The following is a 57,671-nucleotide window of genomic DNA, read 5'->3' as shown; positions in this document are numbered from 1 at the left end:
TGTTCCTATTTTGTTCTGTTTTGATGCGGCGAGTCAATGGCTTTGCGCAACGGAGATCTAGCAAAGCCGGTTGAAATATAATAACAACAGTGCACAAGATGATTTCGGGCGCTGATGAAGGCGATCCGAACCGAAGCCGGAGATGTGATGTCCAGCGACCGTCAAGGCGCGAACCTGCCCCCCCTCTCGCTGTACGTGCCGGAGCCGCGCTTCCGACCGGGCGATGCGGTAGACTTCACGCAAGTCAAACTGCCCCCCGCCGGCCAGGCGCGTCGGCCCGACACCGCCGATCGAGCTGAGGATTTCACCGACCTAGCCTATGATCTCGTGCGCGTGCTGGACGAGGATGGACAGGCGGTCGGTCCGTGGAACCCGCGACTCGACCCCGATACGCTGCGCGGCATGCTGCGCAGCATGGTGACCGTGCGTGCGTTCGACGAACGCATGTTCCGCGCGCAGCGACAGGGCAAGACCAGCTTCTACATGAAGTGCACCGGTGAGGAGGCAGTGGCCGTTTCCGCCGCGTTCGCGCTCGATCGTGACGACATGTGCTTCCCGTCATATCGTCAGCAGGGCCTGCTCATCGCGCGCGACTGGGATCTGGTCGACATGATGAACCAGATCTATTCGAACAAGGGCGACCGGCTGCAGGGCAAGCAGTTGCCGATCATGTATTCGGTCAAGGAGGCGTCGTTCTTCTCGATCTCCGGCAACCTCACCACGCAATATCCGCAAGCCGTCGGCTGGGCGATGGCGAGCGCGGCGAAGGGCGACACCCGCATCGCCGCCGCCTGGTGCGGTGAGGGATCGACCGCCGAGGGTGATTTCCACTCCGCTTGTACCTTCGCCTCCGTGTACCGCGCGCCGGTAATCTTCAACGTCGTCAACAACCAGTGGGCGATCTCGAGCTTTTCCGGGTTTGCCGGCGCGGAGGCGACCACCTTTGCGGCGCGTGCGATCGGCTATGGGATCGCGGGCTTGCGGGTCGACGGTAACGATGCGCTTGCTGTCTATGCCGCCACTGCCTGGGCGGCGGAGCGGGCGCGCACCAACCAGGGCCCGACGCTGATCGAGCATTTCACCTACCGCGTCGAAGGGCATTCCACCTCGGACGATCCCGGCCAGTACCGTTCCGCCGGCGAGGCGAGCGCATGGCCGCTCGGCGATCCGGTCACGCGGCTGAAGAACCACCTCATCGCGCTCGGCGAGTGGGACGAGGAACGCCACGTCGCACAGGATAAGGACGTCGCCGAAATGGTCCGCGCCGCGCAGAAGGCGGCCGAAGCGAACGGCATCCTCGGACACGGCCTGCACCAGCCGCTTGATACGCTGTTCGACGGCGTGTTCGAGGAAATGCCGTGGCACTTACGCGAGCAACAGGCACAGATGATGGCGGAAGAGACGGCAAGCGGCCGTCCGTGGGCGCGCAAGTGATGGCTGAGGACGCAAACGTGCAGGCTACCGAACCAACCACGCGCATGAACATGATCCAGGCGATCAACTCCGCGATGGCGGTGATGATGGAGCGCGACCCCGCCGTGATCGTAATGGGCGAGGATGTCGGCTATTTCGGCGGCGTGTTCCGCGCGACCGCCGGGCTCCAGGCCAAGTTCGGCAAGACCCGCGTATTTGACACGCCGATCACCGAATGCGGCATCATCGGCGTCGCGGTCGGGATGGGCGCCTATGGCCTGCGCCCGGTGCCGGAAATCCAGTTCGCCGATTACATCTACCCCGCGCTCGACCAGTTGGTGAGCGAAGCGGCGCGGCTGCGCTATCGCTCAGCCGGTGAGTTCATCGCGCCGATCACGGTGCGATCGCCGTTCGGGGGCGGCATCTTCGGCGGGCAGACCCATTCGCAAAGCCCCGAGGGCATCTTTACCCACGTCTCGGGCATCAAGACAGTGATCCCCTCGACGCCGTACGACGCCAAGGGGCTGCTGATCGCCGCGATCGAGGACAACGACCCAACGCTGTTTTTCGAGCCGAAGCGCATCTACAACGGCCCGTTCGACGGCCATTGGGACAAGCCGACGCAGAACTGGTCGCAGCATCCCGCCGGCGCGGTGCCGGAGGGCTATTACAAGATCCCGCTCGGCAAGGCGAACGTGGTGCGCGAGGGCGAGGCGCTGACCGTGCTGGTCTATGGCACGATGGTGCACGTCGCCTCCGCCGTCATTGCCGAGGCGGGCATCGATGCCGAGATCATCGACCTGCGTACGTTGGTGCCACTCGATATCGAGACGATCGAGGCATCGGTGAAGAAGACCGGGCGTTGCATGATCATCCACGAGGCGACGCGCACCGGCGGGTTCGGCGCGGAGTTGTCGGCCCTGGTGCAGGAGCGCTGCTTCTACCACCTTGAGGCGCCGATCGAACGCGTCACCGGCTTCGACACGCCCTACCCGCACAGCCTCGAATGGGCGTATTTCCCCGGTCCGGTGCGGATCGGCGAGGCGCTCAAGAAGGTGATGCGCGATTAGGGATGGGTTCCCATCCCGCTTGTGTTTCCAGATTTCGCTCGAACAAACGGATTTGAAATGGCGCGTTTCACCTTCAAGCTGCCCGATATCGGTGAAGGCATTTCCGAGGCGGAGATCGTCGCGTGGCATATCGCCGTGGGCGACCGGGTCGAAGAGGACCAGCGTGTCGCCGACATGATGACCGACAAGGCGACGGTCGAGATGGAATCGCCGGTGTCCGGCGTTGTCGTCGAACTGGCGGGCGAGGTCGGCGAACAGGTGTCGATCGGTGCGGCGCTGGTGGTGATCGAGACTGACGCGGTCGACGTCGGGGCCGAGGAAGCGCCCGCGCTCGGACCGATCGATCTGGTCGATCCGGCGGAGCAGGTGTTCGAGGCGGAGAACCCGGGTGTCGAGGAGGTTCTCGCGCCTGCGCATTCCCTGGAACAGGCATCGGTGCCGTCAGAGGGCGCAGAACCCGAAGCGCCGCGTCCCGCTGTCGCAGATGCTGGCCCGCAGTCTGCACCGGTCAAGGCAGACGAGGCGAAGGCGCCGGCGACCGTATTAGCCTCGCCTGCGGTACGCGACCGCGCCAGGACGCTTGGCATCGATCTCGCGCAGGTAAAGCCAGCCGAGGGCGAGCGTATCCGCCATGCCGATCTCGACGCATTCCTGCGCTACGGCTCCGCACAGGGCTATCACGCCCCACACGCGAACCGCGCACGCGCCGACGAGACGGTAAAGGTGATCGGCATGCGCCGCCGCATCGCCGAGAACATGGCGGCGTCGAAACGCGCGATCCCGCATTTCACCTATGTCGACGAGATCGATGTCACCGCGCTGGAGGACATGCGCGCCGACCTCAACGACAATCGCGGCGACCGCCCCAAGCTGACCATGCTGCCGCTACTGATCGCGGCGATCTGCAAGACGATCCCCGCCTTCCCGATGCTCAACGCGCGTTATGACGACGAAGCGGGCGTCGTCACGCGTCACGGCGCGGTGCATCTCGGCATGGCGACGCAGACCGACGCGGGGCTGATGGTGCCGGTGATCCGCGACGCGCAGGATCGTAACGTCTGGCAGCTTGCCGCCGAGATCACGCGACTGGCCGAAGCCGCGCGGACCGGCAAGGCGACGAGTTCGGAACTGTCGGGATCGACGCTGACGGTCACGTCGCTGGGGCCGCTTGGCGGGATTGCGACCACACCGGTCATCAACCGGCCGGAGGTGGCGATCATCGGTCCGAACAAGATCGTCGAGCGGCCGGTGTTCCGGGGCGACGAGATCGTGCGGGCAAAGCTGATGAACCTGTCGATCAGTTGCGATCACCGCGTAGTCGATGGCTGGGACGCGGCGAGCTTCGTACAGGCGCTGAAGCGGTATCTGGAAACGCCGGTGCTGCTGTTCGCCCACTGAACGGCGAGCCTTGAAGCAGGCCGGATCTAGTATGTTATGGCCGCCCCGGTAACACCACCGGGGCGGCCATCACGTTTGCCGGTTATAAGGAGCGGCGACCGGTGATGAGCTGGAAGATCACGACGATCACGGCTATCACCAGCAGGATGTGGATGAGCCCGCCGCCGATATGGATCGCGAAGCCAAGCAGCCACAGTACAACGAGAATGACGGCGATTGTCCAAAGCATATTGAGGCTCCCTCTAGTAATACCTGATCTGAACGTCGCGTGATGCAGAGCGTTCCGCCTGCGTGACAAAAGCTTTGATTAACCTGCCAACAGCCTTTGCACGTGCGCCGAGATCCGCCGAGCGATCCCGCGCGGCAGCAGGCGGACCGAACCCGCCATCGCAGCATTTCTCACGCCCGCCACCTTGATCGCCCTGCCCTGCGCGAGCGCCGCCATACCGTCGCGTACCACCGTCTCCGCATCGGCGGCGTTTTTCTCGAAGAAGCCGCTGCTGCCCATCCCGGCGATCCCGGCGAATTCGGTACGGGTCGGGCCGGGGCATAGCGCCGTCACTCGCACGCCCTGCCTGCGCACCTCCTCGTGCAGCGCCTCGGAGAAGCTCAGCACGAATGCTTTGGTCGCGTAATAGACCGCCATGCCCGGTCCCGGCTGGAACGCTGCGGTCGAGGCGATGTTGAGGATGCCGCCGCGCCGCTTGGCGACCATTCCCGGCAACACCGCATGCGTGAGTTCGACCAGCGCACGACAGTTCAGGTCGATCATCGCCACCTGCACGGCGCCGTCACTATCCGAAAGCGCACCGCGAACGCCAAAGCCGGCGTTGTTGACGAGCGTATTTACCGTCAGCCCGCGTGCGGCGATCTCGCGCATCAGTTCAGGCACAGCCCCGGCCGCGCCGAGATCGCAGGCGATCACGTGCGCCGAAACGCCCGTGCCGGCGATCCTAGTCGCCAGCGCCTCCAGCCGCTCGGCCCGCCGCGCGGCGAGAATCACGTCGTTACCGGCCGCCGCCGCGCGTTCGGCGAACAGCGCGCCGAGCCCGGCCGATGCGCCGGTTATAAGCCAGGTGTCGCGTGCCATATCGTCGTCTCCGTGTCGCCGCAAAGCGTTGCAACAACGCCACCATGCAGCAAAAGCCCACTGACGCGATCAAGATTGTATTGCCAAGCAGCGGGGCACGCCCCACTCTTTGGGGAGTGCTGCGCCAATACGAACTGGTCGATCGGGTTTTGAGCTACGATCCGAATGCCGACGAGGCGTTGCTCAACCGCGCTTATGTGTTCTCGATGCAGGCGCACGGCAGTCAGAAACGCGCGTCGGGCGACCCGTATTTCAGCCATCCGATCGAGGTGGCGGGCATCCTGACTGACCTGCGGCTCGACGACGAGACGATCGCCACCGCGATCCTGCACGACACGATCGAGGATACCGTCGCCACGCCGGAGGAGATTACCCGGCTCTTCGGACCGTCGGTGGCGCGACTGGTCGATGGCGTGACCAAGCTTTCCAAGATCGAGGCGCAAACCGAGAACGAGCGTGCGGCGGAAAACCTGCGCAAGTTCCTGCTCGCCATGTCGGACGACATCCGCGTGCTGCTGGTGAAGCTGGCCGACCGGCTGCACAACATGCGCACGCTGCACTTCATCTCGAAGCCGGAGAAGCGCCGCCGCATCGCGCGCGAGACGATGGATATCTACGCGCCGCTTGCCGAGCGGATCGGCATGTACGAGTTCATGAAGGAGATGCAGACGCTCGCCTTCGCCCAGCTCGAACCCGAAGCGTTTGAATCGATCACGCGACGGCTGGAGCAGCTGAAGGACGGTGGTGACGACCGCATCGAGAAGATCGGCTCCAGCCTCAAGATGCTGCTGTCGCGGCACGGCATCGAAGCGGAGGTCAACGGCCGCGAGAAGCACCCCTATTCGATCTGGAAGAAGACCAACGAGCGTCACATCAGCTTCGAACAATTGTCCGACATCATGGCGTTCCGCGCGATCGTGCCGGACGAGGAGGCGTGTTACGCTGCGCTCGGCGCGATCCACCGGCGCTGGCCGATGGTGCCGGGTCGCTTCAAGGATTACATCTCGACCCCAAAGCGCAACGGCTATCGCTCCCTCCATACCTCGGTGATCCATGCCGAGAACCGCCGCATCGAGATCCAGATCCGCACACCCGACATGCACGAGGAGGCCGAACTCGGCCTCGCCGCACATTGGGCGTACAAGCAGGCCAACGCCCATCCCGAGGCGCAGGTGAGCTGGATCCGCGATCTCGTCGAGATCCTCGACAATGCCGAGAGCCCTGAAGAGCTGCTCGAACATACCCGCATGGCGATGTATCAGGATCGCATCTTCGCCTTCACGCCGAAGGGGGAACTGCACCAGTTGCCCAAGGGCGCGACCCCGATCGACTTCGCCTATGCGGTCCACACCGATCTTGGCGATCAGGCGGTCGGTGCGAAGGTCAACGGGCGGGTCGTGCCGCTACGCACAATCATCGCCAATGGCGATCAGGTGCAGATCTTGCGATCCAAGGCGCAGCACCCGCAGGCAAGCTGGATGAATTTCGCGATCACCGGCAAGGCGCGTGCGGCGATCCGACGCTTTCTGCGCCAGACCGAGCGCGAGGAAACCCATGCGCTGGGCCGCAAGCTGTATGACGAGGTCGTGTCGCGCCTGCCCGCGCCGCTCGGGGCCGAGGCAATCAAGGTCGCGCTCACCCGGCTTAAGCTTGCGGACGAGGCGGCGTTGATGGAGGCGATCGCCCGGCGGCGCATCACCGATGCCGAGGTCATGGAAGCGCTGATGCCCGGCTCGGTTCAGGCGAGCGGCCAGCAGCAGGCGCCAGCGCAGACCAAGGCGATCTCGATCCGTGGTCTGACGCCAGGCGTCGCCTACGATCTCGCCGAATGTTGCCATCCGGTGCCGGGCGACCGCATCGTGGGCCTGCGCCGACCGGACCAGGGCATCGAGGTGCATGTCATCGAATGTCCGGTGCTCGCCACCGCCGACGATGCTGACTGGGTCGATCTCGCCTGGGGCGACAAGACCGAGGGCGGCACCGCGCGCATCGCCGTGGGGGTCAAGAACGAGCCCGGCTCGCTCGGCACGATCGCGACGATCATCGGCGGGCAGAAGGCCAACATCGTCAACATGCGGCTCGACAACCGCGACTCCGGTTTTCACACCAACACCTTCGACGTGGAGGTGCACGATACGCAGCACCTGATGCGGCTGATCGCGGCACTCCGCGCGGCGGATGCGGTCAGCGGCGTGGAGCGGATCTAGCCGTGCCATGGGCCGCCCGCGCGCCGCGACCGATGCTTTTGCAGCCAGGCCGGTTCGGGTCTACAAGCGCAACATGATCCGTTTGATGCCCCGCCCCGCCCACCTGCTCGCGCTTGCCGCTGCGGCATGCTGTTGCCCGCTTCCGGGTTCAGCGCAGACACAGGCGGCACCGGAGACGGCGCAGTCGACCGTCGCGCCTGATGGCGACACGATCCGCCTCAGCGACGAACAGCGCGACAAGATCCTCGACAGCAACACCATCGAAAGCGCGGCGCGCGCGCGGGGCGAGTTGGACAACGGCGGCGCACCCCTGCCGGGCATCCACGGCGAAGTCGGCGCGATGATCGGCTCGAACGGCACGCGTGGCAACTACGGCACGGCGGCGATCCCGCTGGGCGACAATGCCGGCGCGGTGGTCTCGTTCGAAAACAGCCGTTACGGCTACCCTCGCCGCTAACCGAGAAACGGCAACCAGCGGAAGCGCGGGCCGGTGCGCGCGGTAACGATCGTGCCGCGAATCACCGCCACCGGCCACGGCTCCAGCCGCTGCCCCTTGCACGGCCCGGAGATGCAGGTACCGTCCGCAACTTCGAACAGCGCGCCGTGCCAGCGACAGGCGAGCAAGGTGCCGGTCGAGACCTGGTGCACGATATAATCGTCCGGTGCCGCCGCCAGCGATACGCCGGCGTGCGGGCACAGATCGACGTACCCCGTCACCGTATCGCCGGTGCGAACGACCACACCGTCGAACCTCCCGGCCTTTAACGACAAGCGGAAGCCGCGTGCCGCACCATCGGCGATGTCGGTGAGCGGGCCGAGTTTGATGCCGGGCGGCGTAATGTAGATGCGGGTATCGGTGGCCATCGCGGCGCCTTATCGAATCAAAAAGCTTTGGATGCTACCGCCTTCGCGGTTGGGGATCGGGGGAGCTTCGCGAGCATGCAGCAATTTTCGGCATCGGCATTCGGCGGCCAAGGCGCTATGCGCGAGACTATGCAACGTCCTGCCCTGTCCGTCGTCATCCCGTGCTATAACGAGGCCGCCTGTCTCGACCAGCTTTACGCGCGCGTCTCCGGCGCGGCGCGGGCGGCGGTGGGTGAGGATTTCGAGATCCTGTTTATCAACGATGGATCAAAGGACGATAGCTGGCCGGTGATGCAGCGCCTCGCCGCCGCGGACCCGCACCTCGTCGCGATCAACCTGTCGCGCAATCACGGCCATCAGCTTGCACTCACCGCCGGGCTGGACCTGTGCGCGGGCGAGCAGATCCTCATCATCGACGCCGATTTGCAGGACCCACCGGAACTGCTTGCCGACATGCGTACGATGATGACCGCGCAGGACGCCGACGTCGTTTATGCGGTGCGCCGCAAGCGCGCGGGCGAATCTTTGTTCAAGAAGGTGACGGCGGCGGCGTTCTACCGCCTGCTCGACCGGGTGACCGACACCGCCATTCCGCTCGACACGGGCGATTTCCGGCTGATGAGCCGGCGCGCGCTCGACGCGTTCCTTTCGCTGCCCGAACAGGCGCGCTTCATTCGCGGGATGGTGGCATGGGTCGGGTTCCGCCAGGTGCCGTTCGTGTACGACCGGCACGAGCGGTTCGCCGGCGAAACCAACTACCCGCTCGGCAAGATGATCCGTCTCGCGCTCGACGCGGTGACGGGGTTTTCAACCGCGCCGCTTCGGCTCGCCAGCCACGCCGGGCTGGTGCTGACCGGTCTGTCGCTGCTGCTTTTCGTCTACATCCTCGTCGGTTTCCTCACCGGCAGCGCGGTGGCGGGCTGGACCTCGACGATGCTGGTAGTGGTGCTGCTGGGTGCGGTGCAGATGTTCGTCTTGGGCATGATCGGCGAATATCTTGGCCGGCTCTACGTCGAATCGAAGCGGCGGCCGTTGTATCTGGTCGCGGATGTGGCCGGGCCGGTGCAGGGCCGCGCGACGCTGGGCTTCCGCGCCGAGCCGCGCGTGGTACCGGGCGAAGCGGCCGTGGAGACTGCGGCGGAGTAAGCCGCGCCCTCCGCTCCTCTGGATTAACGCTCAGCCGGCAACCTTCGCCAGCAGCGCCGCCGCTGCCGCCGTCTCGGCCTCCTGCTTCGACCCACCCTCGGCCTGCGCTTCCGCATACCCGCCGAGCGTCGCCTTCACGATGAAGCGCGGTGCATGGTGCGGGCCGGAACGGTCTACCACCTCGTAAGCCGGCGCCTTGCGGTTGTTTGCCGCCGCCCACTCCTGCAACGCCGACTTTGGATGCAGCGGCGCCGCCGTCGCACGCAACGGCCGGTCACCCCAGGCGGTGCGGATCGCGGCGCGCGCTGCCTCCAGCCCGACGTCTAGGTACAGCGCACCGATCAGCGCCTCCATCACGTCGCCGAGCACATTGTCGCTGTCCGCCGCGCCGTCGTCGCGCGCCTGTTTGCCGAGCCGCAACTGAGCCGGCACGCCGAGCGCGCGCGCGACGTCGGCGCACGCCGCGCCGGTTACCAGCGTGTTGAGCCGCCGCGACAGCGCGCCCTCCGGCTCCTTGGGGTATAGCGCGTACAGCCACTCCGCCATGACGAGGCCGAGCACGCGGTCGCCGAGAAATTCGAGCCGCTCGTAATTCGCCGCCGCCTGGCTGCCATGCGTCAGCGCGCGCTCGTAACTGGCGAGATCGGCGGGCGCATGACCGAGCGCGCCCGCGATCCAATTCCTAAGCGCCTCGCTCAAAAGCCTTCCCCGATGCGGTTCAGCCGCGCGGCGGTGAACCACGTCCACGGCAGCAGCCAGTTGGCCGAACCATCGGTCGACCAGAAACCGACCACCGCCTTGCCCTCGATCCGCTCCATCGGCACGTACCCCATGCCTGAGGCTTCACCCGGCAGCGCGTCGGCGGGCGCGGGGAAGCGGCTGTCCGAACTGTTGTCGCGGTTGTCGCCCATCACGAACACGCGGCCGGCGGGTACGGTGTATAGCTTGGTGTCATCGCGGTCGGGCATCTCGCCCTTGTCGAGCACGTTGTAGTTCTTGCCGTCAGGCAGCGTCTCGCGGAACTGCATGTAGCGGCACACCGGCTTGCCCTTCGCGTCGACGCTCTGGAACGGCGGATCGCAGGCATCGGTGCCGTAATTGGGCGACAGCGGCAGGATGAAATCGCCGATCCGTTGCTTCGGCACCGCGACGCCGTTGAGGATCACCTGACCGTGCCGCACCTGAATTGTGTCGCCGGGCAGGCCGATCACGCGCTTGATAACGTCGACGTCGTCACCCGGCGGACCGCGGAACACCACCACATCGCCGCGCGCCGGATCGTGCGGGAAGATACGGCCGGGGATCAGCGGCACGCCCCACGGCAGCGACCAGCGCGAGTAGCCGTAGTTCCACTTCGAGATGAACAGGTAATCGCCGATCAGCAGGCGCGGCATCATCGATTCGCTTGGGATGCTGAACGGCGCGAGGATGAAGCTGCGAAAGATCAGCACGACCACTGCAAGCTTGAGCAGGAACGTGAGAGTCTCGCGCGTCTCCGAACGCGGCTTTCCCGCCTTGGTGGTAACGCGGGCGGGTTTTAAATCGGGTTCGGACATTTTCGGGCCTTTGGTCAGGGTGCCACCCCTCGTCAAGCTGGTGGTTGTAATGTGGCGCGGCTAGGACGATCTGACCATCCCGTCCTAAACCATTTCCGAGGTGCCCATGCCCGCCGACTGGACCGCGATCGAACAGCTCCCTGCAACCAAGCTTACCGATCTTTTCGCCGCCGATCCCGGGCGGCTCGGCAGCCTCAGCCTCGACGTCGCCGGCATCCACTTCGACTGGTCCAAGACGCACCTCACCAAGGATGCGGTTGCCGCGTTCGAGGCGCTGGCGAAAGCGCAGGATCTGGCCGGCAAGCGCGAGGCGCTGTTCGCGGGCAAGGTCATCAACACCACCGAAGGCCGTTCGGTCACGCACGTCGCCGAACGCGGCGAGGGCGCGGAGGAGGACGTCGCCAAGGCGCAGGCGCTGCACGCCCGCATGCGCGCGCTGATCGACGCGATCGATGCCGAGGCACTCGGCCCGATCGCGCATATCCTCCACGTCGGCATCGGCGGGTCGGCGCTCGGCCCCGATCTGCTGGTCGACGCGCTCGGTCGCGAATCGGGCCGCTACGACGTGGCGATCGTCTCCAACGTTGACGGTTCGGCGCTGGAGGAGGTGTTCGCCAAGTTCGATCCGACCGCGACGCTGCTGGTGGTCGCCTCCAAGACCTTCACCACCAAGGAAACCATGCTCAACGCCGAAAGCGTGCTGCAATGGATGGCCGAGGGCGGTGTCGAGGACGTGTACGGTCGCGTCGTCGCGCTGACCGCCTCGCCGGACAAGGCGGTCGAATGGGGCGTGGACGAAACGCGCGTGCTGCCGTTCGCCGACTCGGTTGGCGGGCGCTACTCGCTATGGTCGTCGATCGGCTTCCCCGCTGCGCTCGCGCTCGGCTGGGACGAGTTCGCAGACCTGCTCGAAGGCGCGGCCGAGATGGATCGCCACTTCAAGCAGACTGCGTTGGGGCAGAACGCGCCCGCGCTCGCCGCCTTCGCTGACCTCTATTATGCGCAGGTCCGTCACTGCGAGACGCGCGCCACCTTCGCTTATGACGAGCGACTGCGGTTGCTGCCGTCGTATCTCCAACAGCTCGAGATGGAATCGAACGGCAAGGGCGTGACCATCGATGGCCAGCCGCTCACCCGGCCGAGCGCGCCGATCACCTGGGGCGGTGTCGGCACGGATGCGCAGCATGCGGTGTTCCAGTTGCTCCACCAGGGCACGCACCTCGTGCCGGTCGAGTTCGTCGCGGTGATCGAGCCGGGCGACACGCTGTCCGAGGATCACCATCGGCAGTTGCTGCTCAACGCGTTTGCGCAAGGTGCCGCGCTGATGGCGGGGCGCGACAATGCCGATAAGGCGCGCGCCTATTCGGGCGACCGACCGTCGTCGACGATCCTGCTCGACACGCTCGATGCACGCACGCTCGGCGCGCTGATCGCCTTCTACGAACACCGCACCTTCGTCAGCGGCGTGCTGATCGGCATCAACTCGTTTGATCAGTTCGGCGTGGAGCTGGGCAAGGAAATGGCCAAGGCGGCCGACGCGGGCGGCCAGGAGTTCGATGTCTCCACAACCGACCTCATCAAACGCGCATTCGGATGATCGGGCAGGCGGCGGCCCCACCTGGGTCCGCCGCCTCCTCCTGAACAATGCGTGGCAACACCGGCACCGCGTCACGCCGGCTTATGCGCCCTGTGCAACCGGCCCGCTGGTGCCGCCGCTGACGTGCGCCGGACGAGCAGCACGTACGTCACCGGCTTGTCTTCGCCGACCAACTCGAATTGCACGTTATTCGCGGTCTCGCGATATCGGTCGGCTCGGCTCGGCAGATCACGCGCGGGCTGCTCGCCGTCGCTGGTGCGGTGCGCGACCCGCATGTCGTCGGTGAAGATCAGCACGGTGCCCCGTGACAGCCGGCAAGCACCAGCATGCCCCACAGAACCAACAGGTAGCGCATCGACCTGATCCTGCCGACCCTTGCGGCGCTGCGGGACGCTCCCCAACTTGCGCCCATGCGGGCCGTCCGGCCCTCAGCCAAGCGCTTCGATGCAGCAAAGCCGCATTGCGACAAATGCGCTTTCATGGGGTTCGTGCGCGGTCTAGGAGCGCTGGATGAGCGATAGTTACGATTATGATCTGTTCGTCATCGGCGCCGGTTCCGGCGGCACCCGTGCCTCGCGCGTTGCCGCAGCCTATGGAGCCAAGGTGGCGGTGGCCGAGGAATACCGCGTCGGCGGCACCTGCGTCATCCGCGGCTGCGTACCAAAAAAGCTGCTGATCTACGGCGCGCATTTTGCCGAGGATTTGGCGGACGCACGCCGGTTCGGCTGGAACGTGCCGAGCTGCGATTTCGACTGGAAGGTGCTGACCGACAACGTCTTCGAGGAGATCGACCGGATCAACGGCGCGTACACCTCGACGCTGACCAACAACGGCGTGACGATCATCAACGATCGCGCGGTCATCACCGGCCCGAACAGCCTGCGCCTAGGTGATGGGCGCGAGGTGACGGCGGCGCGCATCCTGGTCGCCACCGGTGCGACGCCTTCCGTGCCGAAGTGCCCAGGCCACGAACTCGGCATCACCTCAAACGAGGCGTTCCACCTCGACGCAATCCCGAAGCGGATCGTCATTGCCGGTGCCGGCTATATCGCCAATGAATTCGCCGGCATCTTCCACCAGTTCGGCGCGCACGTCACGCTCATCAACCGGACCGATGTGATCCTGCGCGGCTATGACGAGCAGATCCGCGATCGGCTGCTCCAGATTTCGATGATGAAGGGGATAGACTTCCGTTTCCACGCCGATTTCCGTGGCATCGAAAAGCAGGCCGACGGCAGCCTGCTGGTGTCGATGACCGGCCACGACCCGATCGAGACCGATTGCGTGATGTTCGCGACCGGCCGCGACCCCAACACGGACGGCCTCGGCCTGGAGAGCGCCGGCATCACGGTCGACGCCAAGGGCGCTATCCCGGTCGACGATAGCGGACAGACCGCGTGTGCGAGCATCTACGCGATTGGCGACGTCACCAATCGCGTACAGCTCACACCCGTGGCGATCCGTGAGGGGCAGGCGTTCGCCGATACGCTGTACGGCGGGAAGCCGACGCGGGTCGATTACGACAACATCCCCTCGGCGGTGTTCAGCCATCCCCCAATCGCAAGCGTCGGGCTTACCGAGGGGCAGGCCAAGAACAAGTTCGGCGCGGTGAAGGTCTACGCGTCGGATTTCCGGCCGATGAAGAACGTGCTCGCCGGCCGGAATGAGCGCGCGCTGTACAAGATGGTGTGCGATAGCGTGACGGGGCGGATCCTCGGCCTGCACATGATCGGCCCCGACGCGCCGGAAATCCTGCAGGCGGCGGCGGTGGCGGTCAAGGCCGGCCTGACCAAGCAGGCATTCGACGACACGATCGCGCTGCACCCGACGATGGCGGAGGAGCTGGTGCTGCTACGATAGCCAGCCCGCCGCCGGGCGTCAGTGCGCCCCGGCCGGCGTCTCCATGATCTCGGTCAGGACGCCGCCCATATCCTTGGGGTGGAGGAAGAACACCGGCGTGCCGTGCGCACCAATGCGCGGCTCCCCCAGCAGGCGAACACCCCGGCCCTCGAACCACGCCTTGGCAGCGGCGATGTCAGGCACTTCGTAGCAGACGTGGTGCTGCCCGCCGGCCGGGTTCTTGGCGAGAAAGCCATGGATTGGTGATGCGTCGCCAAGCGGCTCGATCAATTCGATCTGAGTGTTCGGAGTGTCCACGAAACACACCTTGACGCCCTGCGCAGGCAAATCGAACGGTTCGCCGATGCGGGTGGCGCCCAGTATGTCGCGGTACAACGCCATCGATGTCGCAATGGAGGGCGTCGCCACCCCGATGTGGTTGAGCCGACCGAGCTTCATCGCCTCAATTTCCCGCGTCGTCGGTCTTAGGTGCCGGAACGGGTGGCGGTGGCGGTGCTGGCATCTGGCCGAACACCTGCCCGCATGCCTCCACCGTCTGACGGATCGGCGCCTCGCTGCCCGGCCCGGTGAATACCGCATCGACGGGAGAATTGGCGGGGTCGATCGCGCGAATTTTGATGGTGTGGGCGTGCGCGATCGCAACCGTCAGCGTCGTGACGACGCCGTCCTGCGCGGTAAAGGCTCCCCCGCCGGGGAACTCCCAGTTGGTGCCGAGCGCCGGGCCGTTATCGGCCGTCAGCGTCACCGGTCGCGGTGTCGCCCTGGCGAAGCCGCCCTTGGGGATGAACTGCACCGATACGTTGTTGATATTGCCCGCCGCCCGATCGCACCGCACCACCAGCCGCGCGCCGCCATCGGCGGTGCGGACCGACACCGATGTCGAGCCGAGGTGCGTCGCGGGATCGATCTTGGCAATCGTGGTCCAGCCGGGCGCGGCAGCGGCGGGCACCGCGGCCGCCTGGAGCAGCAACATCAGGATCATCTTCGCTCTTTCCTCCGGCGATGGTCGCACATGCTGGGCCAAAGCCTAGCCGCGAGACAAGCGGCGCGCAAATAGCGGCAATTCAAATGCGCCGCCACCTTGCCACGTCCCCGCCTGACCGGGCAAAGAGCCTGTCAGGAGACCGGCATGTCAGAACAGACCCTCTACCCCGTGCCCGCGGAATGGGCGAAGCGCGCGCGCGTCGATGCAGCGGGCTACGAACGGCTGTACGGGCGCTCGCTCGCTGATCCCGGCAGCTTCTGGCTCGAGCAGGCGCGCCGGCTCGACTGGATCAAGCGGCCCGAGATTGCAGGCGACTGGTCGTTCGACGAGAAGGATTTCCGCATCCAGTGGTTCGCGGACGGCAAGCTTAACGTCTCCGCCAATTGCATCGACCGGCATCTGGCGAAGCGCGGCGACCAGACCGCGCTGATCTGGGAACCGGACGATCCCATGGCGGAGCCGCGCCGCTTCACTTACGCCGAACTCCATGCCGAAGTGTGCCGCTTCGCCAATGTGCTCAAGGCGCAGGGGGTGGCCAAGGGCGACCGCGTGACGGTGTACCTGCCGATGATCCCCGAGGCCGCGTTCGCGCTGCTCGCCTGCGCGCGGATCGGCGCGATCCATTCGGTGGTGTTCGGCGGCTTCTCGCCCGAGGCGCTGGCTGGCCGCATCACCGATTGCGACAGCCGGATCGTCATCACCGCCGACGAGGGCCGGCGCGGTGGCAAGACCGTGCCGCTAAAGGCCAACGTCGATGCGTGTGCGCCGAATGCGCCGGTGCTGGAAACGGTGATCGTCGTGCGCTCGACCGGTGGCGCTGTGACGATGCAGAATGGCCGCGACGTGTGGTATCACGAGGTAGCGGCGAGCGTCTCCGCCACCTGCCCCCCCGAGCCGATGGGCGCGGAGGACCCGCTGTTCCTGCTCTACACCTCCGGCTCGACCGGCAAGCCCAAGGGCGTGCTGCATTCGTCGGGCGGGTATCTGCTGTGGGCGAGCCTGACCCACGAACTCGCCTTCGATTACCGCCCGGGCGACGTGTGGTGGTGCGCCGCCGATATCGGCTGGGTGACCGGACACAGCTACATCCTCTACGGCCCGCTCGCCAACGGGGCGACGACGCTGATGTACGAAGGCCTGCCCAACTGGCCCGACGCCAGCCGCATCTGGCAGGTGTGCGATCGCCATCAGGTGCAGGCGCTCTACACCGCGCCGACCGCGCTGCGTGCGCTGATGAAGGAAGGCGACCAATACGTCACCAAGACCAGCCGCACGTCGCTCAAGCTGCTCGGCACGGTCGGCGAGCCGATCAACCCCGAGGCGTGGCGCTGGTATCACGATGTCGTCGGCGAGGGCCGCTGCCCGATCATCGACACCTGGTGGCAGACCGAGACCGGCGGCCACATGATCGCCCCCCTGCCCGGTGCGACCGCCTTGAAGCCGGGCTCCGCCACCACGCCGATGCCGGGGGTAGACCCGCAGATCGTCGATGCCGAGGGGCAAGTGCTGAGCGGCGCGGCGGAGGGCAACCTCGTCATCGCGCGAAGCTGGCCGGGGCAGATGCGGACCTTGTGGGGCGATCACGATCGCTTCTTCCAGACGTATTTCACCACCTATCGCGGCAAATATACCACCGGAGACGGCGCGCGGCGCGATGCGGACGGCTATTACTGGATCACCGGCCGGGTTGATGATGTCATCAACGTGTCGGGTCATCGCATGGGCACCGCCGAGGTGGAAAGCGCGCTGGTCCTGCACCCGCAGGTGGCCGAGGCCGCCGTGGTCGGCATGCCGCACGACATCAAGGGGCAAGGCATCTACGCCTATGTGACGCTGAACGCGGGCGCGGAAGCGTCGGACGACCTGCGCCGCGATCTGGTGAAATGGGTGCGCGGCGAGATCGGCCCGATCGCCACGCCCGACAAGCTGCAGTTCGCCCCCGGCCTGCCCAAGACACGCAGCGGCAAGATCATGCGCCGCATCCTGCGCAAGATCGCGGAAGGCGACGTGTCCGCGCTCGGCGATACCTCGACGCTGGCCGATCCGGCGGTGGTGGACGATCTGGTGGCGAACCGCGTGGCATAGCCGCGCGGGGGGGGGATTGCGGAGCGGCGAGCGCACCGTTACGCTCGGACAATACACTGTTTGTTGGGGAACTTCATGCGTTTGTCCGTTCTGCTCCGCTGCTCGGCGGCGGTTGCGCTCGCCGTTGCCGTTCCGATCGTCGCGGCACCCGTCGCCAAGACCGTCTACGGCGATTTCGGCGTAGATCTCGCCGCGCGTGACACGGCAGTGAAGCCGGGCGACGACTTCTGGGCCTATGCCAACGGCAGCTGGGACAAGGCGACGCCGATCCCCGCCGACAAGGCTTCCACCGGCCCATTCGTGCTGCTGCGCGACAATGCCGAGGCAAATGTCCGCACCATCCTCGACGACATGGCAAAGGATCCGGCGAAGTACGGCGCAACCGGCCAGCAGGTCGGCGATTTCTACGCAAGCTGGATGGACGTGCCCGCTATCGAGGCAAAGGGCGCGGCGCCGCTGAAACCCTACCTCGCCAGGATCGCGGCGGCGAAGGACCGCACCGCGCTCCAGACGCTGTTCGCCAGCGTCGGCTATGCGACGCCGGTCGAGATCGGTATGATGCCCGGCCTCGCCGATCCGACGCACTACACCGCCGTCGCAGGGCAAGGCGGGCTCGGCATGCCGCGCGACAATTACCTGCTGCCGGGCGAGAAGTACGACGCGTTCCGCAAGGCTTACCGCGCATACATCCAGCAGATGCTGACGATGGGCGGCATCGCCGACGCCAGCGCCAAGGCCGATGCGATCTTCGCGCTCGAGACCGCAATGGCGAAGGACCAGTGGTCTCCGGCTGAAAGTCGCGACATCGCCAAGCTGAACGATCCCGAGGATATCGCCGGCCTCACCGCCAAGGCGCCCGAGTTCGACTGGCCGCTGCTGGTCAAGACTGCCGGGCTGGAAGCATCGCCCAAGGTGCTGATGACCCAGAACACCGCGATCGCCGCGATGGGCAAGCTGTTCGCCGCCACCCCGGTGTCGACGTGGCAGGACTATCTCGCTTTCCACTTCATCAGCGATCACGCGACCTACCTCACCAAGGCGTTCGACGACGCGCATTTCGCCTTCTACAGCCAGACGCTGTCGGGCGTACCCTCGCAGCGCGAGCGTTGGCGGCGCGGCATCGCCATCACCAATGGTGCGCTCGGCGAGGCGGTGGGGCAACTCTACGTCCAGCGCTTCTACCCGCCCGCCGCCGAGCGCCAGATGAACGAGCTGATCGAGAACCTGCGCGCCTCGTATCAGGAGCGGATCTCCAAAGCGCCTTGGATGGACGAGCCGACCCGCAAGGCGGCGCTTGCCAAGCTTGCCGCGTTCGAGCCGCGCATCGGCCACCCGACCAAATATATCGATTATTCCAGCTTCAAGGTGGTCCGCGGCGATCTGCTCGGCAACGTGATGCGCTCGGGCGAGTTCGAGCATCAGCTGGAACTGTCGCGCTTTCCGAAGCCGGTCGATCGCAGCTTGTGGGGCATGACCCCGCAGACGGTGAACGCCTATTACAGCCCGCTCGCCAACCAGATCACCTTCCCCGCGGCGATCCTGCAACCGCCGTTCTTCGACCCCAATGCCGATCCGGCGGTGAATTACGGCGCGATCGGTGCGGTGATCGGCCACGAAATGGGCCACGGCTTCGACGATCAGGGCGCGGGGTTCGGTCCTACCGGCAAGTTCGAAAACTGGTGGACGCCGACCGCCAAGGCGCAATTCGAGAAGCGCACCGCCGCGCTTGCCGACCAGTATGATGCCTACGAACCGGTGCCCGGCACACACATCCAGGGCAAGCTGACGCTGGGCGAGAACATCGGTGATCTGGGCGGGATCGAGGCGGCATATGGCGCGTACCAGCGCTATCTCGCCAAGCACGGTGCGACAGGGAAGATCGATGGTTTGACCAGCGACCAGCGCTTCTTCCTCGCGTTTGCGCAGGCGTGGCGCGGGAAGACGCGGCCGGATGCGCAGCGTCAGGCGCTGCTCACCGATCCGCATAGCCCGGTGTATTTCCGCACCAACGGCGTCGTCCGCAACGTTGACGCATGGTACACCGCGTTCAACGTGAAGCCCGGCGACAAGCTGTACCTGCCGCCCGCGCAGCGCGTTCACATCTGGTAACACTCGCGTCGGGGGGCGGCCGATCCGACCGCCCCTTGGCGAACGAGTCGAAGGAGCCTTACCCAGCCGCCCTCGCCAGAGTGTAGGCGTAGCGTGCGCGCTGCTCCGAGCCCTTCGGGTACTGGCGCAGCTGGTGCAGTTGCTCGCCGGTCAGCGTGAAGCGCCGATACCCGTGCGAGACGAGGCAATAGTCCAGCACCGCCTGTAGCTGGTCGACGACATCGTGGTATGCGGCAACGCGAAACATCTGCGTGTAAGTCGAGTTGCGGTACAGCACGCGGTCCGGCGCCACCACGTTCATCGCCGCCTGATAGCCGGCGGCGCCCCGGTAGTCGGCGCCGCCCGGGCCGGTGGTCTGTTGCAGGCCCTGCACCAGCCCGGCCAGTTGCGCACCGTTGAGCGCGGCCAGCGCGTGCGCCGTTCCCGGCTTCATGCTTACCTCAAGACCGTAAGTCTGGTTCGCACATGTCAGCGCATCGTGCTGATAGTCGGCAAACGACACGCCGGGTTTGGTCCAGCTGACATTGTCGGGCTTGCGCTTGGCCTCGGCGGGAAGCGCCGTGACGGTCAGGGTGGTGACGATCAGGGCACCGGCTACAACCAGACGAACCAATGGCATCGCATGTCGCTCCAACTACGCCCGCGCAGGTTCAGACTTCCGACGCGAGCCGTTTCGCAGAAGGTCTATTTAGCCTGAAACGTCGTCGACGCGGTATCGTTCAACCGCGGACATCGCACTGCCTTAGCCGATCAGGCTGACCCGCCCGCCGGCGTGCCGTTCCAGTCGCGCCGCCAGTTCAAGCTCCAGCAGCACCGTCTGGACTACCATCGGCGCCGCACCCGACTGGCGGATCAGTTCGTCGACGGCGACCGGCACCGGGCCGAGCAGCCCGGAGATGCGATCGCGTTCGGCCGCGCTGGCATCCTGCGGCGGCGGTCCCGCGAAACGCGCGGTCGGTGAACGCACCCGCCGCGCGTCGATCGGGCGGATCGCCTCGACGATATCGGCGGCGGACTGGATCAGCGTCGCACCTTCGCGGATCAGGCCATTGCAGCCTTGCGCGCGCGGATCGAGCGGGCTGCCCGGCACCGCCATCACCTCACGCCCCATCTCGCCCGCCAGCCGCGCGGTGATGAGCGAGCCGGAGCGCGGCGCCGCCTCCACCACCAGCGTACCGAGCGCGGCGCCGGCGATGATGCGGTTGCGATGCGGAAAGTGCCGGGCGCGCGGCTCGATACCGGGCGGTTGCTCGGCGATCAGCAGCCCTTCGCGGGCGATCCGCTCCTGAAGGTCAGCGTTCTCGGGTGGGTATACCACGTCGATGCCGCCCGCGATCACGCCGATCGTACCCCCCTCGATCGAGCCGACGTGCGCGGCGGTGTCGACACCCCTGGCGAGACCCGACACCACCGTGATGCCGTCCCGTCCCAGTTCGGCAGCGATCTGCCGCGAGAAGCGGCACGCCGCCGCCGACGCGTTGCGCGCGCCCACCATCGCCACGCAGTCGCGCGCCAGCAGCGCGACGTTGCCGCGCACCATCACCACCGGCGGAGCATCGTCCAGCTGCGCGAGCAGTTCGGGATAGTCGGCATCCTCGATGAACAAATGGCGCGCGCCGAGCTTGCGCGCCGCCGCAAGTTCGCGTTCCGCTACGGCTGGCAAGGCGACCACCGGCGAGCGTCCGCCGCCGCGCGCCGCCAGCCCCGGCAGCGCCTCGATCGCTGCCGCCGCGTCCCCGAACCGCGCGACCAGCTGGCGATATGTAACCGGGCCGATCTGCGCCGTACGGATCAGGCGGAGACGCGCGACCTCTGCCGCATCAGCCACGCGCTTTGCTGCCGACCCGCGGTTCACTGCCGTCGAGCAACCGCTCGATATTGGCGCGGTGCTTCCACAGCACGAGCAGGGCACAGGCGATCAGCGCCGGCACGAAATCGAACCGGTCGAACAGCGCAGCCGCAACCGGCGCGCTTACCGCCGCCGTCATGCCCGCGACCGAGGATATCCGCACCCCCGCCAGCAGCCCCAGCCACACGACCGCATAGACCAGCCCGATCGGCCAATGCAGCGCGAGCACAATGCCGAGCAGCGTCGCCACCCCCTTGCCACCGCGAAAGCGCAGCCACACCGGATAGAGATGGCCGAGAAACGCCGCCGCCCCGGCCAACACGCCGGTTCCCGGCGCCAGCGCCTCGGCAATCGCCACGGCAGCGAACCCCTTCAGCGCGTCGAGGATCAGCGTCGCCGCCGCCAGCCCCTTGCGTCCGGTTCGCAGCACGTTGGTCGCGCCGATGTTCCCCGAGCCGATTTGGCGCAGGTCGCCCGCGCCGAACGCACGCGTGAGGATCAGCCCGAACGGAATCGCGCCGAGCAGATAGCCGAACAGCAACACGGCCGCCGGTGTACCCCATAGATATTCGGTCGGCATGGATCGTTTCGCCCCCAGTTGTCGCCCTTCTAGCGGCACGCGGGCGCACGCGCCATGCTCTCCATCAAGCACGGAGATTGTCAAACCGCGGGTTGCGGCTATGGCCTGCGCGGATGAGCGACGCGCGGCCGATCCTGTTCTTCGATTCGGGGGTCGGCGGCCTCTCGGTGCTCGGGGCGACCCGCGCTCTGCTGCCGCAGGCGCCATTCGTGTACGTCGCCGATTCGGCCGGCTTTCCTTATGGCACCAAGACCGAGGCCGAAATCGCCGCGCGCGTGCCGGCGCTGCTTGGGCGGCTGGCGGAACGCTATCGCCCGCGCCTGATCGTGATCGCGTGCAACACCGCCTCCACGATTGCGCTGGGCGCGGTGCGCGGCGCGCTAGACCTGCCGGTGGTCGGCACCGTGCCCGCGATCAAGCCCGCCGCCGAGGCGAGCAAAACGCGCGCGATCGGCGTGCTCGGCACCGATGCCACCGTGCGGCAGCCCTATGTCGACGATCTCGCCGCCCGGTTCGCAGCCGATTGCGTGGTGCTGCGCCACGGCTCGGCCGAACTGGTCGCCCTGGCGGAGGCCGAGTTGCGCGGCCATGTCGCCGCGCCGGAGAGTTACCGCGCCATCCTGGCGGGACTGCTCGATCAGCCCGGGGGCGATCGTATCGACGTAATCGTCAACGCCTGTACGCACTTCCCGCTGGTGGCGAGACGGCTTGCCGCCGCTGCCCCCCGGCCGCTCACCTTCGTCGACGGCTCGGCCGGGATCGCGCGGCGGATCGCCCATTTGACGCAGCGACAGGACTGGCCGAACACACCCGGCGCCGGGCGCGCGGTATTTACCGGCGTCGGCGCGGACGATGCGGCGCTTCGCCCTGCCCTGCTTCGCTACGGGCTTTGCGACGTGGAGTCGCTTTGACGGGCCTTGCACCGATGCGGCAGGGCTGCGACAAAGTGTCCAGCAGCAAAGGCCGGCGCGATCGGTCTATAAGGGCGTGCCTGCATGCGGACGTGTCACGCACGAATGCACGCAATGCGCTGGAATGTGGGAGGGATTGCCCCTAAATGCCGACGATCATGGAATCGCATGCACCGGCGCGCGGGGTCGATTACTCGCGGATTTTCACTCAGGCGATCGATCGGCTGCACGCCGAGGGTCGGTATCGGGTGTTCATCGATATCCTCCGCAACAAAGGGGCGTTCCCCAACGCGCGCTGTTTCGCCGGGCATAACGGGCCGAAGCCGATCACGGTGTGGTGCTCCAACGATTACCTTGCGATGGGCCAGCACCCCAAGGTGGTCGCCGCGATGGAAGAGGCGCTTCACGATGTCGGCGCTGGCTCCGGCGGCACGCGCAACATCGGCGGCAACACGCATTACCATGTCGATCTGGAAGGCGAACTCGCCGATCTGCACGGCAAGGAAGGCGCTCTGCTGTTCACCAGCGGTTACGTGTCGAACGAGGCGACGCTGGCGACGCTCGCCAAGATTCTGCCGGGCTGCGTGATCTTCTCCGACGAGCTCAACCACGCCTCGATGATCGCCGGCATCCGCAACGCCGGCTGCGAGAAGTTCGTGTTCCGCCACAACGATCTCGGCCATCTCGAAGAACTGCTGGCGGCGGTCGATCCCGCCACGCCGAAGCTGATCGCGTTCGAGAGCGTCTATTCGATGGAGGGCGACGTCGCGCCGGTGGCCGCGATCTGTGACCTTGCCGACAAATACAATGCGCTGACCTATCTCGACGAGGTGCACGCGGTCGGCATGTACGGCCCGCGCGGCGGCGGCATTTCAGAGCGCGAGGGCGTCGCCGATCGACTAACCATCATCGAGGGGACGCTTGGCAAGGCGTTCGGCGTGATGGGTGGCTATATCGCGGCCGACCAGATGATCGTCGACGTGATCCGCAGCTACGCTCCGGGCTTCATCTTCACCACCTCGCTGTCGCCGGTGCTGGTGGCGGGCGTGCTGGCGAGCGTGCGGCACCTGAAGGCGTCGAGCGTGGAGCGCGAGGCGCAGCAGGCGGCGGCGGCGAAGCTGAAGGCGATGCTGACGGACGCCGGCCTGCCGGTGATGCCGGGCGAAACGCATATCGTCCCGCTGATGGTCGGTGATCCGGTCAAGGCCAAGCGGATCAGCGACATCCTGCTTGCCGAATATGGCGTGTACGTACAGCCGATCAACTATCCGACCGTGCCGCGCGGCACTGAGCGGCTGCGCTTTACACCGGGGCCGGCGCATGACGAGACGATGATGCGCGACCTGACGAAGGCGCTGGCGGAAATCTGGAGTCGGCTGGACCTCCGCAAGGCGGCCTGACCCTCGCCGGAACCTGAATTGCGTCCGGAGGTTGTATCGTAACGAACCTGCAACGAAGGACGGTACGATGGGAAAAGGCTGTATTCTCTGGCTGTTGGGCGTGCCGATCCCCGTAATCCTAGTGCTGTACCTGCTATTCCACCACTAAACCTCGCGAAATCGGCGATGTCGAAGGGACCGTTTCGACATCGCCATCAGGGAGGTAAGCCCAACCGACCGATCGCACTCGCAAAACGCTCGCGGCGGCATCAGCCGCCGCACGTCAAGCCGCCCGGCTCAATCGAGCGGACCACGCATAGCCGTTGCGCAGCGATGCGAAACTTGCGGTCAGGCCGGTATCGCGCGCGATACCGCAGGCAGCGCCTTTCAACTCCGCACGCGGCGTCACGTCGAACTTGGCGAGCCACGCGAACAGCAATGCCTTGAACGGCGACGGCAACCGCTCCTGCTGGCCGAAATCGACGATGTCGAGCCGACCGCCCGGCGCCAGCTTGCCGGCAGCCTCGCGCAGCGCGCCCTTCCAGTCGGGTATCATCGAGAGCGTGTAGCTCTGGAAGATGCGGTCGAACGTCGCGACCCCGAACAGCGCCACGCTGTTAAACGCGGTGGCATCGCCCTGGGCCAGCGTGATGCGGCCGGTCAGGCCGGCTTTGGCGATACTCGCCCGCGCAGTCTCCAGCATCGCCTCGGAGATATCGACGCCGTAATAGCGCGCATCCGGCCAACGCTTCGCCGCCGCGATCAGGTTGCGCCCGGTGCCGCAGCCGATCTCCAGCACCGTACCGTTCGGCGGCGGTGCGAGACCGGCGATCAGCGCGTCACGGCCGAGCAGGTAATATTTGCGGGTCAGATCGTAAAAGTGCCGCTGCGTCTTGTAGATCGCATCCATATGGCCAGCATGACCGGCGCCCACATCGCCCGCCATTATTTCAGCACGTAGAGATGGACGCCGCCATAGATCGAGGAGCGATCGCGTCGCGTGTAATCGAGCGAGTCCTCGGCGCGGTAATCCCATGCCGACAGGATATCGGCCGGCACCCGGCCGGGCAGGATCGTCGCGATGCCGGCGGTGCGGAACAGCACGCGCGCGCCCGGCTTGGCGGTACGGGTGATCTCGCCCCACAGTTCGGTGAGCTGCTGGTCGGTCATCCAGTCCTGCGCGTCGAGCAAGATGTAACGGTCGAGCGAGCCGGCATCCTGACTGCGCAGGTAGTCGGTGAAGTTGGTGTGGCGCACCTCTATCCGGCTGACGCGTTCGACGATCTTGTCGTAATGCGCCTTCTGGAGATACGGCGGCAACGGCGCGTTCGGGTCCTCGCTATAGCCGCGGTTGAACGCCTGCCACGCGAAGTAATTGTCCTTGAGGTCGAAGTCGCAGGCGAGCTTTTCAAGCCGCTCGCGTAAGACCACCGCCATCTTCTCATCACCAGCCAGCGCCTCATATTGCGCGGGCGGAATGCCGAGCCCGAACAGCGACGCGGGCTGATCGGTCAGCCACTTGATGAAGCCCTTGTCGAACACCGGCGCGAACTCTCGGTCGAAGATCTCGCGCTGCTCCTGAATGGTCTTGGCCTTGAGGAGCACCTTCGGGTTTACGCCGTTCATCCGCGCGATCAGATGCGCCGCGCCGATGAAGTTGCCGAGCAGACCGCGCTTGTACACACCCTTGGCGAAACCGCCGATCCGCCGCCGACCGACCATGTCGCGACCTTCCCAATACCGCTTGCTCGTCTCGTCGAGATGTGGGCGGACGTAGGTGCGATAGGCGAGGATGTTGGCACGGCTGTTGGCACGCGCGAAGAAGCGGTGGAACGTCGCGTAATCCGGCAGATGCCGCGCCGCGACGACCTTCAGTTTGTTGAGTGCGATATGCGCGGTGTTGAGATCGACTGCGGTGATCGCCTTCGGGTTGGCGGTCAGATACGACATCATGTTGCAGCCGCCCGATGCGATCGTCACGACATGGCTGTCCGGCGTGATCGCCAGCGCTTCCATGTCGACCGCCGGATCTTCCCAGATCTGCGCATACACCAGCCCGCGGAACGCGAAGGTGAAGGCGCGTTCGAGAATGCCCTGTTTTGACAGATGGTCGTGACGATGGACCGCCGCGCGGACGGCGCGGTTCTTGGGCGGGCGGGCGGCGATAGCCATTTCAATCTCCTGCGGGCCGGCGGGGTCGCGCGGCGCTCAGCTACGACAAAGCGATGACGCTTCCATGACGCGTTCGCGTCCAAATGAAAAGAACCTGTCGGTGGGGTGTTCCACCGACAGGCCCTTTACATTTGTCACCCGGCACGAGCTATCGAGGGAGAAAGTACGTAGCCGGGGTACCTGCCTTTCGCCGCCGAGGAGAAAGACTGCCGAAGATACGGCGCGCGATCCACTTCGGATGCACCGCGATGCCGACGGCCGTTTTTTTACGGCATCAGTCCACCGCCGCTGGTGCCAACCTCAAGCATAGGCGACCGGATTGCCTGTTCCGCACCGGCGAGGAGCAACCGGAGCTTAGGCATGCCGCAGACTTACACCGCGGAAAGATCGCCCTTCAGCACGATCGGCCCGGTCGGCGCACCGGTCGGCGAGCCGCCCTCCGGCTCGATCGTCACCGCCAGCGTCGCGCCGGCGGCAAGCTGGCGGCGAACCGCGACGCCCGGCGTAACGCTGGTCGCGCCGCCGCTCGCCAGCAGGGCGAGCGAATGCGGCGTCTTGTCCGCGCCGATCACCCACAATTCGGCGCTGCGGCCGGCGGCGGGCGTATCGCCCGACGTGACGCGCAGCAGGCCGCGCGCTGGATCGTACACCGCCGCGATCGCCGTGCCGTTAGCGGTCGGCGCGATCGACGCGACCAGCAGCGACCGCACCGCCGGCGTTTCGACCGGCGCCGGTGCCGGCAGCGGCGCCTGCGGCGGTCGTGCAACGACGAACACGAGCAGGCCGGCAGCCGCGATGCTGGTCAATCCCGCCAGCGCCGGCCAGAAGCGGCTGCGCGGACGCGCCACGCCATGCGGCGCGTCGATCGACCGCTCGACGCGCTCGAACACGCCGGCCGGCGCGGCGACCTCCGGCCAGATTGCGAAGAGCTGCCCGAAATAGCCGCGCCACCCCTCAACATCGTGCGCGAAGCCGGGTTCAGCCAACACACGCCGCAGTGCGGCCGCGCGTTCCTCGCCGTCGAGAACACCGAGCGCCAACTCGGCGGCGCTGACGTCCGGCATATCCTGCGGCGTGCGGATGTCGGTCATGCCTCAAGACACTCCCGCAACCGCGCGAGGCCGCGCCGCACCCAGCTCTTCATCGTGCCCAGCGGCACGCTCACCCGCTCGGCGAGTTCGGCATAGGTCACGCCCTGGAAGAACGCGGTGCGAATCGAATCGCGCTGGTTGTTGTCGAGCTCGTCCAGGCAACGGTGCAGGCTGTGCGCCTCCTCGTCGGCGATCAGCGTGTCGCTGGCGAGTGGCGCCGTGTCAGGGAGGTCGGGCGCATCCTCGATCGGCGCAGTCGGTCGGGAGCCTTGCGCGCGCCGCCAGTCGATCGCGCGGTTGCGCGCGATCGTCGCCAGCCAGGTGATCGGGCTGGCGCGCGAGGGTTCGTAGGCGCCGGCACGCTTCCAGATCGTCAGATAGACATCGTGCAACACGTCCGCCGCCGCCTCCCGCTCTCCGCAGATACGCAGGCAGACGCCAAAAAGCTTCGCGTTGGTGCGCAGATACAAGTCGCGGAACGCGGCGCGGTCCTCCTCGCCGGTGCGCAGCAGGATCGCGACGAGTTCGGCGCGCGCTGCATCGCGCGTTGCAATCGATCCGGCTGGGGTTTCCGTCATGCTACCGCTCTATGGCGTCGCGGGTCGGACCGCAACGGGTGTGGCAATCATCGGCGGCTTTGCGTAAGAGCCGCGCGTCGCCACCTTACCCGGGACTCGCCGCCTTTGCGCATCGCCTTCGCCTCCGATCATGCCGCCGTCGATCTCAAGGCCGCGCTCGTCGCGTGGGCGCAAGGGGCGGGCCATGACGTGACCGACCTCGGGCCGGAAACCGCGGCACGGGTCGATTACCCCGATTATGGCTACCGCCTTGCGGAGTATGTCGAAGCGGGCGCGGCGGGTTTCGGCGTGGCGCTGTGCGGGTCCGGCATCGGCATCTCGATCGCTGTCAATCGCAACCCCGCCTGCCGTTGCGCGCTGGTGAGCGATCCTTTCGCCGCCACCCTTGCGCGTCAGCATAACGACGCCAACGTCATCGCGATGGGCGCACGGCTGATCGGGCCGGACATGGCGCAGGCCTGCCTCGAATCCTTCCTCGCCGGGCAGTTCGCCGGCGGCCGTCATCAACCGCGCGTCGACAAGCTCGGCGCCCCCGCACAGACAAGGGAAAGCGCATGAGCACCCAGATCGCCGACAACCCCCTCAACGACGTTCAACCCGACGGCTTCTTCACGCGCAGCCTCGCCGATGCCGATCCGGCGGTCTTCGCTGGCGTGCGCCACGAGCTGAAGCGCGAGCAGGACCAGATCGAGCTGATCGCGTCCGAGAACATCGTCTCGAAGGCTGTGCTCGAAGCGCAGGGTTCGGTGTTCACCAACAAGTATGCCGAGGGCTACCCCGGCAAGCGCTACTATCAGGGCTGCCACCCCTCCGACGAGGTCGAGCAGCTTGCGATCGACCGCGCCAAGCAACTGTTCGGTTGCGGCTTCGTCAACGTCCAGCCGCATTCGGGCGCGCAGGCCAACGGCGCGGTGATGCTCGCGCTGGTCAAGCCGGGCGAGACGGTGATGGGCCTCAGCCTCGATGCCGGCGGCCACCTCACCCACGGCGCGCGCGCCGCCATGTCGGGCAAATGGTTCAACGCGGTGCAATACGGTGTCGATCCGGTCACGCACCTGATCGACTACGACAAGGTCGCGGAGATCGCCCGCGCCAACACCCCGAAGATCATCATCGCGGGCGGCTCGGCCTATCCGCGCGAGATCGACTTCGCCAAGTTCCGCGCGATCGCGGATGAGGTCGGCGCGTTCTTCATGGTCGACATGGCGCATTTCGCAGGGCTCGTCGCGGCGGGCGCGCACCCCTCGCCGCTTCCCCATGCGCATGTCGTCACCACCACGACGCACAAGACGCTGCGTGGGCCGCGTGGTGGCATGATCCTGACCAACGACGAAGCCATCGCCAAGAAGATCAACTCGGCGGTGTTCCCAGGGCTTCAGGGCGGCCCGCTGATGCACGTCATCGCCGCCAAGGCGGTCGCGTTCGGCGAGGCGCTGCGGCCCGAGTTCAAGAGCTATGCGGCCGCCGTGATCGAGAATGCCAAGGTGCTGGCCGCCACGCTCAAGGAACGCGGCGCGGAGGTCGTCTCCGGCGGCACCGACACGCACCTCGCGCTGATCGACCTTACCCCGCTCGGCGTGACCGGCAAGGACGCCGACGAGGCGCTCGAGCGCGCCGGCATCACCTGCAACAAGAACGGCATCCCCAACGATCCGTTGCCGCCGACCAAGACCAGCGGCATCCGCGTCGGCTCGCCCGCCGGCACCACGCGCGGGTTCGGCGTGGCCGAGTTCCGCGAGATCGGCAACATGGTCGCCGACGTGCTCGACGGCCTCGCCAAGAAGGGCGAGCAGGGTGACGCGCAGGTCGAGGCGGACGTGCGGCAACGGGTTGCCGCATTGTGCGCGCGCTTCCCGATCTACGCGGAGATGTGATGTGCGCTGTCCCTTCTGCGGACATGAAGACAGCCAGGTAAAGGACAGCCGCCCCACCGACGACGGGGCGGCGATCCGTCGGCGGCGTCAATGCGAGGGGTGTGCGGCACGCTTCACCACGTTCGAGCGCATCCAGTTGCGCGATCTCGTCGTCCTGAAAAGCGAGGACCGGCGCGAACCGTTCGACCGAGAAAAGCTGCTCCGCTCGATCTTGATCGCAGCGCGCAAACGGCCGATCGAGCCGGTGCGGCTGGAAAAGCTCGTCTCCGGCATCCAGCGCCAGTTGGAGACGCAGGGGGAAACCGAGATTCACTCGCAGCGTATCGGCGAAATGGTGATGGACGGGCTAAAGGGTCTCGATTCGGTCGCCTATATCCGCTTCGCCAGCGTCTATAAGGATTTCCGCGAGGCGAAGGACTTCGAGGAGTTCGCCGGCAACGTGACTGCGGTCGCGAACGGATAACGCCGCCCGACCGCCGCCAGTCCCCGGCGAACCGCCAAACGCGTGTCGCCCCGCCTCTTGTCCAACCCGCGCATAGAAGGATAGGGCCTGAGCGATGAGCTTCTGGGTCTACATCCTGCGCTGCGCCGATGGCAGCTATTACACCGGCCATACCGACGATCTCGAACGCCGGGTCGGCCAACATCAATCGGGGGAGTTCGAAGGCTATACGCTGTCACGCCTGCCGGTGGAACTATTGTGGTCACAGGATTTCCCGTCGCGGGTCGAGGCGCTGGAGGCGGAGCAGCGGGTGAAGCCCTGGGCACGGGCCAGACAGGAGGCGTTGACCGCCGCGGACTTGGAGGCGTTACGCATCGTCGCCATGCCGCAATCCCAGCACGATGTCCCACGACCGGACCCGGAGCGAACGGCACATGGCGATGCCGGGCCCCGTCCCCAGCCGGTTCGTGCCGAGCGGGAACGGGGAACCGCCACAGTGCGATCCGAAACTCAAGCTCCAGCGCAAACACCGCCCCCCGTCATCGTGCTCGTCCGCCCGCAACTCGGCGAGAACATCGGCAAGGCGGCCCGCGCCATGCTCAACTTCGGGTTGGTGGAGATGCGTCTCGTCGCCCCGCGCGACGGCTGGCCGAACCCCGCCGCCGGCCCCGCCGCCTCCGGTGCGGACAGCGTGCTGGAACATGCGCAGGTATTCGAAACGCTGGCCGAGGCGATCGCCGATTGCCCCAACGTCTACGCCACCACGGTGCGCAAGCGCGGCGTTACCAAGCCGGTCGTCACCCCCGAAGTTGCCGCGCGCGCGATCCACGCCGGGCCAGGCCGCACCGCGATCCTGTTCGGGCCAGAACGCTCCGGCCTCGAAACCGACGATGTCGCGGTCGCGCGCGAGATCATCACCGTCCCGATCAACCCGGAATTCGGCTCGCTCAACCTCGCGCAGGCGGTGATCCTCGTCGCCTATGAATGGTCGAAAGGGGTGGCGCTATCGCAGCCGCCCGAGGTCGATCTGCCCGAGCCTGCCCCACAGGAGGAACTCGACGGCATGATCGCGCAACTCGATGGCATGCTGGAAGAAGCCAACTTCTTCTTCCCGCCGGATCGCTCGCCGGTCACGCGGCGGACGCTGCGCACCCTGCTCACCAAACCCGCCTGGTCGAGCCAGGAGGTGCGCACGCTTCGCGGCGTCCTGTCGGCGCTCGCTGGCGCCAAGCGTAAGAAAACGCTCGACTGACGCGGGATCATCGCGCGGTTGATGGCAGTTGCGGCATAACGGCCGACTTGATACCCAAACCGGGTGGCACCTCGGCCGCGATTTGTCTGGAGCACCCTATGCGCTTGTCCCTCGTCACCGCCGCCGCTCTTTCCGCAATGATCGTGGCCGCGCCGGGTTTGGCCAAGGACAAGAAGCCGATGGACCCGAACAAGCGGATCTGCCGCAGCGAGGTGCCGACCGGCTCGATGATGTCCAAAAGCGTGTGCCACACACGCGCCGAATGGATCATGATCGACGAACAAAACCAGGCCGCAACTGACAGCGCGATCCGCTCGCGCCGCACGAACGGCCAGTAACCACACGCCCGGGTGCGGTCAGTCATGCCGCTCCCGGGTTCGACATGTCAGGTGCTGAGGCTCGGGAAACCGGCCCGGAACGCCGCCACCTTGGGCTTGTCCCAATGCGCGATATACGGGTGGTTCGGATTGCGGTCGAAGAAATGCTGGTGGTACGCTTCCGCCGGGTAGAAGCCGCCGGTCTCCAGCTTGGTCACGATCGGCGCCTTGAACGCATGCGCCTGCGATAGCTGCGCGATATAGGCCGCCGCGACCGCGCGCTGCGCCGGGTTCTGCGGGAAAATCGCCGAGCGATAGCTGGTGCCGCTGTCCGGATACTGCGCGTTCAGCGTGGTCGGATCATGCGCGACCGAAAAATAGACGCGCAGCAACGTGGCATAGCTCACCTTCGCCGGATCGTAGACGACGCGGATCGCCTCGGCATGACGCGTCGTCTCGCTGCTGACCTGATCGTACGTCGCGGTATCGGCACTCCCGCCGGCATAGCCCGCTGTCACGGACTTGACGCCCTTCACATGCTCGAACACCGCTTCCATACCCCAGAAGCACCCGCCCGCCAGGACCGCGACCTGCGGCTTGCCGGCGTTCGGCACGTCATGCTGCGCGGCCGGAATCGGCACCGCGCGCTCCGCGCTGGCCGCGCCGCCCGAAAGCGCGAATACCGCCGCGCCGGCCAATGCGACGCCACCAATCAAGGATTTCATCGTGAGGTTCTCCATGCCACCGATATCGGTAGCGAAGCGACGATTTACACCCCCCGGCTGAACCATGCCTGACGGTGGATCAGCCGGCATACGCCTTGACCAGATCGAACAGATAGTCGCGCCCCTCAAACAGCGCCTTGACGCCGATCCGCTCGTTCAGGCCGTGCATGCCGTTGCCGTCCGCATCGAACATAAGCCCCGGCGCGCCGTATACCGGAATGCCGATGCTCTCGAAGAAAACGCCGTCGGTGGCCCCGGTCGACATCAGCGGCAGGATCGGCACGCCGGGGAAGTAGCGCGCCGCGACCGCCTTGGCCGGCCCCAGCACCTGCGGGTCGAGCGCGGGCGGGATCGCGGTCGGCCGGATCGGCGCGTTGGCGGTGACGGTCACCTTGGGGCCGGCAAGGTCCTTCAGCTTGGTGAGCGTCCCAGCGACGCTCTCGCCGGGGAAGATCCGACAGTTGACGTTGGCGGTGGCACGCTGCGGCAGCGCATTCTCGGCATGGCCCGCCGCCAGCAGGGTCGCGACGCAGGTGGTGCGCAGGGTTGCGTGAAAGGTCTTGTCGCGGTCGAGCAGCGCGGCGGCCTCGGCGTCCTGCGGATCGGCGAGCAGCCGCCGGATCGCCTCGGCCAGCAGCGGCGGCGTGCCCTTGCGATCCTGCGCCATCGCGGTGAAAAACGCGCGCGTCGTGTCGGTGAAACGCACCGGAAAGTCATAGCCCTGCACGGCCTTCAACGCATCGGCGAGATCGTAGATCGCGTTGTCGCTGGTCGGCTGCGAGCTGTGCCCGCCCGGCCCGGTGGTGGCGAACGTATAGTTTTGCGCCGCCTTCTCGCCGACTTGGATGGCGAGCAGTTCGGGCTTGCCGTCGTCGCCATAGCGGCCGCCGCCACCTTCGTTGAGCGCGAATTCGGCCGCGATCAGTGCGGGCCTGTTCTTGGTCAGCCACGCCGCGCCGTTGAACGCGAAGGTGGTCTCCTCCCCGCAGGTGAGCGCCAGCTTGATGGTGCGTTTCGGGTGATACCCGCCCTGGCGGAAGCGGATCAGCGCATCCGCCCAGATCGCCGCCATGGATTTATCGTCGGCGGTGCCGCGACCGTAGTAATAGCCACCCTCCTCGACCAGCCGGAACGGGTCGCGCGCCCAGTCCGCCCGGTTCGCCTCCACCACGTCGATATGCGCGAGCAGCAGGATCGGCTTTGCGGCAGGGTCGCTGCCCGGCAGGATTGCCACCACGCCGCCTTCCTTCGGGTGGCCGGGTGCTGCGAACAGCGTGACGTCGCGGGCCGGATAGCCTGCATCCTCCAGCCGCGCCGCCACCTTCGCGGCGGCATCGGTGCAACTGCCGGCGGACAGCGTGGTGTTTGTCTCCACCAGTTCCTTGTACAGCGTGAGGAATGACTGTTGATCGGGCCGCGTCTGCGCCGTGGCGGGCAGCGCGGAGACCAGCGCCACCGCGCCCGCGAGCGCCCACGCCAGTCTTTCCATCCGCTCCGCCTTTTTTCGCGCCAAAATCAGAGGCTAACGCGCACGCACGGGAAAGCAATACGGACGCGGCGCGATCAGACCCCGCGTTCGGCCAGCGCGCGTTCCCAAGCCAGTGCATCGCGCACGATAAGATCGAGGTCGTCACGCTGCGGCGTCCAGTCGAGTGCCTTCAGGATCGCGCCATTGTCGGAAATCAACGCCGCCGGATCGCCCGCGCGCCGCCCCTCGATCTTGCGCGCGATCGTGACGTTGGTGACGCGATCAACCGCGTCGAGCACCTCCAGCACCGAGAAGCCGCGCCCGTAGCCTGCGTTGAGCGTGTGGCTCTTGGCGGGATCGGCGGTGAGCAGGTCGAGCGCGGCGACGTGCGCCGCCGCCAGGTCGCTGACGTGGATATAGTCGCGCACCCCGGTCCCGTCGGGCGTATCAAAGTCGGTGCCGAACACGCCGACGCTCGCGCGCTTGCCGGTCGCCGCCTCGACCGCGACCTTGATGAGATGCGTCGCGCCCGCCGTCGACTGGCCCGAACGGCCCTGCGGATCGGCGCCGGCCACGTTGAAATAGCGCAGCGCGCAATAGTTGATCGGGTGCGCCGCCGCCACGTCGCGCAGCATCGCCTCGGTCATCAGCTTGGACATGCCGTAAGGGTTGATCGGCACGGTCGGGTCGCTCTCCATCACCGGGATGCGCGCGGGCGTGCCATAGGTCGCGGCAGTCGAGGAAAAGATGAAGTGCGGAACCCCGCACACGACCGCGCTTTCCAGCAGCGCACGTGTCGCGACGGTGTTGTTGCGATAGTATTTGAGCGGATCGCTCACCGATTCCGGCACCACCACCGATCCCGCGAAGTGCATGATCGCCTTGACGTCATGATCGCGGATCGCGGATCGCACGGCGTCGTCATCCTCGATGTTTGCCTCGACGAGGGTCGCACGGGCATCCACCGCCCAGGCGAAGCCGGTGACGAGATTGTCGACCACCACCACCCGGTAGCCCGCGTCGAGCAGCGCCAGCACCGCATGGCTGCCGATATAACCCGCTCCGCCCGTTACCAGCACCGCGCCGTCGATCATCATATCCTCCCTGCAGCAGCGCCGCCTATCGCGCAAAGATTGCGCCACGCCAATCGCTTCCTACATTCTACCCATCAATAAGGAGCAAGACATGGCAACCGAAGTCGCCACCTTCGCGGGTGGATGTTTCTGGTGCACCGAGGCGGTGTTCGCCGACGTGATCGGCGTGGAGAAGGTCGAGAGCGGCTATATCGGCGGTTCGGTCGCGAACCCAACGTACAAGCAGGTGTGCGGCGGCGATACCGGCCATGCCGAGGCGATCCGCGTTACCTTCGACGCGGACCAGATCCGCTACGCCGAACTGCTCGACATCTTCTTCGCCACGCACGATCCGACGCAGCTCAACCGGCAGGGCAACGATGTCGGCACGCAGTACCGCTCGGCGCTGTTCCCGACGACGGCCGACCAGCGCGAGGAAGCGCAGGCCGCGATCGCGCGTGCGGCGGCGGACTCGGCCAAGCCGATCGTCACCACGATCGAGCCGGCCTCGCACTGGTATCCGGCCGAGGATTATCATCAGGAATACTGGGATGGCGAAGGCCAGCGCAATCCCTATTGCCTCGCGGTGATCCCGCCCAAGCTCGCCAAACTGCGCAAGAGTTTCGCCAAACGCTCCAAGGCGGTCGACGCGGCGGCGTGATTGATGAACCCCGGCTGCTGTCGCCAGCGGCCGGGCTAGCTCCTCTGTTCCTACATCGGCGAGAGCCGGAATACCGTTACGGAACGCCTACAATTTGGCGCGCCCTTTAGTAACATAAGCTGTTCCAACCGGCCCCGGCCTTCGCCCGAGAAGAACGACCAGGTTAGCGGCAACCGCAGCTGCTCCCTTTTCCGATCGGCCCACCAGCCAAGGCGCACGCCAGCCACCAGCCAGCGCACGCCCGGCCATTATCGTCCCAGCAACACCCGCGCCTGTCCCGCGATCTGCGCAAGCATCGCCGCGCTGGGTGCAGCCGTGCCGCGCGCACGATCGATACCGGCGCGGAACTGCCCGACGCGGCCGGCATTGTCCGCCAGCCAGCGTTCCACCCGCGCCTGCGGGTCGCCCGCATCCTCGCCGTCCGTGCCGCGGGCGAGGAATTCCAGCCGCAACTGCTGGAAATCGCGCGCCAGCCCGGCGAGCAGCAGCCGCTCCCACGGATCGCTCGATGCGATACGTGCGGCATTGGCCTGCGCCCAGTCCAGACCGAGCGCCTGCCCCAGCCGCGTGAACGCCCGCGTCAGCACCGTTTCGTCGAGACCGACCCGCTGGCCGAGATCGGCAAGCCCGACCGCCCCGTCCAGCTCGAACAGCCGCACCACCTTCTGCGCCAACGCGCCCGGCGCGCCGACCGCTTCCAGGCTGGCGGCGATGCGCGCGCTCTGCGTGCTCGCCTCGTCAAGCAGCAACGCCTTGGTCTGGCGGTCGAGCTGGGCAATGCCCGCACCGATCCGCGCCATGACCATGCCGGGCCCGGCACCGGTGCGCGACACGCGGAGCAGATCGGCGATGTGCGAACGCGTCGCCACCGCAACTTCGTCGAACAGCGCGATCCGCGCCGCTTCGGGCATGTCCGCGCTCTCGATCTCCGCCCACAACGCCGGCAGATCGAACAGCCGTTCGGCCACCACGAACATCGCGGCGATATCGGGCAACGCAGCGCCCTCCTCCTCCGCCAGTTCGAAGGGGTGGAGCATGCCGAGCCGGTTGATGATGCGGTTGGCAAGCTTGGTCGCGACGATTTCGCCACGCAAACGGTGCTGGTCGATTGCCTCGGGGAAGGCCTCGCGCATCGCCGGCGGGAAAGCCGCGTGCAGATCCGGCGCGAGATCGGCGTCCAGCCCGAGCGGGCTGTGTTCGATAGCCGCCTGCAACGCGAGCTTGGCCGTGGCCAGCAGCACCGCCAGTTCCGGTCGTGCCAAGCCCAGCCCCTCCTGAGCGCGGCGCAGCAGGATGTCGTTGGCGGCCAGCCCCTCGACCGCGCGGTCGAGCGATCCGGCGCTCTCGAAAATCTCGATCAACCGCACATAGCTCGGCACATCGCGCGCGCCCGTGCTCTCCGCGATCGACAGCGCCAGCGTCTGAAGGCGGTTATCCTCCAGCACGATGTGCGCGACATCATCCGTCATCGATGCGAGCAGCGTGTTGCGGTCCTCATAGGCCAGCCGCCCCTCGATCATCTCACGATTGAGCGCGATCTTGATGTTGACCTCGTTGTCCGAACAATCGACGCCGGCCGAATTGTCGATGAAGTCGGTATTGATCCGCCCGCCGGCTTGCGCGAACGCGATCCGCGCCGCCTGCGTCACACCGAGGTTGGCGCCCTCGCCCACCGCCGTCACGCGAAGCTGCTCGGCATCGACGCGCAACCGGTCGTTGGCAGGGTCACCGACCTGGATGTTGTTCTCTGACGCCGCCTTCACGTAGGTGCCGATGCCGCCGAACCACAGCAGGTCGACCGGCGCCTTCAGGATCGCGGAGATCAGCGCACCCGGCTCGATCTCGGCCTGGTCCACGCCCAGCACCGCGCGCACCGGTTCGGACAGGCGGATCACCTTGTCGGTACGCGGGAACACGCCACCGCCTGCGGAGATCAGGCTGGCGTCGTAATCCGCCCAGCTTGAGCGCGGCAGCGCGAACATGCGGGCGCGCTCCGCCCAGCTTGCCGCCGGGTCCGGGTTCGGATCGAGGAAGATGTGGCGGTGGTCGAACGCCGCGACGATCTTCAGCGCCTTGGACAGCAGCATGCCGTTGCCGAACACGTCACCCGACATGTCGCCGCAACCGACCACCTGGATCGGCTGGGTCTGCACGTCCACACCGCGCTCCGCGAAGTGGCGCTGCACCGACACCCACGCACCCTTGGCGGTGATCGCCATCGCCTTGTGATCGTAGCCGACCGAGCCGCCGCTGGCGAACGCATCGCCCAGCCAGAAGCCGTGTTCGATCGCGATCGCATTGGCCACGTCGGAGAAGGTCGCGGTGCCCTTGTCGGCGGCAACGACGAAATAGGGGTCGTCACCGTCGTGGATGACCACCTCGTCAGGATGGGTCACCACGCCCTCGACGATGTTGTCGGTGATCGACAGCAGCGCGCGGATAAATACGCGGTAGCTTTCGGTGCCCTCCGCCAGCCATGCATCACGGCTGGACGGTGCGGGCAGTTGCTTGGGGTAAAAGCCACCCTTAGCGCCAGTCGGCACGATCACCGCGTTCTTCACACGCTGCGCCTTCATCAGGCCGAGGATTTCCGTGCGGAAATCGTCACGCCGGTCGGACCAGCGCAAGCCTCCGCGCGCGACCGGGCCGGCGCGCAGGTGGATACCCTCCACGCGCGGCGAATAGACCCACACCTCACGCCACGGCAGCGGCGCGGGCAGGCCGGGAACGCGGTGGCTGTCGAGCTTGAACGCCAGCGCAGCCTGTCCGGCGGGCGCGAACGCGTTGGTGCGGAGCGTCGCGGCAATGACGCTGCGCAGCGCGCGCAGGATACGATCATCATCGATCGCGGACACCGCATCCAGCCCCCGTTCGATCGCCGCGTCGGCGGCAGCGACATCCCGCGTCGATCGCGCCGGGTCATGCGCCACGTCGAACCGTTCGATCAGCGCCGCCGCGACCTTCGGCGCACGGCGGAGCGCATCGACCACGGTGGCGAGCCCGTAGGTGAGCCCCGCCTGCCGCAGATACCGGAACCACGCGCGCAGCAACACCACCGCGCGCGGGCTGACGTTGGCCTCTACGATCAACCGGTTGAACGCGTCGTTCTCGGCGGCGCCTTCCAGCACCGCGCGGATCGCGTCCTCCAGCACGGCCGGATCCTCCGCCAAGGGATCGCCCACCGTTTCAATGAGGAAGTCATGGACGAAGCTCTGCCCCTCATCGGTCAGCGCGGTCGGCTGTTCCTCGATTACGCGGAAGCCGAAATTCTCCAGCACCGGCACCGCATCCGACAAAGCTAGCGCTCCACCCATCCGGTACAGGTTCAACCGAAGCGCACCGTCCGCCTCGCGGTACAAACGTACCGACCTAGCCTCAGGCGCTTCCAGCCTTGCCAGCCGCACGATGTCGTTAGCCGCCTCTTCGGGTGACTTTGCGTTGCGGTAGCCTTGCGGGAAGCTGCCGGCATACCGCAGCGCCAGCCGCGTCGCACGCGCCGGCTCGACTTGCTCGGCCAGCGCGGATTCCACCGCCGGCGCCCAGCCGCGCACCATCCGCGCGATCCGCGCGTCGAGCGCCGCCGCGTCCGGCATCACGCCCGGCCCACGCAGATCGATCGTATAGCGCAAGAGCGCCGTCACCCCGTCCATCGCGATCGCCCAGTTGAGCAGGCTGCCGTTCGCCGCCTCGACCAGCATCTCGCCGATCGCGACCCGCCGCCCGGTGGTAAGGTCATCACGCGGCAGCCAGACAAAGGCGAACAGGTGCCGCCCGAGGATACTGCGCACCAGCACCAGCTTCGGCCGGGGCCGGTCCGCCAGCGACATGGCGGTGAGCGCCAGTTCCTCCAGCGCATCGAACGCGAACGCCGTCGCCAGATCATGCGGCAGCGATGCGAGTGCATGGGTCAGCGCCTTGCCGGCGTGCCCCTTGGGATCGAAGCCGAACTTCGCCTCCAGCGCCGCCAGCCGTGCGCGCAGCACCGGCACCTCCTGCGGCGGTGATGCCAGTGCGCTGCTCGTCCACAACCCGGCGTGGATCGACAGGCCGACTACCGAGTCACCACGTCGCACCGGCACCAACGCGAGATCGAGCGGCACCTGGCGGTGAACAGCGGAGATCTGGCTCGACTTCAGCAGCAAAGGCGCCTCGCCGCCCTGCTGAAACCACGCGATCGCAAGCTCCCGCGAAGCCTCGGCGAGGATCGGCACGGCGTGGCCGTTGCGTGCGATGCCCTGCGCGGAGGCGAGGCCATCCTCCCATTGTTCATGCGCGAGCAGCGTGAAATTGCGGTCGAGGAACCAGCGCAACAGCGCCGCGCCCTCCTTGTTCTCCGACGTCGCGCCCAACGCTTCGACGTCGGCGGCCATCGCCGCCTCCAGCGCTGACCAGTCGTGCACCGCCGTACGCACATCGGCAAGACTATGCTCCAGCGCGGCGATCAACTCGCGCCGGTCACGCGCATCCGCGCGCTCCAACTCGAGGTAGATCATCGATTCCGCCACACCGGCCGCTACGTCGCCGATCGCGGTCAGTTCGCCGTCGGGATCACGCGTCGCACCCACGACAGGGTGGATAATACGGTCGATCGCGATGTCGTGTGCGCCGATCACCGCCGCGATCGAATCGACCAGAAACGGCATGTCGTCGTTGATGATCGCCAGCCGCATCCGCCGGCGCGGGTCGGTGACGGCAAGCGGCTCCAGCGCGAGCACCGGCGTGCCCGGGCGGCGGTGTGCGCCAGTCGCCACGACGAACGCCGCTGCCTCAGCGATGGCCTGCGTGTCGAACCCCTGTAATTCGCCGGGAAGCGCGCCCTTGGTCAGCCGGGCGGCGAGCGCCTCCGCCAGCAGTGTCTGCGTCGTGTTTGCCATAACTCGCCCTAGATGACCGTTCGTTACGCGAACACTATAGGACGCTACTATCGCCGCAACACCCTCTGCCGGGAGGGGAATGCGAAAAAATCAGGCAGCCGCTTGGCGCATTGCCTTTTTTAGCAGCACCGGATCATCACCCAGCTGGGCCACGATATCGAGCATGCCCGCCTCGCCCGCGCGGGCAAGCAGCACCACGAAGTCGCCAGCAGCAACCGTCGACGAGATTGCAACTTGAGCGATTGGCGTCCGAGCGCGTAGCTGCGCGACGGGATCAGCCATCATAGCAGGCACCGGTGCGCGCGCGGCGCGCTCGGCCTGGACAATCCCCTTGATGCCGCCCTCGACACTATCGAGGTAGCCGGCCAGCCCGTCTGCCGCGATGCCGATGCGGCGAGCGTGGGACAATACGGATGCGTACTCCGTCAGGCGTGTCTTGTCATACTTGCCGCCGAACACGAGCTTGACGACCGGCGTCATCGGCGCGCGTAATTGTAGCGTGATCCCGGCATCTTCAAGCAGGTCTTCGTAGCTTCGCGGGTCGGCGTCCGCTGCTGCTGCAAACGCGTAAGCCCGGTCGAGTGCGTGATAGAGCGCGGCGCGCGTCCGCCCTTCCGCGCCGTGCACCGCGTCGGCTGACTCACGTGCCAGCGCGAGGTGATCGAACAACGTCTCCGGCAGGGCCGGCGTCGCCGCGAGGGATGCGGTATCTTGGGCGCTCTCGATCTCGTCACTGGGCAGCGCGGCATCGCTGGGACCATCGGCCCAGGCGATCGCGGCCGCCGCGACCGCCGGGCCGCTGCGCACCGCTGCCGCCAGTTCCGCGTTCAGACGATCCTGCGTCGCATCGTCAACCAGTTCCTTCCAGTTGATGACGCCGTAGATGAAATCGATCGAATCCTCATGCGAGGAGAACGGCATCAGGATACCGCGATACAACGTGTTGTGCCCGCGCGCATTTACGAACTCGGCCTCGAACCCGATCGGAGCACGGTTCGCGATGATCTGGAGGTAATGGTCGGTCAGCCGCGACAGCAAGGAACGACTCGGCACCTGCGAGATGTGCGTGATCGTGCTGTCGATCGAACATTCCTCGCGCAGTGCCCGGCCGACAAATGGAATCGCCGGATTATCGACCCCTGCCGAAAAATCGAGCAGCACGCTGTGCGGACCGAAATCCGCGATATTAGCCGGATCAAGATTGCCGATCGCCGGGTAGGCACGTCCGTGCAGCAACGACACCCAATGGTTGTACGCACGAACATGCATGCGCCGCTCGTCGGTGCCGATATCCAGCCGCGGACCATCGACATCGCCATCGCGCACATCGACTTCCGCCGCCCCGCCCCGGTCGCCCTCGACCCCGCGAACATTATCCATGCGCAACCGACCCTATACGGGATTCGCCGCCCGAATCCCTGTTCTGATGCGTCTGTGCGCGCTCTTTGGTAAACGCCGCGTAAAATCACCCATCCGAAGGCTTCCGCAAGAACACCGACTTGCCATGCGCCATTTCAGATGATAGGCGGCCGCCCTCAAGATCGGCGATGCAGACCGCCGATCACCAGATGCCGCTTTAGCTCAGTTGGTAGAGCATCGCATTCGTAATGCGGGGGTCACAGGTTCGAGTCCTGTAAGCGGCACCACTCATTTTCAAATCTCTGCTGCCGTGCTCACGTCACGTGTTTATGGCGCGACCAAAACCGGCTAAGTACGCCATTCCTTCCCTCCAAGCGCCTTACTGCTGGGGTTCAGAGACGCTTGCCTTTATTCAACTAGGAGGTAGTTGTCGGCCGTCGTCTCGGTAGCCGAATTCGGCGTAGCCACCATCGCGAGCGGCGTTCAAAAACGTACGTGCTGGTCAGACGGCAGATTGACCCAGATAACGGCGGTTACCGCCGCTCTCGACATTCTTAGCTCCACCGGCACGTGCGCGAAACGCCCCGCGCGATAGGCAGCGAGGCTACCGACGAAGGTATGGCCGTCAGGCACGGGGCCGCTATAATCGAGCCCGAGCCGGTTCATCGCCGCGAGGTTTAGGCCGTCCACCACCTGCTCAGCGGGTCGCGCGCGTAATTTGGCGGCCGCCTGCGGATCATCGGCGAAGCTGCCGATCTGCCCCAACCGATAGTTGAAGCTCATCACGAGAATACCCGCCCGGGCGAGTGCCGCGCCGCTGTACGTCGGCGGCGATGAGCCGCCGTTAACGAAGCCGCCCCCGATAGATCCACACCATCACCGGCAGCTTTTTCGTCGCGCCCGCCGGGCGCCAGATGTTGGCATAAAGACAGTCTTCAGACGGCGCGTTGCCGAGCGGTGCCGCGTCGCTCGGAAACGGGAGCTGCATGCAGTCGGCCGCATATTGGCTCGCGTCGTGCACCGTCGTCCAGCGCGCCACCGGCTGCGGCGCACGCCATCGCAAAGCGCCGATCGGCGGGGCGGAAAAGGGATTCCCTTGAAGAAGAGGATCTTCTCCGCCTCAACACCTCGGACAGGCCCCTTGGTGGTTTGCACGACCAAGCCGCCCGGCGCGGCGGTAACGGCAGCGGCCGGCATCATGGCAGCCATCATCGCCAAAAAGTGGAAACGCATTGGCATGCCGCCGGGCTTTCAAAGTGCTCGTGGTCAGGCCGCCCTCATTTCAAGATCTCTAGTGTCGTTGCGCCCGGCGCGGTGGCAAGCTCGAACGCTATCGTTTCCGCCGCGGCATCCGTGTGGCTGGCAAGCGATCGCCCGCTTCGCGTCACCTTGCCGGCGCCGGTCCAGCCGTGAACGGTCACAGTGATATCATGCCACCATGGCTTGTAGCGGCCCTGCGGTGCATTCCACGTAACCTTCAGCCCGGTAGGTGTTGTCACACACCGGATCTGTTGTCGGAAAAACTGGCCGCGCGTGAAGCCCATCGAATGGCCATCGTCGAAATACAGCGACCCCATACAATCGGGGCCGGGATAGATGTCGAGCTGGAGCGGCCCCTGCGGCGTGTCGGCGGTACTCTGCACCACCGCCTGACGCGGCAGGATGGTGCCTGCGCGCACGAACACCGGCAGCGTGTCGAGGCGCGGCGTCTCGCTGACCGTGTCGCCAAGCGCGCGAGCGCCACCGGTCGCCTGCGTGGCGGACTGGATCGGCCCCTCGGTAGCCGCCTGCGGCGTGCCGGCACGTTTGCCGGTCCAGTAATCGAACCAGCCGCCTGCGGGCAGGCACACGTCGTAGCTTTGTGGCGACTCAGGACGTGGCGGCGGCGCGACAAGCAGGCTTTTGCCGAGCGTGAACGTCATTGATTGGTCGCACGACATCGTCAGCGCCTGCGGATAATCATAGAATACCGGGCGCAGGATTGGGTCGCCGGTGCGGCTGTTGAGTTCCGCTAAACCGTAGAGATACGGCAGCAGCTTGTACCGCTCTTCGATGAAATGGCGCCGGATCGCCTCATGGACCGGTCCGTCGACCCACGGCTCGACGCGCGGCGTACCCTTCGCCGAGTGATCGCGGAAGATTGGGTAGAACGCACCGATCTCGAACCAGCGGGTCAGCAGATCCGCGCTCGGGCCACCCGCGAAGCCGCTGACGTCAGCGGCAGAATAGGAGAAGCCAGACAGGCCGAGGTTGATGATCTGCTGCACCGACAACCGCAGATGGTCCCAGGTCGCGCTGTTATCGCCGGTCCACGTCACGGAGTAGCGCTGGCCGCCGGCATAGCTCGCCCGCGTCATGACCTGCGCGCGTTCGTCCGGCCGCAGACGGCGCAGCCCGTCATAGGTCGCGCGTGCGTTTTCCATGCCGTAGACGTTGTGCAGTTCGGCATGGCTCGCGTTGCGTGTGGCGAAATCGTCGCTGGCGATATAATGGACAGTGTCCAGTGGCATCGTCTTCGTCGGCGTGTCGAACACCGCCGGCTCGTTCATGTCGTTCCAGGCGCCGGCAACGCCCATGTTGACCTCGCCCTTGAACAGCCCACCCCACCAGTCACGCACTTTCGCGGACGTGAAATCAGGGAACACCGACGGTCCGGGCCAGACCGGCGCCACGTAAGTCTGCCCGTCCCGGCGGTGGACGAACGCGTCGATCGCGGCACCGCTATCGTAAGGCGCGTAATTCTGACCCGGCAGATGCGCGACGTGCAGATCGGTGATCGTGAAGACCTTGAACCCCTTCCCGCCAAGATCCGAGATCAGGCCGGGCAGGTTGGGAAAGCTCTGGGTGTTGACCGTGAACGGCCGGTTGCGGTCCTGATAGTCAATATCGAGCCAGAGCACGTCGGTCGGGATCTTGTCGGCACGCAGGCGATTGGCGACCTGCCGGACTTCGTCGGCCGTCATGTAGCTGTAGCGCGATTGCTGGTAGCCCAGCGACCATTGCGGCGCGAGCGGAGCCTTGCCGGTGAGATCGGTATAGCGACGCACCACTTCGGCCGTCGTCGGGCCGGTGATGATGTAATAATCGATCGGGCCATCCGGACCGCCGATCGCGAGTGTGTTCTCCTCGCGGTGGCCGAAGTCGAACCAGGTCCGCCAGGTGTTGTCGAGGAAAATGCCGTAACTGCCGCCATCGCCGCCGACGCCGAGGAAGAATGGTATCGACTTGTAGATCGGATCGCTGCTGCTCAGGAATCCGAACGCATCGGTATTCCAGTCGACATAGCTGTAGCCACGACGGTCTAGCGTCCCAGTCTTGTCGCCCATTCCGAAGTAATGCTCGGCCAGCGGCATCGCTTTTTTCAGGGTGAAGCTCCGGCCGTCCAGCTTCAACGGTTCGGCATCGGCGGTGATGATCTTGCCGGCACGATTGGTCACGGTCAGCCGTCCGTCCGCGGCGAGGTGGACGATCAGCGCCGAGGTCGAGAAACCGTCCGACGTTGCGGTGACCGCGACACGCTGCGCCCGCACCGCCGGAGACACCGCCCAGCTCGCATCCTCATCGAGATGACCAGCGCGACCGACGCGGACGCGCAGAATGTCGTCGGTAAGGGCTACGACCGTTATCAGGGTTTCGCCGAGGTGCGCCTCGGCCCCGTTCGCGAGCGGCGTGACCGTCGCGGTCGCGGCCGGAGGAACCACCTGTGCATGCGCGGTCACGGCAGAAAGCATGGCTGCGGTCATTGCCACCGCAGGCGCCCACCGGCTCGCCAAAGTCCTAATCGCCACCCTGCCTCCTCGCGCTCGTTAGAGCGTTATGTAATCGTTTACGCAGATCGCCATAAACGATCGATCCGCGATGCGTCAACTTACGCGGACTGGCGTTTAATCAGTTGGACGGAAATCCGTGCCGACGGCGCATCTTCCCCTGCGATGCGGCGGAACACCAGTTCCAGCAAGGTCGCCGCCGCGATGGTCAGGTCCTGTCGTACCGTCGTCAGGGATGGCGTAGTATGGGCGGCCAGGCTGACATCATCGTAGCCGACGACGGCTACATCCTCCGGCACTCTGCGACCGTGGCGGGCAAGCGCGCGGATCAGGTGAATGGCGATCACGTCCGATGCAGCAACAATGCCGTCAATTTCGGGATGCGCCGCAATCAGCGTATCGAGGAACGGCGATTCAGGATCGAACGCCAGCGGGACAGGGATATGCGCACCCACGGCAACACCCGCCGCCGCATGCGCTGCCAGATAACCGGCGTGGCGCCCGACAAGCTCGGGAATATCGGTCATCCCGGCAAACGCGATGCGGCGGCGACCGAGAGCGAGCAAATGCTCAGTGGCGATGCGACCGCCAAGCTGATTGTCGGTACCGACCGAACAATAGCCGTCAGTGGTCTCGCCCCACACGACCAGCGGCTGGTAGGTCCGCGCGACTTTGCGCAACACCGGATCCTGATCCGACTGGCACAGAACGACGATACCGTCGACACGCCCGCTGCGCGACAGGTTCGCCAGCCAGGCGCTATCGTGCGGCGTGACCGCCGACAGCAGCATCGCTTGCTCACGATTGGCGAGGCCATCCATCAACTGGCCAATCAACGCGGTATAGAACGGATCCGAAACGCGCTGCGCGCTCTCATGTCCAAGCGGGATGACGACGCCGATCGAGTCGGTCCGGCCGAGGCGCAGGTTTCGCGCGGTCTGATTGATCTGGAAACCGTGGCTATCGGCAATGTCGAGAACCCGCTGCCGGGTCGCGGAACTGATCCGAAGGTTGCCCGACAACGCGCGCGAAACAGTCGCTGTCGTCACGCCAGCGATTTGCGCGATGTCCGCGAGCGTTTTTACGCGCGCTGTCACCAGCCTCCCCCGCTACGATCCATGGCCGCGATATCGATAATTCTCATTTTCCTTAGCTCCCTCTCCCGGAGCAGGCCAAGTGTTGCACGCGGCCCACAGGGTGCGGTTTTTCTTTACCCCCCCTCTTGCCAAACTTTCAACAACCAGAGTAAACGATTGCGCATGTAATCGATTACGCAGAATAGCGTGATCTTGGGGAGGACACCATGACTGGATCATTCCGCGGCGGCGCGGCGCGTTCGAAAGCTATTCTTGCATCCAGCACCGCGCTCGTCATCTTGATGGCAGCGACGCCTGCATTCGCGCAGACCGCAGCGGATCCGTCAGCAGCTACGCAGACGCAGATCGGCCCGACCGCCGGCGACGCGGCCCCCGGCACGGCGCCGGTCGGCACACCCGACAATGCAGCATCGCCGGTCGGCGATATCGTCGTGACCGGCTACGCCCGCTCGATCCAGAACGCGAACGCCATCAAGAAGCTGGCGGTAAACGTGGTCGAGGCGATCTCGGCCGAGGACATCGGCAAGCTGCCGGACGTCTCCATCACCGATTCACTTTCCCGGTTGACCGGTGTCGCAGTGCAGCAATCCGCTGGCCGCGCGAAGTACATTTCGGTTCGCGGATTTGGCCCGGATTACACCACGGCCACGCTCAACGGACGCACCGTCGCGACCGTCGATGACAACCGTCGTTTCGATTACGGCCAATATCCGGGCGATCTTTTCCAGCAGATCGAGGTCATTAAGACGTCCTCGGCCGATCTGCTCAACTACGGCCTCGCCGGCAGTGTCAATCTCCAGACCTATGATCCACTGACGCAGAAGAACGCCTTCGCGATCAACGTCCAGGGTCAGATCGGCCAGTACGACAAGCTCAACCCGGAATCGACCAATCGAGGCTACAAGACCTCGCTGATCTTCGTGCACAAGTTCGCGAACGACACGATCGGCGTGTCGCTCGGCCTGTCCGCGATCCAGGATCCGACGCAGGATTATCATTACGCGACTGGCGGCGGCAACGGCAACTTCTACAGCGCGGCAAGCCCCGACGCGCTGGGCAATATCGGTCCGCAGGATATCCAGAACTACGTCAACTCGAACACGCTGTACCGCCAGTCGGGCTTCGGCCATGTGACGTGGCATCCGAGCGACCGCTTCGAGATGTCGGTCGATGGCCTCTACACTCAGAGCAAGATCCGCGAATATTCGCGCGGCTGGGAAATGCCGCTGGCAAGCTGGAGCCGCAACACGCAGGTGCCGGGCAGCGAAACATCGTCCGGCGGCTATGTCACGAGCGAGAAATACAACGTTTATCCGGTGCTCCGCAACGACTTCAACACGTCGGACGCCGACACCTTTCTCGTCGGCGGCAACGCAAAGTACCATATCACCGACAGCCTAAAGCTCGTCGTCGATGCCAGCTATTCGCGCGCGCATCGCCATGACAACACGTATGAAATTTATGGCGGCTCGACGACGCAGCCGGGGCTGGCGACGATCTCCCGACTGTCGAACGGCGCCTATGGCGTCAACATTTCCGGCATCGACTATGCCAACACCCAGCAAACGTCCCTCACCGATCCGCAGGGCTGGAACCAGGTCGGATTCAACAACGTCCCCGATCTGACCGACACCGTGAAGCAATTCCGCGCCGAGCTTGACGGTGAGTTTCACATGAACTTCTTCAAAAGCTGGGAAGTCGGCGTCAACTACAGCGACGAGAAGAAGCTTTCGAATTATTCCGGCTATTACATCTGCCTCCCCGGGCCGGCATCAGTCGGCGGCTGCGGCGCGGATAACGCGATGGTCACAAGCGTCGCCATCCCCTCCTCGATCGTCACGGGTTCGGTCGAGCCATATGGGGTGACGGGCACGCGTCTGGTCGCGTTGAACCCGATTGCCGCGCAGGCATTGCTGCGCACTTCGACTCAACCGCTCGCCTCCAGCGTCGCGCGCGACTGGACCGTGCGCGAGAAGGTACTGACCGGCTACATGCAGGTCAACTATGCGACGACGGCTGGTTCGATTCCAGTTTCGGGCAATTTCGGCACGCAGATCGTCAACACCGATCAGAGCTCTATCGGCTCCGGCGCGCTGACGGCCACCACGGCTGTGGCGCAGACCGGCGGGGCAAACTACACCTACGTGCTGCCCAGCGCGAACATGAACATCGAAGTGGCGCACGACACGCTGCTCCGCATCGGCCTCAGCCGCACGCTCGCCCGCGCGACGATGGATGACGAGAACGGCTCCAACGCGACGAGCTATTGCGGTACGCAAGGCTGCACGACCGTCCCGCTGATCGGCGGCAAGGAGCCGGTGCTGTCGCGATCGTCCGGCAACCCACAGCTTCGGCCGTATTTTTCGACCAACGTCGATCTGTCGTTCGAGCATTATTTCGCCCAGAACCAGGGCAAGCTGGCGTTCGCGGGCTATTACAAGGCGATCAGTAACTTCACGACGCAGAACCTCCTGCTCAACACCGGCAACGTCAACAGCGGCGGCCCGACCAGCACGACGATGGCGGATTGCTCAGCGTTCTCGTCGCTGCTGACCGTGCCGCTTTCGGCCAGCCAGACGCTGGCCTGTTATTCGACCGTCCCGAGCAATGACGGGCGCGGTTACGTCCTCGGCGGCGAGGCGAGCGCGACGGTCCCGCTCAAGGTGCTGATCCCGGCGCTCGACGGTTTCAGCCTCATCGCGCAATATGCGTATAACGAGAGCGCGATCCGCTTCAGCAACGGGTCGAAGATCACGCTGCCGGGCCTGTCCAAATCCGTGACACAGTTCCAGGCGTTCTTCGAGAAGTGGGGCTTCAACGCTCGTGCGTCGCTTACTCATCGTTCGTCGTATCTGGGCGACTATCAGTTGTTCAACGCACAGGTGACCGCCAACCTGACCAAGCCGCAGACAACGCTCGACGCGCAGGTCGGCTACGACTTCAAGGCCGGGATGCTGAATGGCCTGTCGGTCTATGTGCAGGGCCACAATCTCACCAATTCCGAGACGGTGTCCTACGTCAACAACGACCCCAAGCAGGTCAACATCCGCGATCAATATGGCGCGACCTATCTCGCGGGCCTGACCTTCAAGTTCTGATCCTGCCTGGCGGCGCTTGACCATTACGCGCCGCCGTTTCTTTCTCTCGCGGTTCGGCTAAAGGCGAGACCATGAGCGCGCTTCCCAATCGCATCCTTATCGTCGGTGGTGGTACCGCCGGCTGGATGGCGGCGGCCCTCCTGTCCAAACTGCTGCCGCAAGCACGCCATGCCATCAGCCTGATCGAATCCGACGAGATCGGCACGGTCGGCGTTGGCGAGGCGACGATCCCGCAGCTCCAGTTGGTCAATGCCGTCCTCGGCGTCGACGAAGACGCCTTCATGCGCGCGACCTTGGCCACCTATAAACTAGGAATCGAGTTCGTCGGCTGGGGCGATGCCGACAGCCGCTATATCCACGCGTTCGGCAACACCGGCCGCCCGATCGGCCAGACGCCGTTTCACCATTTCTGGCTGCGCGGGCTGAAACTAGGCGAGCGCGCGCCGCTTGACGCCTATTGCCTCAACGCCGCGGTCGCCCGGGCCGGTCGCTTCGCCCGCGGCGCGGAGGCGCAGTCCAGGATGCTCGGCGGCCCCGTCCACGCCTTTCACTTCGACGCGGGCCTGTATGCCGCCTTCCTGCGCCAATATGCCGAGGCGCGTGGCGTGACGCGCATCGAGGGCAAGATCCGTCATGCCGGACGCGATGCCGAAACCGGCGACGTCACGCATGTCATGCTCGATGGAGAGCGGGCCTATGGTGCGGACTTGTTTATCGATTGCTCCGGCTTCCGTGCGCTGTTGATCGAGGGCGCTCTCGGAACCGGCTTCGAAAGCTGGACGCATTGGCTTCCGTGCGATCGGGCGCTTGCGGTCCAATGCGAGGGGCCGGCAGAGATTGCCCCCTATACGATGTCGACCGCACGCGCCGCCGGCTGGCAATGGCGTATCCCACTGCAACACAGGGTCGGCAACGGCCATGTCTATTGCTCTGACGCCATCGACGACAGCGTGGCGGCGGATACGTTGCTTGCCAACCTCGACGGCAAGCCCCTTACCGACCCGCGACCGATCCGCTTCACCACCGGCCGTCGCAAGCAGTTCTGGAACCGCAACGTCGTGGCACTGGGGCTGGCCGCCGGGTTCCTCGAACCGCTTGAATCAACCAGCATCCACCTCGTCCAGTCGGCTATCGAACGGATCGTGACGTTCCTGCCGAACGGCCCGATCCGCGCCGCCGATGTCGCCGCATACAACGCCCAGACCGTATTCGAGTGGGAACGGGTGCGCGATTTCATCATCCTCCATTACGCGGCCAACACCCGCACCGAGCCGTTCTGGCGGCGGTGCGCCGCAATGCCGATCCCCGACACGCTGACCGAAAAGCTCGATCTGTTCCGCGCGAGCGGACGGATCATTCGTATCGGCGACGAGCTTTTTTCCGAGCCGGGATGGCTCCAGGTCATGATCGGCCAGGGCATGATGCCAGCGGGCTATCACCCGCTCGCGGACGCGCCGAGCGATGCGGAAATGCGCGAATTTTTATCGGTGATCCGCCAAGCCGTCGACAAACAAGCCGCCGCATTGCCGAGCCACCGTAGCTGGCTTCAGCGTCACTGCTGGGCGGCCTGACGCGATCCCATCAGGAAGGTGTTGACGGTGAGCCGCGCACGACGCGGGTCGTTCGCGAAATCGAGCGCCGCCGGCAGATGTGCGCAATGGAGCAGATTGCCGCGATAGATCAGCGCGCGGTTCGGTCGCGCCTCGAACGTCGCGATCTGCTCGTAGATCGGGGTCGACCCGCTGATATACGCCGCGCCGGGCAACCCATGGCGGGCGACGTCGCGGTGTAGCGCTGGGTCATAGGTGGCGTGGCGATCGGCGGAGATCGTCTCGAAGCCGGTGCTGCGATGTCGATAGAAGGCGGTGCCGCCTTGTTCTTCCCCGCACAGATAATGCAGCAGCGCGACACGCTCCGGTTCGAACCCATCGAAATGCGGGATTCGCTGAATCGGCGTGAGATCGGCAGGCTGGGTCGTTACGATCGAATAGCCGGCGGAGATCACGGCGGCCGGCGCGGGAAAGCCGAACACCTCGGCAATCAACCCCTCCACCGGATGAAGATAGGCCGCGACATCCTGCGGGGCAACCTGCGCGCGTAGCCCGGGGTAATGGCGGCCCATGACGTCGTACTGCAACACTTCGGCCGCAGCGCGCAGCCGCGCGGGGTCGGGCACGAAATCGTCGATCACGATCACCGGCTCCGCTTCATGACCGATTTGCTCGATCCGGGGCGCCTGCATCATGCCACCTCAGTGGCGCGACAATGCCGCGCGATAAAGGCGTCGTGCGCCGGAAAGGTCGCCGCCGCGCCCCGTATCACGTCGCGCAGGCGGCGAAGCTGCGCCGGCGCATCGACCTGCGGGCGCAGATCGGCAAGCCGATCGTACCCGCGCGGGATGACGCCCTGGCCGAGATAGACCGCAAGCCAGCTCGGGTTGCGAAACAGTTCGTCATCGGGCGACACCAGCCGCGCATCGTGAACGAAGTGTTTGACCTTGTAGGCCAGCTCTTCGGGAATCGCCGCTGCGGCACGGGCGCGCCAGAACGGCTCGCACCGTCGGTTCGCGTGGTAATGCAGGATGAGGAAGTCGCGGATCCGCTCCCATTCGTTGACCGTGGCGCGGTTGAATTCCTCGGCGTTGAGCGGATCATGGTTACGGTCAGGCAGTAGGCGGATCAGCCGCTCGACGCCCATCTGGATCAGGTGCAGGCTGGTCGATTCGAGCGGTTCCATGAAACCAGCCGCCAGACCCAGGCTGACACAATTATAACTCCACGCCTGCTCGCGCCGGCCCGTGGTAAACCGCAATTGCCGGGCGTCGCCGAGCATCGGCCCCGCAACGTTCGCGCGCAGCACCGCCTCCGCCTCGTCATCGCTGGTGAAGTTCGAGCAATAGACGTGGCCATTGCCTTGGCGATGTTGGAGCGGGATCCGCCATTGCCATCCCGCAACGTGAGCAGTCGATCGGGTGTGGGGCGCCAGCGGTCCGTGATTGGCGCTGGGAAGCGCGATCGCGCGATCGCAAGGCAGCCAGCGGCTCCAGTCCTGATATCCGACACCCAGCGCGCGACCGATCAGCAGCCCTGCGAAACCCGTGCAATCGACGAAGAAGTCGGCGGCGATCTCACGCCCATCGGCAAGGCGAACATGCGCGATCCGCCCACCCTCCCCTTCACGACCAACATCAACGACCTTTCCTTCCGATCGCGTCACGCCCCGCGCCTCGGCATAGCCGCGCATCATGCGGGCATAGCGACCGGCATCGAAATGATAGGCGTAATCATGGGTCGAGCGGACGTCGCGCGGATTATCGACCGGCGGACCAAAGCGATTTTCCTGCGCCAGCGCCTTGCACAGCGAATAGTCATCAAACGGCGTCGAATCCCCGGCGAGATGCGCGCGAACCCACCAATGGTGCAGCCCGACCCGGTCGAAATCCGCACCGTGCGTGCCGAACGGGTGGAAATACCGGCTGTCGGAATCACCCCAGCCGACGAACTCGATCCCGAGCTTGAAGGTGGCACCCGTCGCCTTGATAAAGTCAATCTCGTCGATTCCAAGGCTCGCGTTGAACGCCTTGATCGGGGGAATCGTCGCCTCGCCGACGCCGACGGTGCCGATTTCGTCCGACTCGACCAGCTTGATCGTGACGCTGTCACCAACCGCGAACGCCAGTGCTGCCGCCGCCATCCAGCCCGCCGAGCCGCCACCGATGATGGCGATTGAACGGAGCCGGTCGGGGTGATGGTTCATTCGGATCCTCCCGCATCGCTCTTCCCGATGCCACGCACATACTTGTATCTTCGCGTGCAATCGTTAGCACAGATACAAACCGGATTGGAAGGAGAGGCGGGTTGGCGCAACCGGATTGGCGTACCCTCGGACGGTGTTTCGCGTCGCTAGGATTGCTGTTTTCCGTTGCGGCCGCGTCCGCCGGACCCAGCGATGTCACCCTTGCCGCAGTCCGCGCGAGACCGGCGGGCGGCGAAGTCATTTATTTCCTGCTCCCCGATCGCTTCGCCAACGGCGATCCGACGAATGATCGTGGCGGCCTCACCGGCGACGCGTCCGCCACCGGGTTCGATCCGACCAACAAGGCGTTCTTTCACGGCGGCGATCTTCGCGGCGTCGAGCAGCATCTAGATTATATCCAGAAGCTTGGCGCAACCGCAGTGTGGCTAGCGCCGATCTTAAAAAACAAGCCGGTGCAGGGCGCACCCGGGCACCAGAGTGCAGCCTATCACGGCTATTGGATCGAGGATTTCCTCCACGTCGACCCGCATTTCGGCACCGATGCCGACTTCAAACATCTGGTCGACGCGGCGCACGCACGCGGCCTCAAGGTCTATATGGACATCGTCGTCAACCATACCGCCGACGTGATCCAGTATCGCGAATGCCGCGATACCGACTGCCCCTATCGAAGCCGCGCCGATTTCCCGTACGGCACCTTACACGGCGATCCGGCGCATCCGATCAACCGAGGTTTTGCTGGCGACGACGTGCAGACCACCGCCAATTTCACGCATCTCAGCGATTCGAATTGGGCGTACACGCCGTATGTGCCTGCCGGCGAGCAACATGCCAAAAACCCGGCCTGGCTCAACGATCCGATCTATTATCACAACCGTGGTAACTCGACCTTCGAGGGTGACAGTTTCACGACTGGCGATTTCGGCGGTCTCGATGATCTTTTCACCGAGAATCCCCGCGTGCTCGCCGGGATGATCGAGATTTATGGTAGCTGGATCGACCGGTTCGGGATCGACGGCTTTCGCATCGATACCGCGCAGCATGTGAACCCCGAATTCTGGCAGGGCTTCGTACCCGCAATCCTCGCGCGTGCCCGCGCCCGTGGTATCCCCAATTTCCACATTTTCGGCGAAGTCTCATCGGGCGGAATGGACCCGGCGCATCTCGCCGAACACACGCAAGTCGATCATCTTCCGGCGGTGCTCGATTTCGCGTTCATGCACGGCGTGATCGATACCGTGGCGGGCACGAAAGGCACAGACGAACTCGCCCGCCTGTTTGCAGCCGATCCGCTCTATCGCGGTGGTGAGGTTGCCGCACGGCAGTTGCCGACGTTCCTCGGCAATCACGATCAGGGCCGGTTTGCCATGTTCGTCCGCAAGCTTCGCCCGCAGGCAAGCGAGGAAGAGGTGCTCGCGCGTACGATCCTCGGCCATGCCATGCTGCTGACGCTCCGAGGCGTGCCGACGATCTATTCGGGCGATGAACAGGGGTTTGCCGGTCTTGGCGAAGATCAGGACTCACGTCAGGACATGTTCGCGAGTCAAACGGCAAGCTACCGGATGGAGAAGCTCCTTGGCCAGAACAAAACCGGGGCAACCGAGAGCTTCGGTATGGCCGGCCCACTGTTCAAAGCGATCGGGAAAATAGCGCATCTTCGCATGGGCCATCCCGCACTGGCACTTGGACGGCAGGTCGTTCGGCATACCCAGCCAACCCCCGGGCTTTTCGCAGTCTCGCGATTCGATCCGGCCACGGGAGCCGAAGTGCTCGTGGCGTTTAATACTTCGGATCGGGCGATAACCTCAAACGTAATGGTCGAGACCTCAAGCCTTCAGTTTGAAACTCTCTATGGTGCCTGTCCCGCCATAGCACGAGCGCCAGGCAGCATATCTCTTCGGATTCCCTCTTTTGGTACCGTGATCTGTGCCGCGACGCAGGCTCGCTAAGGACGTCGGGGCGACCAGACCAAACGGCCTTAGTTCTAGGGAACCACCGATGCTATTTAAGCACCCCGCTATTAAAAGCACTGCCGTATCTGGTCAAAGACGAGAATGACGCATTGTAAGTCGCGGAACGCACGGAGGTTTGGCGTCTAAACGACCCAGTTCCGGCCGTCCGCGACGCGTTTTTGGGTTCCCAACTCCGGTCGCCCGTTCATGTTACTAGAACGTCCGGTATCAGGCGTTCGGAGGTCAACGCGGAACGGCTTGGTCTGGTGGAAGCTGTGCGAAAACACGGGCCGAACCTTACGCCGGATATTTAGGCTCATTCTCTAGCCAATTTTGCGTATGTAGAAGAGGTGCGGACCGACTTGGGCGACCTTCGTCATTGAATTGCGCCAGTAGGGAACGATCCAATCAGCATGATAGTGCGTCGCTTTACCCACGTCGGCAAACACCGCTCCGGCTAGTGCTCGACGCGCAGCTCGCCTGGCCAACGACCAACCGACATGCACCGGCCGGCGCTGGAGTGAGCCATCGCAGGTGAAGGAGAACTGGCACCCGGCTGGGCGGCCAGAGCCTAGGTATACGACCCCGCAAATTGTTGCCGGAAAGCCTGGCGCGCGCAGCCGATTGAGAATGACCTGCATCACCGCACGCTGCCCACGTTCATCGTCGCCGGCTTCGTAGAGCGCTGCTGTCGCCAGGCATTCGGCAGCCTGTTCGCGTGCAGTGGGGCCGCCGCGAAAATAGAATGCGTAGGCGCTCACGCGTCGATCCGCCTCAATTGACACCGCGGCATTTGAGGCGCGGGCCTGCGCCACCGTCATTGGCTCAGCAACATTCAGCTCGTGCGGCGTAAGCAGCAGCGTTGCCGCTACTATTGCAATGATGCCAGACGCGACGAGCAGCAGTAGCCAGCGTTCGGGCGCACCGTTGCGCTTGGCGCTCCGCTTTCGAGGGCGCTGGCGCCGCGCAGGCAAGGAAGACTTACGGGATCGCTGCGGCACAATCTCTTCCTAGCTGCGAATATGCCGAGAGGCACGCAAACAGGATAGATCGGAGTTTGGCTTAGCTTACTTCCGGATGGCGCCAACTGGGCGACTGCGGAAGGGTCCGGTCTTGGTCGGCGACCATAAATAGCTGTACTTCCCTGCCCTTAGGCGCAACGAACCAGTAGCCGGCATTCCCCACGGCTTCTCGCCTTTCCAACCTCCGACATTCATTCATAAGTGCGCGATTAACTTGCAGCGCCTCTGGAATGGCAAGTCTTAGTACCTACCTCTCGTTCCTTCGCACGAGTTTCAGTCGCGCCTTCGATTTGAGCTACATGGCGCTAGCGACAGCACCGTTCCGTCGCACGTGGCTCTCCTCGGCTGCTAAGCAAATTCACCGAGTTTCGCGGCTTCATCTTCTTCGGACAGGTCGAGACCGATAGGCTGCGAACTCGTCGCCTCACCGGCGAAGCCTGGCTCTCGCGACATGTCATTGCTATCAGGCTCGTTGCCAGGAATGCTTATCTTAGTCAGGTCTTAGCGCCTTCCACCAAGGATCGTATCGAGCGGATTACCGGCAGCGAGCAAGCCGCCTAGGCCACCGAGCCCGCCAGCTTGGCCTCCGCCCAGCATCGATCCAAGCAGGCCACCAAGTCCGCCACCACCTGCGGCTGTACCCGCCGCATCGCCGTTCTGCGCGAAGTGCTTGACGACCATTGCTGCCACGATCGGGAGCATCGCCTTTATCACGGTGCTTGGTACTCCACTCTGCCCAGCGGCGTGGTCAGCAACCTGGCGGCTAACGTCCTTGCTTCCGAAAATGTGGCCAAGGATGGTGTTACCCGCGGCACTATCAGGTTCATCGATGGTGGACCCTGCGTCTGACACCGTCGCCAAACCGCCGTCGTCAGCATGTTTTTGCATCCCGCCGGCGACAGCGGGCAAGAGCGAGCTCAAAGCTGAATTCGCTTGTTCGGAGGTGATGCCGAAGCGCGATGCAAGACTGTCCACGTCCATTCCACTCGATGCG

General features: G+C 65.4%; 49 protein-coding genes and 1 tRNA gene. 22 read left to right on the top strand and 28 right to left on the bottom strand.

Annotated features, from left to right (window positions below; translation table 11 throughout):
- The first annotated feature begins 147 nt into the window (after positions 1-147).
- The 3 genes from OXR00_RS16850 to OXR00_RS16840 are packed head-to-tail and all read left to right on the top strand — an operon-like array spanning position 148 to position 3,881.
- Positions 148-1,434 (top strand): 3-methyl-2-oxobutanoate dehydrogenase (2-methylpropanoyl-transferring) subunit alpha, encoded by a 1,287-nt coding sequence (locus tag OXR00_RS16850; RefSeq protein ID WP_267389411.1) that lies wholly within the window; start codon positions 148-150, stop codon positions 1,432-1,434.
- Between the two features lie 44 nt (positions 1,435-1,478).
- The gene (locus OXR00_RS16845) at positions 1,479-2,483 is read left to right on the top strand and encodes an alpha-ketoacid dehydrogenase subunit beta (protein ID WP_346732011.1); all 1,005 of its coding nucleotides are present in this window, start codon (positions 1,479-1,481) and stop codon (positions 2,481-2,483) included.
- 57 nt (positions 2,484-2,540) lie between these two features.
- Positions 2,541-3,881 (top strand): dihydrolipoamide acetyltransferase family protein, encoded by a 1,341-nt coding sequence (locus OXR00_RS16840; protein ID WP_267389409.1) that lies wholly within the window; start codon positions 2,541-2,543, stop codon positions 3,879-3,881.
- A gap of 82 nt (positions 3,882-3,963) precedes the next feature.
- On the opposite strand, the gene OXR00_RS16835 is transcribed toward OXR00_RS16840, so the two are convergent.
- Both OXR00_RS16835 and OXR00_RS16830 read right to left on the bottom strand, forming a co-directional pair.
- Positions 3,964-4,110 (bottom strand): lmo0937 family membrane protein, encoded by a 147-nt coding sequence (locus OXR00_RS16835; RefSeq protein WP_242152502.1) that lies wholly within the window; start codon positions 4,108-4,110, stop codon positions 3,964-3,966.
- Between the two features lie 78 nt (positions 4,111-4,188).
- Positions 4,189-4,971, bottom strand: coding sequence for an SDR family oxidoreductase (locus OXR00_RS16830; RefSeq protein WP_267389408.1), 783 nt, complete (start codon positions 4,969-4,971; stop codon positions 4,189-4,191).
- A 116-nt stretch (positions 4,972-5,087) separates the two neighbouring features.
- On the opposite strand from OXR00_RS16830, the gene OXR00_RS16825 reads away from it, so the two are divergent.
- The gene (locus tag OXR00_RS16825) at positions 5,088-7,178 is read left to right on the top strand and encodes a bifunctional (p)ppGpp synthetase/guanosine-3',5'-bis(diphosphate) 3'-pyrophosphohydrolase (RefSeq protein ID WP_267389407.1); all 2,091 of its coding nucleotides are present in this window, start codon (positions 5,088-5,090) and stop codon (positions 7,176-7,178) included.
- Between the two features lie 85 nt (positions 7,179-7,263).
- A complete protein-coding gene (locus tag OXR00_RS16820) occupies positions 7,264-7,635 on the top strand; it encodes a hypothetical protein (RefSeq protein WP_267389406.1) in 372 nt (123 codons plus the stop codon).
- Here the strand turns inward: OXR00_RS16820 and OXR00_RS16815 are convergent.
- Positions 7,632-8,042 (bottom strand): Rieske 2Fe-2S domain-containing protein, encoded by a 411-nt coding sequence (locus OXR00_RS16815; RefSeq protein WP_267389405.1) that lies wholly within the window; start codon positions 8,040-8,042, stop codon positions 7,632-7,634. The genes OXR00_RS16820 and OXR00_RS16815 overlap by 4 nt on opposite strands.
- A 129-nt stretch (positions 8,043-8,171) precedes the next feature.
- Here OXR00_RS16815 and OXR00_RS16810 point away from each other — a divergent pair, with 129 nt between their 5' ends.
- Entirely contained in the window at positions 8,172-9,188 is a 1,017-nt protein-coding gene (locus OXR00_RS16810; protein ID WP_267389404.1) for a glycosyltransferase family 2 protein, read from the top strand.
- A 30-nt stretch (positions 9,189-9,218) separates the two neighbouring features.
- Here OXR00_RS16810 and rnc read toward each other — a convergent pair whose 3' ends face one another.
- Positions 9,219-9,887: a ribonuclease III gene (rnc, locus tag OXR00_RS16805; protein ID WP_267389403.1), complete on the bottom strand. Its 669-nt coding sequence runs from the start codon at positions 9,885-9,887 to the stop codon at positions 9,219-9,221.
- On the bottom strand, positions 9,884-10,744 hold the full coding sequence (gene lepB, locus OXR00_RS16800) for a signal peptidase I (RefSeq protein WP_267389402.1): 861 nt from the start codon (positions 10,742-10,744) through the stop codon (positions 9,884-9,886). Before lepB ends, rnc begins: the two co-directional genes overlap by 4 nt.
- Before the next feature lie 106 nt (positions 10,745-10,850).
- On the opposite strand from lepB, the gene pgi reads away from it, so the two are divergent.
- Positions 10,851-12,341 (top strand): glucose-6-phosphate isomerase, encoded by a 1,491-nt coding sequence (gene pgi / locus OXR00_RS16795; protein ID WP_267389401.1) that lies wholly within the window; start codon positions 10,851-10,853, stop codon positions 12,339-12,341.
- Between the two features lie 71 nt (positions 12,342-12,412).
- On the opposite strand, the gene OXR00_RS16790 is transcribed toward pgi, so the two are convergent.
- Positions 12,413-12,637, bottom strand: coding sequence for a hypothetical protein (locus OXR00_RS16790; protein ID WP_267389400.1), 225 nt, complete (start codon positions 12,635-12,637; stop codon positions 12,413-12,415).
- 214 nt (positions 12,638-12,851) lie between these two features.
- On the opposite strand from OXR00_RS16790, the gene gorA reads away from it, so the two are divergent.
- Positions 12,852-14,201, top strand: a complete 1,350-nt coding sequence (gorA, locus tag OXR00_RS16785; RefSeq protein WP_267389399.1) for a glutathione-disulfide reductase — start codon at positions 12,852-12,854, stop codon at positions 14,199-14,201.
- An 18-nt stretch (positions 14,202-14,219) separates the two neighbouring features.
- On the opposite strand, the gene mce is transcribed toward gorA, so the two are convergent.
- Both mce and OXR00_RS16775 read right to left on the bottom strand, forming a co-directional pair.
- Complete coding sequence (gene mce, locus OXR00_RS16780) at positions 14,220-14,639, bottom strand: methylmalonyl-CoA epimerase (protein ID WP_267389398.1); 420 nt, start codon at positions 14,637-14,639, stop codon at positions 14,220-14,222.
- Positions 14,640-14,643: 4 nt separating this feature from the next.
- The gene (locus OXR00_RS16775; protein ID WP_267389397.1) at positions 14,644-15,183 is read right to left on the bottom strand and encodes a hypothetical protein; all 540 of its coding nucleotides are present in this window, start codon (positions 15,181-15,183) and stop codon (positions 14,644-14,646) included.
- Between the two features lie 147 nt (positions 15,184-15,330).
- Here OXR00_RS16775 and acs point away from each other — a divergent pair, with 147 nt between their 5' ends.
- Entirely contained in the window at positions 15,331-17,271 is a 1,941-nt protein-coding gene (acs, locus tag OXR00_RS16770) for an acetate--CoA ligase (protein ID WP_267389396.1), read from the top strand.
- A gap of 75 nt (positions 17,272-17,346) precedes the next feature.
- Positions 17,347-19,380 carry a M13 family metallopeptidase gene (locus OXR00_RS16765; protein ID WP_267389395.1) on the top strand — a complete coding sequence of 678 codons (2,034 nt, stop codon included), beginning with the start codon at positions 17,347-17,349 and terminating at the stop codon, positions 19,378-19,380.
- A gap of 58 nt (positions 19,381-19,438) precedes the next feature.
- On the opposite strand, the gene OXR00_RS16760 is transcribed toward OXR00_RS16765, so the two are convergent.
- The 3 genes from OXR00_RS16760 to plsY all read right to left on the bottom strand — a co-directional run bounded on the left by OXR00_RS16760 (position 19,439) and on the right by plsY (position 21,809).
- A complete protein-coding gene (locus OXR00_RS16760; RefSeq protein ID WP_267389394.1) occupies positions 19,439-19,999 on the bottom strand; it encodes a hypothetical protein in 561 nt (186 codons plus the stop codon).
- A gap of 123 nt (positions 20,000-20,122) precedes the next feature.
- Complete coding sequence (gene dprA / locus OXR00_RS16755; protein WP_267389393.1) at positions 20,123-21,208, bottom strand: DNA-processing protein DprA; 1,086 nt, start codon at positions 21,206-21,208, stop codon at positions 20,123-20,125.
- Positions 21,201-21,809 carry a glycerol-3-phosphate 1-O-acyltransferase PlsY gene (gene plsY, locus OXR00_RS16750; RefSeq protein ID WP_267389392.1) on the bottom strand — a complete coding sequence of 203 codons (609 nt, stop codon included), beginning with the start codon at positions 21,807-21,809 and terminating at the stop codon, positions 21,201-21,203. The genes dprA and plsY overlap by 8 nt, the downstream gene beginning before the upstream one ends.
- 113 nt (positions 21,810-21,922) lie before the next feature.
- Here plsY and murI point away from each other — a divergent pair, with 113 nt between their 5' ends.
- Both murI and hemA read left to right on the top strand, forming a co-directional pair.
- Positions 21,923-22,720 (top strand): glutamate racemase, encoded by a 798-nt coding sequence (gene murI, locus OXR00_RS16745; protein WP_267389391.1) that lies wholly within the window; start codon positions 21,923-21,925, stop codon positions 22,718-22,720.
- A gap of 146 nt (positions 22,721-22,866) precedes the next feature.
- Complete coding sequence (gene hemA / locus OXR00_RS16740; RefSeq protein WP_267389390.1) at positions 22,867-24,120, top strand: 5-aminolevulinate synthase; 1,254 nt, start codon at positions 22,867-22,869, stop codon at positions 24,118-24,120.
- Between the two features lie 262 nt (positions 24,121-24,382).
- Here the strand turns inward: hemA and OXR00_RS16735 are convergent, their stop codons facing one another.
- The 4 genes from OXR00_RS16735 to OXR00_RS16720 form a co-directional block, all read right to left on the bottom strand.
- Entirely contained in the window at positions 24,383-25,045 is a 663-nt protein-coding gene (locus tag OXR00_RS16735; protein ID WP_267389389.1) for a class I SAM-dependent methyltransferase, read from the bottom strand.
- On the bottom strand, positions 25,045-26,271 hold the full coding sequence (locus OXR00_RS16730; RefSeq protein ID WP_267389388.1) for a DUF3419 family protein: 1,227 nt from the start codon (positions 26,269-26,271) through the stop codon (positions 25,045-25,047). The genes OXR00_RS16735 and OXR00_RS16730 overlap by 1 nt, the downstream gene beginning before the upstream one ends.
- Positions 26,272-26,642: 371 nt before the next feature.
- The gene (locus tag OXR00_RS16725; protein WP_267389387.1) at positions 26,643-27,362 is read right to left on the bottom strand and encodes an anti-sigma factor; all 720 of its coding nucleotides are present in this window, start codon (positions 27,360-27,362) and stop codon (positions 26,643-26,645) included.
- Positions 27,359-27,940, bottom strand: coding sequence for a sigma-70 family RNA polymerase sigma factor (locus tag OXR00_RS16720; RefSeq protein WP_267389386.1), 582 nt, complete (start codon positions 27,938-27,940; stop codon positions 27,359-27,361). The genes OXR00_RS16725 and OXR00_RS16720 overlap by 4 nt, the downstream gene beginning before the upstream one ends.
- 105 nt (positions 27,941-28,045) lie before the next feature.
- Here OXR00_RS16720 and OXR00_RS16715 point away from each other — a divergent pair, with 105 nt between their 5' ends.
- The 5 genes from OXR00_RS16715 to OXR00_RS16695 all read left to right on the top strand — a co-directional run bounded on the left by OXR00_RS16715 (position 28,046) and on the right by OXR00_RS16695 (position 31,846).
- Complete coding sequence (locus OXR00_RS16715) at positions 28,046-28,498, top strand: RpiB/LacA/LacB family sugar-phosphate isomerase (RefSeq protein ID WP_267389385.1); 453 nt, start codon at positions 28,046-28,048, stop codon at positions 28,496-28,498.
- A gap of 8 nt (positions 28,499-28,506) precedes the next feature.
- Entirely contained in the window at positions 28,507-29,814 is a 1,308-nt protein-coding gene (gene glyA, locus OXR00_RS16710) for a serine hydroxymethyltransferase (RefSeq protein WP_267389449.1), read from the top strand.
- Position 29,815: 1 nt separating this feature from the next.
- The gene (gene nrdR, locus OXR00_RS16705) at positions 29,816-30,277 is read left to right on the top strand and encodes a transcriptional regulator NrdR (protein WP_242152676.1); all 462 of its coding nucleotides are present in this window, start codon (positions 29,816-29,818) and stop codon (positions 30,275-30,277) included.
- A gap of 94 nt (positions 30,278-30,371) precedes the next feature.
- The gene (locus OXR00_RS16700; protein ID WP_267389384.1) at positions 30,372-31,508 is read left to right on the top strand and encodes a TrmH family RNA methyltransferase; all 1,137 of its coding nucleotides are present in this window, start codon (positions 30,372-30,374) and stop codon (positions 31,506-31,508) included.
- A 104-nt stretch (positions 31,509-31,612) separates the two neighbouring features.
- Positions 31,613-31,846: a hypothetical protein gene (locus OXR00_RS16695; RefSeq protein WP_267389383.1), complete on the top strand. Its 234-nt coding sequence runs from the start codon at positions 31,613-31,615 to the stop codon at positions 31,844-31,846.
- A 47-nt stretch (positions 31,847-31,893) separates the two neighbouring features.
- Here the strand turns inward: OXR00_RS16695 and msrA (OXR00_RS16690) are convergent, their stop codons facing one another.
- The 3 genes from msrA (OXR00_RS16690) to galE all read right to left on the bottom strand — a co-directional run bounded on the left by msrA (OXR00_RS16690) (position 31,894) and on the right by galE (position 35,112).
- Positions 31,894-32,550: a peptide-methionine (S)-S-oxide reductase MsrA gene (msrA, locus tag OXR00_RS16690; RefSeq protein ID WP_267389382.1), complete on the bottom strand. Its 657-nt coding sequence runs from the start codon at positions 32,548-32,550 to the stop codon at positions 31,894-31,896.
- A 79-nt stretch (positions 32,551-32,629) separates the two neighbouring features.
- Positions 32,630-34,039: a M20/M25/M40 family metallo-hydrolase gene (locus OXR00_RS16685; protein WP_267389381.1), complete on the bottom strand. Its 1,410-nt coding sequence runs from the start codon at positions 34,037-34,039 to the stop codon at positions 32,630-32,632.
- Between the two features lie 74 nt (positions 34,040-34,113).
- Positions 34,114-35,112 (bottom strand): UDP-glucose 4-epimerase GalE, encoded by a 999-nt coding sequence (gene galE, locus OXR00_RS16680; protein WP_242152691.1) that lies wholly within the window; start codon positions 35,110-35,112, stop codon positions 34,114-34,116.
- 91 nt (positions 35,113-35,203) lie between these two features.
- Between galE and msrA (OXR00_RS16675) the strand changes: the two genes are divergently transcribed.
- On the top strand, positions 35,204-35,752 hold the full coding sequence (msrA, locus tag OXR00_RS16675) for a peptide-methionine (S)-S-oxide reductase MsrA (protein ID WP_267389380.1): 549 nt from the start codon (positions 35,204-35,206) through the stop codon (positions 35,750-35,752).
- Positions 35,753-36,000: 248 nt separating this feature from the next.
- Here the strand turns inward: msrA (OXR00_RS16675) and OXR00_RS16670 are convergent, their stop codons facing one another.
- A complete protein-coding gene (locus OXR00_RS16670) occupies positions 36,001-40,626 on the bottom strand; it encodes an NAD-glutamate dehydrogenase domain-containing protein (RefSeq protein WP_267389379.1) in 4,626 nt (1,541 codons plus the stop codon).
- Between the two features lie 90 nt (positions 40,627-40,716).
- The gene (locus OXR00_RS16665; RefSeq protein ID WP_267389378.1) at positions 40,717-42,006 is read right to left on the bottom strand and encodes a hypothetical protein; all 1,290 of its coding nucleotides are present in this window, start codon (positions 42,004-42,006) and stop codon (positions 40,717-40,719) included.
- A gap of 190 nt (positions 42,007-42,196) precedes the next feature.
- Here OXR00_RS16665 and OXR00_RS16660 point away from each other — a divergent pair.
- A tRNA-Thr gene (locus tag OXR00_RS16660) sits at positions 42,197-42,272 on the top strand.
- A 196-nt stretch (positions 42,273-42,468) separates the two neighbouring features.
- Here OXR00_RS16660 and OXR00_RS16655 read toward each other — a convergent pair.
- The 4 genes from OXR00_RS16655 to OXR00_RS16640 form a co-directional block, all read right to left on the bottom strand.
- A complete protein-coding gene (locus OXR00_RS16655; RefSeq protein WP_267389377.1) occupies positions 42,469-42,768 on the bottom strand; it encodes a hypothetical protein in 300 nt (99 codons plus the stop codon).
- Between the two features lie 61 nt (positions 42,769-42,829).
- Complete coding sequence (locus OXR00_RS16650) at positions 42,830-43,024, bottom strand: carboxylesterase family protein (RefSeq protein ID WP_267389376.1); 195 nt, start codon at positions 43,022-43,024, stop codon at positions 42,830-42,832.
- Between the two features lie 238 nt (positions 43,025-43,262).
- Positions 43,263-45,716: a TIM-barrel domain-containing protein gene (locus OXR00_RS16645; RefSeq protein WP_267389375.1), complete on the bottom strand. Its 2,454-nt coding sequence runs from the start codon at positions 45,714-45,716 to the stop codon at positions 43,263-43,265.
- Positions 45,717-45,853: 137 nt separating this feature from the next.
- Complete coding sequence (locus OXR00_RS16640) at positions 45,854-46,849, bottom strand: LacI family DNA-binding transcriptional regulator (protein WP_267389374.1); 996 nt, start codon at positions 46,847-46,849, stop codon at positions 45,854-45,856.
- Between the two features lie 206 nt (positions 46,850-47,055).
- Here OXR00_RS16640 and OXR00_RS16635 point away from each other — a divergent pair, with 206 nt between their 5' ends.
- The gene (locus OXR00_RS16635) at positions 47,056-49,947 is read left to right on the top strand and encodes a TonB-dependent receptor (RefSeq protein ID WP_267389373.1); all 2,892 of its coding nucleotides are present in this window, start codon (positions 47,056-47,058) and stop codon (positions 49,945-49,947) included.
- A 71-nt stretch (positions 49,948-50,018) separates the two neighbouring features.
- Positions 50,019-51,518 carry a tryptophan halogenase family protein gene (locus tag OXR00_RS16630; RefSeq protein ID WP_267389372.1) on the top strand — a complete coding sequence of 500 codons (1,500 nt, stop codon included), beginning with the start codon at positions 50,019-50,021 and terminating at the stop codon, positions 51,516-51,518.
- Here the strand turns inward: OXR00_RS16630 and OXR00_RS16625 are convergent.
- A complete protein-coding gene (locus tag OXR00_RS16625; protein WP_267389371.1) occupies positions 51,500-52,192 on the bottom strand; it encodes a DUF6445 family protein in 693 nt (230 codons plus the stop codon). The two genes, OXR00_RS16630 and OXR00_RS16625, sit on opposite strands and share 19 nt — an antisense overlap.
- A complete protein-coding gene (locus OXR00_RS16620) occupies positions 52,189-53,703 on the bottom strand; it encodes a tryptophan halogenase family protein (protein WP_267389370.1) in 1,515 nt (504 codons plus the stop codon). The genes OXR00_RS16625 and OXR00_RS16620 overlap by 4 nt, the downstream gene beginning before the upstream one ends.
- A 101-nt stretch (positions 53,704-53,804) precedes the next feature.
- On the opposite strand from OXR00_RS16620, the gene OXR00_RS16615 reads away from it, so the two are divergent.
- Positions 53,805-55,652, top strand: coding sequence for an alpha-amylase family glycosyl hydrolase (locus tag OXR00_RS16615; protein WP_267389369.1), 1,848 nt, complete (start codon positions 53,805-53,807; stop codon positions 55,650-55,652).
- 326 nt (positions 55,653-55,978) lie between these two features.
- Here OXR00_RS16615 and OXR00_RS16610 read toward each other — a convergent pair whose 3' ends face one another.
- Complete coding sequence (locus OXR00_RS16610) at positions 55,979-56,656, bottom strand: cell wall hydrolase (protein ID WP_267389368.1); 678 nt, start codon at positions 56,654-56,656, stop codon at positions 55,979-55,981.
- Between the two features lie 522 nt (positions 56,657-57,178).
- Positions 57,179-57,671: DUF937 domain-containing protein (locus tag OXR00_RS16605; protein WP_267389367.1), on the bottom strand; the 493-nt coding region annotated here is incomplete at its 5' end.

It is taken from the genome of Sphingomonas sp. GC_Shp_3 (assembly GCF_026540945.1).
Taxonomy (GTDB): Bacteria; Pseudomonadota; Alphaproteobacteria; order Sphingomonadales; family Sphingomonadaceae; genus Sphingomonas.
The sequence above is the reverse complement of the archived record's forward strand: the minus strand, read 5'-3'. Positions and strand labels throughout refer to the sequence as shown.

Bases quoted from the DNA above. Each gene is read 5' to 3' on its own strand.
- OXR00_RS16850 (WP_267389411.1), top strand. From the start codon at position 148: ATGTCCAGCGACCGTCAAGGCGCGAACCTGCCCCCCCTCTCGCTGTAC.
- OXR00_RS16845 (WP_346732011.1), top strand. From the start codon at position 1,479: ATGAACATGATCCAGGCGATCAACTCCGCGATGGCGGTGATGATGGAG.
- OXR00_RS16840 (WP_267389409.1), top strand. From the start codon at position 2,541: ATGGCGCGTTTCACCTTCAAGCTGCCCGATATCGGTGAAGGCATTTCC.
- OXR00_RS16835 (WP_242152502.1), bottom strand. From the start codon at position 4,110: ATGCTTTGGACAATCGCCGTCATTCTCGTTGTACTGTGGCTGCTTGGC.
- OXR00_RS16830 (WP_267389408.1), bottom strand. From the start codon at position 4,971: ATGGCACGCGACACCTGGCTTATAACCGGCGCATCGGCCGGGCTCGGC.
- OXR00_RS16820 (WP_267389406.1), top strand. From the start codon at position 7,264: ATGCCCCGCCCCGCCCACCTGCTCGCGCTTGCCGCTGCGGCATGCTGT.
- OXR00_RS16815 (WP_267389405.1), bottom strand. From the start codon at position 8,042: ATGGCCACCGATACCCGCATCTACATTACGCCGCCCGGCATCAAACTC.
- OXR00_RS16810 (WP_267389404.1), top strand. From the start codon at position 8,172: ATGCAACGTCCTGCCCTGTCCGTCGTCATCCCGTGCTATAACGAGGCC.
- lepB (WP_267389402.1), bottom strand. From the start codon at position 10,744: ATGTCCGAACCCGATTTAAAACCCGCCCGCGTTACCACCAAGGCGGGA.
- pgi (WP_267389401.1), top strand. From the start codon at position 10,851: ATGCCCGCCGACTGGACCGCGATCGAACAGCTCCCTGCAACCAAGCTT.
- gorA (WP_267389399.1), top strand. From the start codon at position 12,852: ATGAGCGATAGTTACGATTATGATCTGTTCGTCATCGGCGCCGGTTCC.
- mce (WP_267389398.1), bottom strand. From the start codon at position 14,639: ATGAAGCTCGGTCGGCTCAACCACATCGGGGTGGCGACGCCCTCCATT.
- OXR00_RS16775 (WP_267389397.1), bottom strand. From the start codon at position 15,183: ATGATCCTGATGTTGCTGCTCCAGGCGGCCGCGGTGCCCGCCGCTGCC.
- acs (WP_267389396.1), top strand. From the start codon at position 15,331: ATGTCAGAACAGACCCTCTACCCCGTGCCCGCGGAATGGGCGAAGCGC.
- OXR00_RS16765 (WP_267389395.1), top strand. From the start codon at position 17,347: ATGCGTTTGTCCGTTCTGCTCCGCTGCTCGGCGGCGGTTGCGCTCGCC.
- OXR00_RS16760 (WP_267389394.1), bottom strand. From the start codon at position 19,999: ATGCCATTGGTTCGTCTGGTTGTAGCCGGTGCCCTGATCGTCACCACC.
- plsY (WP_267389392.1), bottom strand. From the start codon at position 21,809: ATGCCGACCGAATATCTATGGGGTACACCGGCGGCCGTGTTGCTGTTC.
- murI (WP_267389391.1), top strand. From the start codon at position 21,923: ATGAGCGACGCGCGGCCGATCCTGTTCTTCGATTCGGGGGTCGGCGGC.
- hemA (WP_267389390.1), top strand. From the start codon at position 22,867: ATGCCGACGATCATGGAATCGCATGCACCGGCGCGCGGGGTCGATTAC.
- OXR00_RS16735 (WP_267389389.1), bottom strand. From the start codon at position 25,045: ATGGCGGGCGATGTGGGCGCCGGTCATGCTGGCCATATGGATGCGATC.
- OXR00_RS16730 (WP_267389388.1), bottom strand. From the start codon at position 26,271: ATGGCTATCGCCGCCCGCCCGCCCAAGAACCGCGCCGTCCGCGCGGCG.
- OXR00_RS16725 (WP_267389387.1), bottom strand. From the start codon at position 27,362: ATGACCGACATCCGCACGCCGCAGGATATGCCGGACGTCAGCGCCGCC.
- OXR00_RS16720 (WP_267389386.1), bottom strand. From the start codon at position 27,940: ATGACGGAAACCCCAGCCGGATCGATTGCAACGCGCGATGCAGCGCGC.
- OXR00_RS16700 (WP_267389384.1), top strand. From the start codon at position 30,372: ATGAGCTTCTGGGTCTACATCCTGCGCTGCGCCGATGGCAGCTATTAC.
- msrA (WP_267389382.1), bottom strand. From the start codon at position 32,550: ATGAAATCCTTGATTGGTGGCGTCGCATTGGCCGGCGCGGCGGTATTC.
- OXR00_RS16685 (WP_267389381.1), bottom strand. From the start codon at position 34,039: ATGGAAAGACTGGCGTGGGCGCTCGCGGGCGCGGTGGCGCTGGTCTCC.
- galE (WP_242152691.1), bottom strand. From the start codon at position 35,112: ATGATCGACGGCGCGGTGCTGGTAACGGGCGGAGCGGGTTATATCGGC.
- msrA (WP_267389380.1), top strand. From the start codon at position 35,204: ATGGCAACCGAAGTCGCCACCTTCGCGGGTGGATGTTTCTGGTGCACC.
- OXR00_RS16670 (WP_267389379.1), bottom strand. From the start codon at position 40,626: ATGGCAAACACGACGCAGACACTGCTGGCGGAGGCGCTCGCCGCCCGG.
- OXR00_RS16665 (WP_267389378.1), bottom strand. From the start codon at position 42,006: ATGGATAATGTTCGCGGGGTCGAGGGCGACCGGGGCGGGGCGGCGGAA.
- OXR00_RS16655 (WP_267389377.1), bottom strand. From the start codon at position 42,768: ATGAGCTTCAACTATCGGTTGGGGCAGATCGGCAGCTTCGCCGATGAT.
- OXR00_RS16645 (WP_267389375.1), bottom strand. From the start codon at position 45,716: ATGCTTTCTGCCGTGACCGCGCATGCACAGGTGGTTCCTCCGGCCGCG.
- OXR00_RS16635 (WP_267389373.1), top strand. From the start codon at position 47,056: ATGACTGGATCATTCCGCGGCGGCGCGGCGCGTTCGAAAGCTATTCTT.
- OXR00_RS16630 (WP_267389372.1), top strand. From the start codon at position 50,019: ATGAGCGCGCTTCCCAATCGCATCCTTATCGTCGGTGGTGGTACCGCC.
- OXR00_RS16625 (WP_267389371.1), bottom strand. From the start codon at position 52,192: ATGATGCAGGCGCCCCGGATCGAGCAAATCGGTCATGAAGCGGAGCCG.
- OXR00_RS16620 (WP_267389370.1), bottom strand. From the start codon at position 53,703: ATGAACCATCACCCCGACCGGCTCCGTTCAATCGCCATCATCGGTGGC.